Source organism: Colwellia sp. KU-HH00111, assembly GCF_040362745.1.
Lineage (GTDB): Bacteria > Pseudomonadota > Gammaproteobacteria > Enterobacterales > Alteromonadaceae > Colwellia.
Genome location: NZ_BAABWO010000002.1, coordinates 57672 through 115342, shown reverse-complemented (window position 1 = coordinate 115342; position 57671 = coordinate 57672). Strand labels below are relative to the sequence as shown.

Below are 57671 nucleotides of genomic sequence, written 5' to 3'. Positions count from 1 at the left end.
TACAACCTGATACCGCCATTTTTAATTTATGAGGGGAACGAAGGCCTTTATAGCGATTTTCAAGCAAAATAGACAATGCCATTGAGTCTTGTACGCCATATCGACACCATGTTGAGCCAACACATGATTTAACCGTTCTTAACGACTTACCATAGGCATGACCGGTTTCAAAGCCAGCATCAACCAATTCACGCCAAATTTCAGGTAATTGCTCTGAACGTGCACCAAATAAGTCAACACGTTGACCACCGGTGATTTTAGTATAAAGGTTATATTTTTTAGCAACTTCGCCTAACACGATTAATTTGTCTGGGGTAATTTCACCACCTGCGACGCGAGGCACAACAGAGTATGTACCATCTTTTTGCATGTTACCCATAAAATAATCATTGGTATCTTGTAAACCCTGCAGGTTGCTATTAAACACATGATCATTCCAACAAGAAGCAAGAATATTGGCCGCGGTTGGTTTACAAATATCACAACCTAAGCCTGTACCGTGTTTTTCAAGCAGTTGTTCGAATGTCTTAATGTTTTCAACGCGAATGATGTTGTACAAATCTTGACGGGTGTAAGCAAAATGTTCACAAAGATCAGTATTCACTTCAACGCCAGATTTTTCTAACTCACAGTTTAATACTTGAGTCACTAATGCGGTGCAACCTCCACAACCTGTTGCCGCTTTGGTGCATGACTTTATGGCTGCCATATCAGCAGCGCCAGCCTCAACCGCATCAATGACATCCGCTTTGGTTACGTTCATACAAGAACATAACACTGCGGAATCGGGTAAGGCATCAACCCCAATACCACTAGATGAACCATCTAGACTTGGTAATATTAATCCCTCTGGCTCACTGGGTAATTCCATTTTGTTTAGCATAAATTGTAAAAGAGAGCCGTATTCAGCAGCATCACCAATTAAAACCGCACCAAGCAAGTATTTATCATCCTCACTAACAACAATTTTTTTGTACACTTCCTCGCGGTCATTAACATAGGTATAGCTTCGCGAATTAGGCGTGGTTCCATGCGCATCGCCAATCGAGGCAACATCAACACCCATAAGTTTTAACTTGGTGCTCATATCAGCACCAGCAAATTCACTTGTACCTGTGCCGGTTAAATGATCAACTGCCGCTTGCGCCATTGACCAACCTGGAGCAATTAAGCCATAAATTTTATTATCCCAAAGTGCAACTTCACCAATGGCATAAATATCAGGGTCTGACGTTAAACAGTTATTGTTAATAACCACCCCACCTCTGGCTCCCATGCCAAGACCGGCATTACGTGCCAATTCATCTCGCGGTCGGATACCTGCTGAAAAAACGATAAGGTCAGTTTCTAGCTCTTCGCCATCTGCAAAACTCATCTTATGTACAGCGGATTCGCCATCACTAATATTTTGAGTATTTTTCTGAGTATGAACACTAACACCTAAGTCTTGTATTTTTTTACTTAGCATGTTGCCACCGCCATCGTCGACTTGAACAGCCATTAAACGAGGCGCAAACTCAATCACATGCGTTTTTAGGTCTAAATCCATTAAGGCTTTCGCTGCTTCTAAACCAAGTAAACCACCACCAATTACTGCGCCCACTTTACCTTTTTTAGCTGCTGCGGTAATTTTTTCTAAATCATCTATCGTACGATAAACAAACACATTATCACGATCATGGCCTGGTACAGGAGGAACGAAAGGAAAAGAGCCAGTGGCTAAGATTATTTTATCGTAGCTAATCTCAAGGCCTGATTCTGAAATAACTAATCGTTTAAAGCGATCGATTTGGCTGACTTTATCGCCAGTATGCAAAGCAAAATCATTCGCCGGATAAAACCCTTCTTTTACCATATTAATGTCATCAACCGACTGGTTTTTAAACCAGCTAGTTAAATGTACCCGATCGTAAGCAGGAATTGGCTCTTCACCAAATACGGTAACTTGATAATTATCGCTTTGACCACTTTCTACTAAATACTCTAAAAAGTTATGGCCAACGGGGCCGTTTCCTATTACTACTAACTTAATTTTTTCACTCATCATTAATGTACCACTCTCATGTGCATATTAATGATGCTATCGCAAAGAACGTACCAAACCATCAAAAACACAATAAACACCTGATTTTGTTATGTATTAATAAAACCGTGGTTTTTATTTACTTAGCTGATGCTTGATCGAAGGGCGAAAAAAAACACTATTGCACACATGAAGTGCAAGGTTATTTTTCCTTGCTTGTTTTTATTGATAGGAAAGGCTAGCTTACCTCGAGGATTGCTTACAAATAAGGCGCTATATATTTGAGCATTTGATTTTTATGCATAGGTTTATGATAGAAAAAACCTTGTGCTATTTTACAATCTTTATTGACTAGATAATCTACCTGCTGATGAGTTTCAACGCCCTCACAGATGATAGCAATATTTAATTCTTGAATAAGCCTAATAATGCCATTGAGAATAACCAAGTTGTTATTGTCGCCTGATAAAATATCATCAACAAAGCCTTTATCAATTTTAATCACATCAAATTGAAACTTTTTTAAGCTATAAATTGACGAGTATCCTGTGCCAAAATCATCTAAAACTAAATGTAAACCTAGCTGCTTTAATTGATTAATGTTTTTTTCTATGAGCGGATCATTCTCAAAAATAGCGGTTTCTGTAACTTCTATATGTATAAGAGAGCGCACCTTAGGGTATTTGTCACATAAGGTAGAAATTAATTCATAAGTTTCTGCAAGCCTCAACTGATCTGCCGATAAATTAATAGATACAGGCCATTTAAACCCTGATTTGCACCAAGTATTTACGTTAATAAAGGCTTGGTTAATCAGTAATCGTCCTAACTTTATCATTTGTTGTTCTTTTTCGATATAAGGTAAAAACTCTTTTGGATAGCGAATTTCACCTTCTGAATAGTGCCAACGAACGAGCGCTTCAAAGCCAACTAAGTCCCCTGTATTCATGTCATGCTGAGCTTGATAGTGTAATAAAAATTGGTGTTGTGGAATACCATCATCAACATCTGTAATGGTTTTCTGGCAAATAGTATGTTGATTAAATAACTCTTCATTAAAGAACTGGTACCTATTTCGCCCTAAAAATTTGGCTTGATACATCGCCGCATCAGCTGATTTCAATAATGCAATGGGTTCAATAGCATCATCTGGGTAGGTAGCAATACCTATGCTAGCAGAGCAAACATATTCAATATCAAAAATATTATAGGGTTTACTTAATAATACTGATAATTTATGTGCGAGGTTGTTCAATGACGCTTTCAACACATTTCCTGAAAGTATAATAATGAATTCGTCTCCCCCTAAACGGGCAACAACATCTGTTTTTTTCAAATTATTAGTAATACGCAACGCCATCAACTTTAATAGCTCATCACCATAATTATGACCATAACGATCATTTAAATACTTAAAATTATCTAAATCTATGAACAGTATTGAAAAATTATCACCATTTCGTTGAGCAACTTGAAATTTATTTTCAAATTTTTGATTGAATCCTTGTCTATTATACAACCCCGTTAAAATGTCCATTTCAGCGAGCTCTTTCAGCTTGTTTTCTTTTTCAACTCTTTCACTAATATTTTCAAATATGCCGATATAATGAATTGGCATATTTGTGTTGTCTGCACCATAGACTGCAACCATCTCTAATTCTTCAGGGTATACTTGGCCATTTTTATTACAGTTATAAACAATACCTTTCCAACTATTGTTATAAACTAAATCGGCATAAATAGTTTGGTAATACTCTTCTGACTCGCTGTCAGCAGCAAGGACTTCTGGTTTGCATCCTTTGATATCCTCAAGTAAGTAACCTGTAATTTTACTGAAAGCAGGATTGACCTCTATGATATTTTTATTTACATCAGCAATCATGATTCCTTGTGAGCTAAATTCAAAAACCATTTTAAATAGCCGTAACGATTCATTTAAATAGTATTCTTTAGCTATCGATATCATTGATATGAAGTGGAATCGTTTTTTTGAAATAATCAATGAAGTTTGGTTAAGTTTAACCTGACCTTTTTTATTGGCGTCATGGAGTTCAACAATTAACCCCTCGGTAGAATCAGCACTGATCCAATCAATAAAATCAGCAACCCCTTTAACAATAAAACTCACTATTTTTAAATGATTATAATTAGGGCTTTGTTGGTCATGAGCGAGGTTTAGTTGCGATCTTGCAACGGTATTTGCTTCCACAATATGGTATTGCTCATCTAGGACAATAAAACCTACCGGTGCTTTTTCAAAAAGCACGGTAAACTGCTCTCGTGATAACAGTGTTTTTTCAATAACATTATTTATTGAAGCTAGTTTGCTTTGACTGTCTAATAGCTCCTCAACCAATAATTGTATATTTTCATGAAAAATATTTTTTTTAGCATGAGAGGTATGACTATTTAAACAGCCTAATAAATTTTGAACCCTGACATCAACATTTTCAGCAAGACTTTCTGACATTGACTCTAACTTGTTGGGCTTTTCATTCATCATCTATCTCGGTGGATATACTGTTAGATTAACAACTTACTCATGCTTTAATTTTTATATCTCAAAAAAAGTACCAAGCATAGAAAGCGGTTTTCCATTTTCATCAAATTCATAAACCATATCATTGGAATAAAGCGTTAAATAGTTACCCGTTGTTTTATGTTTAAATCGATATTTAATTGCAATTGCTTCATCAGATTGTGTCACATTACTTAATTTAGTCATGTGGTTAATCACGTTATCTAAATCATCAGGGTGAAATAATTGGCTAAACTCTTCAGCATTCATTTTATCGATATCTTGCTTGGTATAACCCAAAATATTGGTGTACGCTTGATTAATATGGATATTTTTATTGTTAACGAAATCATAAATATAAAACCCATTAAGCGTTTTGTTCATTAACACATCCATATTTTTTTGTTGCTGAGCGAGTTTGTTTTCGGCATTAACTCGCACGGTTATGTTTGTGATGGTTCCTAACACCTTCTCGGCTTGCTTATGAGGCCCGAAAGAGACTACAGAATCTAGTGATACCCATAGCGTTTCTTTATGTTTGGTCAGCGCTCTATAAACAAAAATTTCATTTATTTTTGAGGTGACTAAATTGGTTAAGTGTTGCTCTAACTTTGCTCTGTCATCGGTATGAGCCAAGCCAATAAAGGCTTCATAACTTGGAACAAAAACACCTTCATCTAAATCAAAAACTTTGAAAGTACCTTTGCTCCACTGCATGGTGTGATGTTCTAAATCCCACAGTAATGAGCCTGTTTTACCCATTCGTTCAGCATCTTCTAGTAAAGTGTTAGTTAGTTCTAATTCCTCACTAATCGCATTTAATTTTTGTTGCTGCAGCTCTTTTTCATCATATGCCATTCTCAATTCAGCATATGCTGTTTGTAACTCTTCATTGGTTGACTGTAACTCTTCATTCGTTGTTTCTAACTCTTCATTAGAGCTTTGTAATTCTTCGTTAGAACTTTGCAGTTCTTCGTTCATCGATTGCATTTCTTCATTAGATGTTTCTAATTCTTCGATTACTGTTTGCAACTGTTCTTTAGCCTTTAGTAACTGCCTTTCTTGCTCTTTAGCAAAGGTGCTTAAGCTAAGGTCACTATCACCGTCCATAGAAGCAATAGGCAAGTTAAGCGACTCTTCTATTTGAGTAAAAATTAATATTAATCGCCCCATACCTGCTTGATAAGGTATATCAACTAAAATCAATCTAGCCCAGTGTTGTTCTTCTTTTAAAAAAACACGTTGAAATGCGGTATAAACTACACTCTGTCCAGAATCTATTAAATGTGCACCTGAACGCAAATCAATAGACAATGCTGGGTGTAAGTTTTGATAAATATTATTAGTTGGTAATCCTTCAGGTCTTACTAATAGTGGATTATTACCACTAGAAAAAACGATATCCATGTTTTCATTAACTAAAATGGCATTAGGTAAAAAAGCCTCTTTTAGTTTCAATGCTATTAAGTCTGTTAGTACGGATGCCGATTTAGTTTTTGTCGACGGTTTTGCGGTTTCTTTTATTTTCGCTTCTACATAGTCTTTAATTTCAAAGCGATGATTATTTCGGTCAGGTGGTACTTTTTTGCCAATAAATACGGCTTCATATACCTTACCGTTTTTTGACATTGTGCGAAAATGCTCTTGAAATACTCCTATAGACTCAGACTGCCCCAAAAACAATAGGCCTTTGGGATTTAGCGCGTAATGAAATAATGGCATTATTTGACGCTGAAGCTCTAAATTAAAATAAATAAGTAAATTACGACATGTTATTAAGTCTAACCTTAAAAAAGGTGGATCACGGGTGAGATCATGCACAGAAAAAATAACATTAGCCTTTATGGCCTTACTAATTTCAAACAGCTCTCCGTTTACAGTAAAATATTTTCTGCGCATTGCCTTAGATATATTACTGATAGCACTCTCTGGATATACTCCATTTCTTGCGTAATCTATAGCTTTGCTGTCAATATCTGTGGCAAATATTTGCACTTTATAATCTTTAATCTTTTTACCAAGTAATTCGTGCAACGTTATTGCTATAGAATAAGCTTCTTCACCGGTTGAACAACCCGCTACCCATACTCGCAATATGCTATTGTCTTTGTTTTCTAGGTAATGCTCTAATTCTTCGCTTAATTTATCAAACGCACGAGGATTTCTAATAAATGAAGTGACACCTATCAACATATCATTAAACAGGATCTCAATTTCTGAACTTTCATCGTTTAAATATTGTAAATAATCAATCACACTTGATATTTTTAAAGCCATCATGCGGCGTTTAATTCTTCGCATAATGGTACTTTCTTTATAAAGTGTAAAATCAACTTTGCTCTGACGTTTAATTTTCCGCAAAATATTAGTGTAAACTTCACGAGGGACATTTTCTTCAACGTTTAAATCTGGCTCTCTGGGGAATTTAATGATATTTACCAGTTCATTTCCTATTTCTTCTGGTGGTAAAATTAAATCAATGTTGCCAGAATTAATAGCGGATTCGGGCATACCATCAAACTTTGCTGTATTAGGGTCTTGGGCAATACTAATTCCCCCTTCGCCTTTAATTAATCCAACGCCTCTAGAGCCGTCAGATCCCGTTCCTGACAAGACAATGCCAATAGCATTATCACCTTTAACAAAGGCTATCGACTCAAACAGCATATCAACAGAGGGACGTGGAATATGGCGAACTTCTCCTACATCAGATAATATAATTTGATTATTTTGGTTGATCTCTATGTTTTGATTAGGCGGACAAATATAAAAAGTGTCGGGTAAAATAATTTCACCATTAACTGGTTTAACAATGGGAATAGTTGCACTTTTTTTAAGCAAATCAACCATCATACTTTTATGTGACGGTGAAAGATGCTGAGCCAATACGTAACTAAGGCCACTGTTTTTGGGCAAATGAGACACAAGCAACTGAAGCGCCTCTAACCCGCCAGCACTGGCGCCTATACCAACAACGATATGAGTTGTATTGGTATCACTTTGTCTATCCATTGGGGGAGTATCGTTCATAATATAGCGCTAAATATCCGTAATAGTGATGTTTTATTATATTTATCAAATATCTATTTATGTTTAAATTGTATACTAGAAAGCCATTTACGTAATGTCAATGCCGCCCTGTTTATTAATCATTAGCCAAGTAATGTAAATATGCAAGCTAATAAAATATATAGCAAAGCAAGCCTAAACTTGCTCTTTCTGTTGTTATGCTTGGTGTAGGTAAAGGTACCCGCATGCACTCTTCATTACCCACCCCCCAAAGGTGCTAGTTTCAGGACAACTGAGAGAATCATGATTAAGGTACATCTTATTATTGGCCATTCCCTTAAAAATAAATGGTATAGAACAATCCTTTTGTCACTAAATAGTCATATAAGTATCAAAAAAACGCCTTATTTTGTTCACATTTATTTCACACAAATGCTCTATTTTATCTGCCATAAAATTTTAATTTATCTGGTTGGAGTAAATAATGCGTAAAAAAACCATTGCACTGCTTATGGCGTCAATACTGCCAAGCGTAAGCTTATCTGCGTTAGCTGTCGATCTGTTTAATGATCAAAAAACGAACGAATGGTATAAGCAGGGTGAAAAGGTGCTGGCGAATAAATTAGCACAAAAAACTCAAAATAAAGCTAAAAATGTCATTCTTTTTGTAGGTGATGGTATGGGAATATCAACACTTACTGCAGCACGAATATTACAAGGACAACAAGCGGGTAATTCAGGGGAAGAGGGCTACTTAAGCTTTGAAAAGTTCCCCTTTAGTGCTTTAGTCAAAACCTATAATGTTGATGCACAAACCCCTGACTCTGCAGGCACTATGACTGCCATGATGTCTGGTTTGAAAAGTGATGCGGGCGTTCTTGGCGTAGATGAAGATATTGAACGTGGCGATTGCTCAACGGTAAAAGGCAATGAAGTTGCTACTTTACTTGAGCTTGCAGAAATACGTGGATTATCAACAGGTATTATTTCTACCGCAAGAATAACCCATGCAACACCAGCCGCAGCGTATGCTAAATCAGCAGATCGAAACTGGGAAGATGTTTCTGATATGCCTGATAAAGCGATTACTGCGGGTTGTGAAGACATTGCCTCGCAATTAATCAACTTTGAACAAAACTTAGAAGCGCGATATCAAGGAATAGATGTTGATGGGCTTGATGTTATATTTGGTGGCGGTCGTCGTCACTTTTTACCTAAAGATATTGCTTTTAATAGTGCTGATGCCATAAGTGAGGTTGAAGGAGATAGAACCGATAATATTGACTTAACCGCGCAATGGCAAACAAGTTACCCGAACGGTAAATACATCATTGATCAAGCAGGTTTCGATGCATTAGATACTGCTAATGCTCAACAAGTGCTAGGTTTATTTAATGAATCTCATATGCATTATGAAGCCGACAGAGCAAATGATATCGCGGGCGAACCCAGTTTAACTCAGATGACAACCAAAGCATTAGGTATTCTTGATAATAATGATAAAGGCTATTTTCTTACCGTTGAATCTGGTCGTATTGACCATGGTCATCATGCTGGCAGCGCGTACAACGCGCTAACCGATACCATTGAATTTGCCAATGCGGTACAAGCAGCAATTGACAATACCAATCCAGAAGAGACCTTAATTTTAGTTACTGCTGATCACAGTCATGTTTTTACCATTGCTGGTTATCCTAAACGGGGTAATCCAATATTAGGTAAAGTAATTTCTGTAGGTAAAACAGAAGCGAGTTTAGCACGTGACGGTATGCCTTACACCACAGTTGGTTACACTAATGGACAAGGGCACCGTAACCTTACTGGTGAAACAGATGCAGACAAAGGGTACAACGAAGCCATTAATACGGGGCGCATAGACTTAACTGTAATAAACACCATGGACAGTGGCTATCATCAGGAAGCTAATATTCCTTTAGGATCAGAAACCCATGCAGGTGAAGACATTTCTGTACACGCAATGGGGCCAGGTGCGCAATTAGTGCAAGGTAATATCGAACAGAGCGTTATTTTTCACGTCATCAATAAAGCCTTAGGTTTAATTGAATAAATGCCATAACAAAAATAATTTAGGAAAAAATCATGAAAAATTTTAATAACTCTATTATTGCGCTTACCATTTTATTCAGCTTGGCAGCCTGTAATGATAGTGAAAAAAACAACACCATAACGCAAGAAAGCTTGGCAACAAATATTTCGAATGAATGGTATGTTCAAGGTGCAAAAGTAATCGAAACAGCAGACGCTAATTGGAAAAGTGCCTCAGAAATATCGACTCTCAAAGGCAATGCCAAAAATGTCATTTTATTTGTCGGTGATGGTATGGGCGTTTCTACCTTAACCGCAGCCCGAATTTTTGATGGACAACGCAAGGGTATGTTAGGAGAAAGTAATAGTTTAAGTTTTGAAAAATTTCCATTTTCAGGGCTTGCTAAAACTTACAATGTTGATGCACAAACGCCTGATTCTGCTGGCACTATGACAGCCATGATGTCAGGTGTAAAAACAGATGCAGGGGTGATTGGGGTAGATGCTGACATTCAACGTGGTGATTGTGCCAGTGTTGCAGGCAATGAAATGATCAGCGCATTAGAGTTAGCTGAGATTGCAGGTAAATCGACAGGTATTATTTCTACCGCAAGAATTACTCATGCTACACCAGCGGCAACCTATGCTAAATCAGCAGAGCGTAACTGGGAAGATATCTCCGATATGCCTGAAGCGGCTATTACAGCTGGCTGTGAAGATATTGCCTCTCAATTAGTGAATTTTGAAGCTAATTTAGAAGCTAGAATAGCAGGTGTAGATGTTGATGGCATTGAAGTGGTAATGGGGGGCGGTCGCCGCCACTTTTTGCCTAAAGATAGTGCATTTAACAGCATTGATGCTGCAAGTGAAAAAGAAGGAGATAGAACAGATGGCCGTGATTTAACGGCTGAATGGCGCGCAAATTACACCTCGGGTGATTATATTGTTGACCAAGCCAGTTTTGATGCTATAAACCCTGAAACGACAACACGCTTGTTTGGTTTATTTAATGAATCGCACATGCAATACGAAGCTGATAGAGCAAATGATATCGCAGGCGAGCCGAGCTTGAGTGAAATGACCAACAAAGCCATTGATATTTTAGATAACAATGACAAAGGCTTTTTCCTCACGGTTGAATCGGGTCGAATTGATCACGCACACCATGCGGGCAATGCCTATAACGCCTTGAATGACACAATAGAGCTGGCTAAAGCGGTACAAACTGCAATTGACAATACCAATCCAGAAGAAACATTGATCATTGTTACGGCGGATCACAGTCATGTATTTACTATTGCTGGTTACCCTAAACGGGGTAACCCAATACTCGGTAAAGTTGTTGGTGTAGGTAAAACAGAAGCGAGTTTAGCAAGTGATGGTTTGCCATATACTACGTTAGGGTATACCAATGGACTTGGGTATCAAAACCTAGGGCAAGAAACAAATGCAGATGCAGCATACGCAAATAGTATTGCAGCTGGTCGGTTTGATTTAACGGGTGTTGATACAACAAGCGCAGGTTATCATCAAGAAGCACTTGTACCGCTTTCATCTGAGACTCATGCGGGTGAAGATGTTGCCGTTTTTGCCTCAGGACCAGGAGCACATTTAGTTACAGGTACCAATGAACAAAGTCTTATCTTCCATATCATGAATTATGCGGCAGATTTAACGGGTAGCGACTAACGTTTACCTATTTCTCTATCTATATTCAACATTAAAAAAGGGGGAGTGAAAATTCCCCTTTGGGGTATTTATGAAAATTAGTATAACGATCTTATTTTTATTGATGTTCAATGCTTTCACGGTAAAAGCAGATCAAACTTGCCAATACCGTGAAGACTTCTTGGGTGCTCATTATTTATTAACCAATAGTCAATTAGCAAGTAACCAATTAGTGAACAGCAAAACAGACCGTATTGAAGAAAATGCTATTAAAAATAAAATGATTCACACTAGCTCATTATGGCGAAAACCCAACAAAGTACTATCGGTAAATGGTGAAAGATCTACTACTTGGTTTAAAGCAAATCACGACTTAGTTCAAAAAACCATGCATTTTGATCACTTTCAAAGAAGTATTGAATATCAAGCAAAAGCAATGTCAGAAAGCCACTGGCAACAAATTAGGCAGCTTATCCCTAACAGCAAAAAGCAGTCGCTTACCTTGGTTAATACTATAAAAGATAGTTGCTATCAGCAGGCATTATATAAATGGCAGGACAAAGCGACCAACCTTAAAGGTAAGTTATTGTGGAATAAAGATTTGAACCTAATTACCGAACTAACCATTGTACAAAGAAAGCAAAAAAGTCATTGGCGTCTTCAAGCTATTGAGCATGACAAAGAGGTAATTGAGTTGGCTTTTTCACAACGTGCCAACTATCAATCAACAGATTTTGCCGATATTGGTGATAATGAATCAGATCCATTCTTAATTAAAATGATTAACCTTGGTTTTATCGAACATGGCTCATCGGGAATATATAACGCTAATGGAGAAAGTATGCCTATTCAACATAATCACTAGCAAAGTGAGCTGAAACTTAGGTACAATAAAAGCCATAAGAATTAGTTTATTTGAATGGATTTATCATGTCTCTCTCTGTTGTTATTCTTGCTGCGGGTAAAGGTACTCGCATGCGCTCTGCCTTACCCAAAGTACTCCATGTAGTCGCTGACAAGCCGATGGTGTCACATGTTATTGATAGTGCTCGTCAAATTGGCGCTAAAAATATTTATGTGGTGTATGGCTTTGGCGGAGAAGTGCTAAAGGCAACCCTTACAGAGAATGGCTCAGGCGAGGATTTAACCTTTGTTGAACAGACTGAACAGTTAGGCACTGGCCATGCTGTTGATCAAGCCTCACCTTTTTTAAAAGACGATGAAGACGTATTAGTGCTTTATGGTGACGTACCCTTAACGAAAGTTTCAACATTAGAAAACTTACTACAAGCAAAACCCGATAATGGCATGGCACTGTTAACGGTGCATTTATCAAACCCGACTGGCTATGGCCGCATTGTCCGAGTTGATGGCGATGTAGTGGGTATTATCGAGCAAAAAGACGCTTCCCCTGAGCAATTAACAATTAATGAAGCTAACACCGGAATTTTATTAGCCAATGGTGGTGATTTAAAACGTTGGTTAAGCGGTCTTTCTAATGAAAATGCGCAAGGTGAATATTACCTTACCGATATTATTGCCACAGCCCATAGTGAAGGTAAATCAATTGCGACTGCACACCCTGAAACTGAAATAGAAGTAGAGGGTGCAAATAACCGCGTGCAATTAGCTGCACTAGAGCGCGCTTATCAAGCCCGTTTAGCAAATGAATTAATGATTGAAGGTGCTAATCTTCGCGATCCAGCACGTATCGATATTCGCGGTGATTTAACTATAGGTAATGAAGTAAGCATTGATATCAATTGTATTTTTGAAGGAAAAGTAACCTTAGGTAATAATGTAAAAGTAGGTGCTAATTGTATTCTTAAAAGCTGTTCAATTGATGATAATGTAGAAATTAAACCGAATACCATTATTGAAGATGCTGTTATTGGTGAAAGTTGCTCTGTTGGGCCCTTTGCCCGTATACGCCCGGGAACAACCATGCTAAGTGATTCACACGTTGGTAACTTTGTTGAAATGAAAAAAACCACCCTAGGGCAAGGCAGTAAAGCCGGGCACTTAACCTACCTTGGTGATGCAACGATTGGTAAAAACGTTAATATTGGCGCAGGGACTATTACCTGTAACTATGACGGAGTTAATAAAGCACAAACAATTATAGATGATCATGCTTTTATCGGCTCTAACAGTGCTTTAGTAGCACCTGTCACTATAGGAAGCACTGCAACTGTTGGTGCTGGCTCTGTTATTGCTAAAACCGTAGACAATGATGATTTAGCCTTTACTCGCACTAAACAACGTAATATTAAAAATTGGCAACGCCCCGTTAAAAAATAGGTTTTTCCTTTGATGTTGTTCAAGTTATGTTTCACCTTGTTGTTCTGTGTTAGTTTTTCGTTAGGCGCTTTTGCAGATGAAAACCAACAGCACGACTTTTTGGTAGTTGCCAGCGAACATCCCTTATTACAATACCAAGAAGAAGGTGTAAACAAAGGCCCTACCATAGAAATTCTTCAGGGTGTATTAAAAGAGACACAGTTTAAAGCTGAGGTGTCTTTTATGCCCTGGGCTCGTGCTTTCGCTACCGCAAAGCACAATAGAAACACCTTAATTTTAAGTATAATTAAAACGCCCGCTCGCACCCCTGACTTTCATTGGTTAATAAAAGTGAGTAAGTCTGCACGGGTTTTTATTTCGTTAGCTAGCAAGCCTAACAATTATGTAGAGAATATAACGCAAGCTAAAGAAAAAGTAATTGCCGTTAGGCTAGGCTCTGCTGAACACAATGAACTGCTTTCGAAGGGGTTTTCTGAACAAAAAAATCTTTATATCGTCTCGAGTGATGAACAAATGGTACATTTGCTCGCCCATGGCAGAGTTGACCTAGTTTATACTGATCCTAATAATGTATTAAAACACCTAAAATCGAGTGGTCAGGGTAATATTGCCATTAATCATAAAAGAATAACCCCTGAAGATCAGCGCTTTAGTTATATCGCCGCCAACAAAAACACTGACAAGGATATTATTAAGCAGCTACAACAAGCTGCACGTAAGTTTGAAAAAACTGCCGAATATTCCTACCTGCTCACCAAGTAAATTATAGACTTATTGCATTATCTTTCGTTTTGAAAGATAATACCGCTCAAATGAAAGTCAATCGAAAACAAACCAAACATAATGTCTAAAAGAAATACCCAACAACGACGTCATAGTATTATTGCAGAGCTTAACCTCAATGGTGAAGTTAGCGTTGACAGCCTAGCAAAGCAATTTGATATTTCAGAGGTTTCAATTAGAAAGGATCTTGCTGCATTAGAAAATAGTGGTTTGTTGTTACGCCGTTATGGTGGTGCTATTGCATTGCCTAGTGAAATTACTGAGCCAAAGACTGAAAAACTTTCAAAGCAGAAAAAAGCTATAGCAAAGCATGCGGCAACATTAATTCGCGATCATAACCGTATTATTATTGATAGTGGCCAAACAACCTCTGCTTTAGTCAGCGAATTAGAACATAAAAAAGGTTTAGTTGTAATGACTAATGCCTTAAGCATAGCTAACGAAATTCATTCTCTTGAAAATGAGCCTACTTTATTGATGACCGGTGGCACTTGGGATGCAAACTCTGAAGCCTTTCAAGGCCAAATCGCTGAGCAAGTATTACGTTCGTATGATTTTGATCAGCTGTTTATCGGTGCTGATGGAATAGATATTGAACGCGGCACCACCACATTTAATGAATTAATAGGTTTAAGCCGCGTTATGGCTGAAGTTGCTCGTGAAGTGATTGTTATGGTGGAATCAGACAAAATAGCCAAAAAAATACCTAATTTAGAATTAGGTTGGCATCAAATTCAGACCCTCATTACTGATGATGAATTACCTGAGTCAGTAAGAGCACAGTTAATAGCCCAAGGCGTTAATTTAATATGCGCCAAATCGGTTAATTAAAAAATAAAGGAACAACTATGTGTGGAATAGTAGGCGCTGTAGCGCAACGCGATGTAGCAGATATTTTAGTTGAAGGACTAAGACGCTTAGAATATCGCGGTTATGACTCAGCAGGTGTAGCAACTATCGATCAAAACAACCAATTAGCCAGTGTTAAGCGGTTGGGAAAAGTTCAAGAACTTGCACAAGCATTAGATACCGCTCCATTAACAGGTGGTACAGGTATAGCACACACACGCTGGGCCACACACGGCTCTCCAAGCGAAGTAAATGCTCACCCTCATTTATCAAATGGTAACATTGCCGTTGTGCATAACGGTATTATTGAAAATCACCAAGCATTACGAAGTCAATTACAAGCATTAGGCTACGAATTTGTCTCTCAAACCGATACTGAAGTTATTGGTCATTTAGTTCATCATGAATTAACAAGGTGCAACAGCTTATTAACTGCAGTACAAAATGCGGTTAAACAATTAGAAGGTGCCTATGGCACTGTGGTAATGGACAGTTCTGATAAAGACCGCATTATTGTTGCTCGCTCTGGCAGCCCTTTAGTTATAGGTTATGGTTTAGGTGAAAACTTTATCGCCTCTGACATGATGGCACTTTTACCCGTTACCCGTAAGTTTGCTTTTTTAGAAGAAGGTGATGTTGCTGAGGTAACACGATTTGAGGTCAATGTTTTTGATGTCAATGGTGAACCCGTAGTACGTGAAGCTAAAGAAGCGTCTGTAAGCCATGAAAGTAGCGATAAAGGTGAATATCGCCATTATATGCTTAAAGAAACCTATGAACAGCCTACCGCTATTCGTAACACCCTTGAAGGGCGTTTAATAGGTGATGCGCTTGATATTGATACTTTCGGTACGGGCGCAGAAGATATATTTAAAGATATTGAGCATGTACAAATTATTGCCTGCGGCACCAGTTATCACTCAGGTATGGTGGCACGCTATTGGTTAGAAGCCTTGGCAGGTGTTTCATGTAACATAGAAATAGCCAGCGAATTTAGATATCGCCAATCTCATGTGCCTAAAAATGCCTTATTAGTCACTATCTCTCAATCGGGTGAAACCGCCGATACACTAGCCGCACTAAGATTAGCCAAAGAGTTAGGCTATCGCGCCAGCTTAACCATTTGTAATGTTGATGGCTCTTCGCTTGTTAGAGAATCAGATCTCGCTTTTATGACTAAAGCCGGTGCTGAAATTGGTGTTGCCTCAACTAAAGCTTTTACCACGCAACTGGTTGGTTTAATGATGATGACCTTAGCATTAGGTAAATATCATGGTATGAGCGAACAAACCCAAGCTAAAATTGCTCAAGCGTTGATGACTCTGCCAAGTAAGCTTGAAGAAGTATTAGCCTTAGCGACTTCTATTGAGGATTTGGCAGAAGATTTTGCTGATAAACACCATGCTCTCTTTCTAGGTCGAGGTGATCAGTACCCTATTGCAATGGAAGGTGCGTTAAAACTCAAAGAAATTTCATACATTCATGCTGAGGCCTATGCTGCCGGAGAACTAAAACATGGCCCCTTAGCGTTAATTGACGCAGAAATGCCCGTTATTGTTGTAGCACCAAAAAATGACCTCATTGAAAAATTAAAATCAAATGTTGAGGAAGTACGTGCTCGCGGTGGTTTAATGTATGTGTTTGCCGACTCAAATGCTAATTTTGCTAGTGATGAAACCATGAAAGTCATTGATGTACCAGTGTGTGACGAACTCATTGCACCTATTGTTTACACCATTCCACTACAGTTACTTTCTTACTATGTTGCCATTATCAAAGGGACTGATGTTGACCAGCCACGCAATTTAGCTAAATCGGTTACGGTTGAGTGATTTGAGAGAAATTGCTTTGATAATTGTCGGTAGACAATAAAGATTAGAACTAAACAATAAAGTTGAAAATTTACACATTAAAGTTGAAAACTTTTTAAATCCGGTTAAACTGATTAAAAGTTAACCGGATTTTTGTTATGGCAAAGTCAAAGTACGTTCTAACTGAAAAGCAAATTATCAAGCGAATTAAAGATGGTCGTGGTACTGGAAGGGTTTCCAACTACAAGCCGTGGTTGTATGTCAATGAGGTTCCATCGGAAGGTCGATCTCAGAGGGTCTACTCTCACCTTACTGGCCGGATTCACCATGTGTTATCAGACCTTGAGTTCGCAGTCTTTCTCCTTTTAGATTATAACTCTGCCGTAACCGATATTCGTGAACAGTTCCCACTGAATCGGGATGACACTCTTCGTATATCTAAGGACGGTCAGCTTTGGCACCCTTCGCAAGGTGGAGTCAACCTTGTAATGTCTTCAGACTTTTTAGTCAATTCAACTTCCAAAAACCAGCCCAAGTTTGCTATTCAAGCAAAATACTCTGAGGCTCTAAAAGACCCAAGAACAATTGAAAAACTTGAAATTGAGCGCCGGTATTGGCAGCTCAAAAAAATTCCTTTTTTCCTTGTAACAGAAAAAGAGATAGATAAAGTCGTCGTATCTAATATTGAGTGGCTTTACGGAGTTAAGGGGTACTTTGATGAAATTATCACTGATGAGTTGTTACTATTATTTGAAAATATGAAAGCATATTTTGGTCGCTATCCGAATAGAAAAGTGGTCGACATATGTAAGGAGTATGACAACGCATATGAGCAAGAGTTAGGTAAGTCATTATATGACATGCGTTTAATGTGTGCTGCAAGGCTTATAACGTTTGATATTCGTTATCCTTTTCATAGTCTGAAAGCAAAAAGTATTGCGTTTAGAAGCGTGTCTTTACATGAGGGATTTACCTATGTGGCAAATTAATGAAACTATCGCATTTGATGGTAAGCCCTATCGAGTACTTTTTACTGAAAGTAGCTACTTTTATTGGATTGTTCTTGATGAGAACAAAGGTTTACCAGAAAGAATTTATTTTGATCAATGTAATGTTTGGGTTGATGAAGGGCGTGTAGAAAAAATATCTGACCCATATGCTTATCTTCAGGCTGAATCTTGGGATATAGAATCAAGTAACTATCAAGAAAGTCAAAAACACTATGAACTGATTAAGCCAATTGTTGAGGGCGAAGGAGCGTTTAATAAGAGTACTCGAGCAAAAAGAATTAGCCATGCTATTTCTATATCTGATAAAGGTAAATCTACGATATATCGTTTAGTTAGGCGCTATTGGCAACGAGGTCAGATAAAAAATTCACTTTTACCCGATTATAAGAATTCCGGGGCTGCTGGAAAAAGAAGGAATTTTACAAATAGTAAAGCTGGTAGAGTGCGTATTTACGGTATAGGTAGCGGTGAGGCAGTAAATGAAAGCATTAGAAAACAGTTTCGAATCATTTGCGATAAGTACCTAATGAACGATAAAGGCTATTCAATTCGATATGCATATAATAAGTTTGGTAAGGCCTATAAATTAAAATATCCTGATGTGGTTGAGCATGAAATTCCAACACACCGACAATTTCAATATTTCTATCAAACTGAATATACCAAAACTAATCAGATCATCAAGCAAACTCCAAAAGGTGTATACAATAAAGATGTTCGACCTCTTCATGGAACTGCAACAGAGCAAGCTTTAGGGCCTGGAAGTAGATATGAAATTGATGCCACCATCGCGGATATATATTTGGTCGATGATAACGATCCAAATAAAGTTATTGGAAGACCAACTATATACATGGTTATAGATGTTTTCAGTCGTATGGTTGCGGGGTTTTATATTGGCTTTGATAACGCATCGTTCCCCGTTGCGATGAAAGCATTAATATCTAGTTTTAGTAGTAAAGTAGATGCTTGCGAAAGCTATAGTATTGATATTTCAGAAGAACAATGGCCATGTGTGGGGATTCCGGATGTGCTACTCGCTGACCGTGGTGAACTAATGAGCCATCAAGCTAATTACTTAGTGGATGCCATTGGAGTTCGCTTAGAAAGTGCACCTCCACGTAGAGGTGATGCAAAAGGTATTGTAGAGAGGTCTTTCGGGACTTTGCAAGCTAAGTTTAAACCTTATATGCCAGGTGTCGTAACGGGCAACAAGATTAAAAAGCATGGTGAAAAAGATTATAGAGTTGAGGCAGCTGTTGCAAAATCTGATTTTGTTGAAATTATGCTCTATTCAATTCTCGCTCATAACTTGAATAAACCTTTAGAGAAATATGATCGAGCTCCTGATATACCTGAAAGTATTCCTTCTATCCCAATTGAACTCTGGCGTTGGGGACTTCAACATCGTACCGGTCGTTTGAGAACCATAGATACTGACATAGCTAAAATTTTGTTGTTACCTCGTGAAAAGGTCACAGTATCTGAGTTAGGAATAAAGCTATGGGGGGTTATATATTCAGGAAAAGAAGTTATTCAAGCGGGATGGATGCACCGCTCTTCGGAAGTCACTAGACCCAAAAAATTGTATGCTGCCTATGAGCTTGGGTCTGTTGATCATATATATCTATTTCCTGAAGAAGGAAAAAATACTTTTTGGGTTTGTGATATTTCGACTAGAAGTCGCGAATTCCGTGATATGACATGGTATCAAGCTTGGGAGCGGCAAGCGGCTCAAAAGCAAGTTTTAGCCGAGGTGAAATACCAGTATTCACCTGTCGAAAGGGATTTTGATGATCTTCTCGAAAAGAAAATTAAAAAGGCTAAAAATAATCGTCAAACCAGTACTTTGAGTAATGCGCAAAAAATAAAAGAAATTAAAGGAAATAAGCGGCAATTACGCGAGCAAGAGAGAAAGAAGTTAGCTATAAAACCGAATAGGCCTAAACAAGAGAAATTGGCACAGGTTGTACAGCTAAAGGGGGAGGAAGAAAATTATCAACTTCCTGATTTTATACCTGAGTTGTTTGATGATGAGGGTGATAGTTGATGCAGAAAAGTCAAAGCCACCGTGTTATTGCCGTTTATCAAACGTCTACTATACCAGCTTATCAAGGAAACCCTTTGATAGAAGCATTACCTCCTTTAAACAGCTTTATTGATGACTCAAGTGCTTTAAAAGGAAATTTACATTGCACATCTGAAGATATCCACCAAAGTGGAGTTGATAGAGCGCATAGTATTTGTCGTGTTATTGATGATTTTTTTCAACCGTTAAGTCAGCATATACAGCTACATGAACGGATTTCATTAATGATAAGAGGTGGTTATGTAGGTAGAAATCCTGAGACAGGTGACTGGGCTAGGCATATCCAAAATGGATATGAGCGTGTGCTTTCTGGGAACTTAAAGGCGATAAAATTCACAGAAGTCAATTCAACTGCACAAAGTATGACGTTGATAGGGTGTAGCGGCAACGGAAAAACCACAGCGATGAAACAGCTTTTATCGTTATACCCGCAAGTTATTTACCACCCAGATACAAACCTTGAACAAATAGTTTACCTAAAGATTGATTGCTCTCATGATGGTTCATTGAAAGAACTATGCTTGAATTTCTTTCGTGCGATAGATCGAGCTCTAGAAACATCAAATTACGAAAAGCAATATTCAATGAGTAAGCGGCCTAGTATTGAAACGCTTTTGGCTGCGATGGCGCAAGTTGCAAATGCTCATGCTTTAGGTGTACTTATAATAGATGAAATTCAACACCTTAGCCGTTCACGTTCAGGGGGATCAGAAAAAATGCTGAATTTCTTTGTAACTTTAGTCAACACCATCGGCCTTCCCGTTATTTTAGTGGGTACACCGCGAGCACGAAAGATATTTGAAGCAGATATGAGGTCCGCTAGACGAGGATCTGGCCTAGGTGCAATTTTTTGGGATCCGATGGAAGATGGAAGAGAGTGGAATGCACTAACCGATAAGTTGTGGTCTCTCCAGTGGCTTCAGAAGCGTGATGAAGTTTTATCTGATGGAATTCGAGCTCTATGGTATGACCTAAGCCAAGGAGTTCTGGATATAGTAGTAAAGCTATTCGTCTTGTGTCAGTTGCGAGCAATAACAACCAAAGTTGAAAGAATCACTCCCAAGTTAATGCAGCAGGTGTATAACGATGAATTAATACCTGTCCATCCCATGCTTGCCGCTTTACGCTCAAATGATCCAGAAGAAATAATTGAGTTCTCAGATCTTAAACTAAGTGATACCGACAAACTATTACTGGAACTACAACAACGCGTTGCGGAATCTGCACAACAAACGCCAGAAGAGTTTGCATACCAACAGTTAAGAAGTGAAGAAGAGCGCCGAGTCTATATGGCCTTAAAAGATGACTTTGATTCAACCCTTTTAGCGCCTGTAATTCGGCAAATATTTGATCAAAATCCAGATTTGACTTGGATTAACTTATTGCCATTAATACATATGCACTTATCTAGTCCTGAACACGCTGTACCTAAACAAGAGGCTAAACCTCGTAAGGGGAATAGAGCATCATCAATTAAACAGGCTCAGTGGCATACACTTGATAGTGACGATTTGCGGTTTGTTCATTCTCAATCAGGTGCTGACTCAGATATGCACTCGGCAATGTCAAAGTCAGGTTTGGTTTTAGATATTCAATCGTTGCTGGAAGAGGTAAGTTAGTATTGCACCATTTTCCTGTTCCATACCCAGATGAATTAATCTATAGCTTAGTTGCTAGAGCTGGTATTCGTAGTGCAATTACAAGCCCTAAACAACTACTCGAACAAGTGTTTGGTGACAGGAAAGTTATAGCAACGTTAGATTTACCTAGTCATTTATCGGCGATATCTAGTCTGTTGGTTAATACAGGGAAGTTCGATGTCCAGCGGCTTATTTATGAACATACAATGTTTCCTATCTACGCCCCATTTGTTGATGAAAGTACCAGAATTCGGGCTTTGAAAGGTATGGGGAGTAGATCCAAAAGTTCTGTACACTTAATGTTGGGGGCGGTTGCTTCAATTGTTAAAACATCTGGTAATTTTCGTTCTTGTTTTTTATGTGTAGCCGAGCAACAACAAAAGTATGGAGAAAGTTATTGGTCCCGGCTTTGGCATCTTCCCTCTCTACCGCACTGTCCTATACATGGACTTTTGAATCAATCCTCAACCTCTTACCATGACAATAGACATACATATCATCTCTATGACCAAATAAGATGCAACATTCCACGAAATAACGACAATAATGATAAAGAATTACTGCACTATTTAGCTAAAAAAGCTCAAGAAGTATTACTTTTACCTTGTCAAAAATCACCTACTAAGCATCAATGGAGCAAATTCTATAATCACTTAGCGCACGACTTTAGCTGTGGAAAAGGTACCAAGCAGGTTTCACATGAAATGATTGCAGAGCGTGTAATTAAAAAAGTGGCGATTCCTGAGCTAGCCGTTGACTTTAATATGGATACTAATTGGTTGAGGACGATATTCCGTCACCACCGCAAAGCTTTTAGTTATTTGCAGCACTTAACTGTTTGGTCGGCTTTCATTCCTGATATGACTGTAAGTGAAATCATTAAAGAAGTTAAAAAGAAAGGTAAAGCAAACGTTGTAGTTACTAAAATCCTTAAACCTGAATCAGAACGTATTGAAGAAAAACACATAAAATGGCGAAATTTAATAAGTACAACGTCAATTAAGAAAGCACGTTCGTTATCAGGTGGCGGTGCATTGTATGCTTGGCTATATAGAAATGACAAAGAATGGTTATTAGCTTTTAACCGACAAAATTATTCACAATCGGCACCAAGAAAGAAAAAGGTTAATTGGGATGCAAGAGATCGAGTATTGACCAAGCAACTTCTTAGAATTATTGACCAACTAGATACTGTTATTACGGGACCTCGAAGATCTAAGAACTACTTGCTCAAGCAGTTAAAGCACTCTAGTACGTTAAGTAAGAAATTGCCTTTAATGCCCAAGTTGACTAGTACTTTAAACCGATACCAAGAGAGCACTTTTGAGTTTCAAGCTCGTCGACTCACCATGACTGTTATGACAAGGACGCAAGCAGCATTAGGAATGAGTCGCTGGCAATTGATGCGCTCTGCGAGTCTTTCGGAAGAGAGAATACAACCAATTGTAGAAAAGCTTCTCGATTGGATTGTTATGGAATCAAACATCAATTAGGAAGTATGATGGGCGCTAGATTTTACAAGTGTGATGATGATGTTCGCATAGTTCACATCGGAAAAATATTGCTACGAACAAGTGATACCTCTTATCGACCTTCAATTGAGGTCTGGTGTTACCCGCCTCAGCAAAAAAAGGGTTTTCATGCGACTGCCTTTGCAAATGTGCCAGCGTTGTATCGAGGTAAAATAATAAACCAAAGAGAGCAGTCAGAAAATTATGTGAATAGAGGCCGTTATATCTTTAGAAACAATGATTACCTTAGGAAAAGTAAGCTGAATGAATTTTCAGATTTGGGTTCGGCAAAGTCTTTAAGGGAAAAAGAGTCTGAACAAAATGCATTTGTGCTAGATCGAATCAATGCTCCTACATTGGTTATCCCTCAGCTTGAATTGGCGAGAATCTTATTTTACGCCAGTTCTTATCTATCTAGAGCGTCATTAATGTCTTCGCGTTTACTAACTGATTTCAAGGTCGACGTTAACTTCAAGCAAGGTTTTGCCAATATTGAAGTGCTACCAACATCAAAGTACCCCCTTTCAGCTTTCAATGATTCTGCAACAAGAGCAATGCTGAGTTGGTTACTTATTGACGCGAATGCAAAGCGCTCATTTGAATCAATTTTTAAATACTTTAATACCGAGATCAACTTAGATGTTTCACATGGTTATAAGCGCTGGTTGTTTTACTTCGATCCTCCGCAAATGTCAGGGTGGTCTTTTACTTATGAAGGTAGGCTGGATGAAAGTGGTAACTATTTTCTGGTAGAAAAGATCATCGACATAGAAATTAATGCACCAATGCCTTCGAGGGTCTATTTTCACAACCCCGCTTTTAGTCATCCAGATGATGAAAAGCCACCAACTAATGGTGGTAAAGGCCCAGAGCCCTACGAACGTCCAGAAGATCATGAAGTAGATGATGATAGCGAAGCTTCTGATGCTAACCAAGCATTTTTGCTAGGTGAAAATACCTGCTCATTAAGATTTAAGAATAATTTTTCAACCTCGAAAGCCACAAAACCTAAAAGGAGTCATAGACCAGATTACAGTCAAGAATCCCCAAAATGGGCAGATGATACGGTGAGTACCAATGAGTCCGGGAGTAATGGTGAGATACCTTCCGCAGATATGGGAGGAGGAATGCAAGACTGTACCGATCACTCAGAGGAGTATGCCTCACGCTTTACGGCGTTTAACATGATGGTAAAAATGTTAGAAGAGAAATACGCTTGTACAATTATTGATTCCTACACTCATGAGTTAGATCAAGTTGGGCGCAGTAAATGCCATTTGATTGATTCAGGAGCGAAAAGAACAATCCGTTGTGTTGTCGTAGAGCTAAATGGACATGTTAATTATTTACTCGAAGTTGATGTAACTGGTTTAAGTGCATCGTTATCGACTAAATGTGTGCGACAAATTGATACTCGTAATTGGCAAGAACAGTTTTCTAAAATAAAAAAAGGGGTGGTAACTAAATCTCTTGGGTGGCCCATAAAAGAAATGGACACTATGTTTGGTTCAAAAAAGCATATTGGTATTTCTCACCCTAATTCTGTAAAAGGACACCCGACGGATATCCCTATTGAATCAATTTTAGATTGGGCAGGGAATGTTGTAGGTAAGCTATAGCAAATTAATAACTAGGTTATGAAAAGGTAAGTAAACTGCTGATAGTCTTGAGCCATATTTGAGCTTGCCAATAATTATAGTAAATATAATTTCTCCTTAACCTATTTTAAGTTAGCTGCACGGCAAGTGGATAATTACATAAGAACTGCCAGTCATTATGATCCAACACTACCATCTAATAACACCTAGAGTGACCACTGAATAATATTAGGTTTGCCACAATAAATGTAAGATCATTTTGTGCACATTCACGGCGTTAGAGGGTTGTTAATGCTAAGATCAGCTTCATTATCTTATAGCTAACCAAAATTCTTTCTATCTCGCTTCACGCCCTGAGCTCAAGTTAAACTTTAACTGAAAGCAGTGGTGAACTTCTATATTTTAAAGCGAGTAAGTACTATTTCAGGTGGCAGTCTAAGTTTTATTAGGGTTATAGACCGACTAATAAAGTTATTTATCGATTAATTCAGGTGATAGCACCTCAAATAAGGAATAAAATGCTCAGGTGTAAAAACAGCAAAAGAGTGAAAATCATAATCTAAAGGCATAAAAAATCCGATGTTAAGTGAACATCGGATCTTGATCTCATTCAGCTAAAAATCAATACATTTTCTTAACTGATCGGCATTACTCACCGAAGTGAAATTTTATTTTAACCAACATTAGCTTTTAAACTAAACTCTTTCAAAGACTGTTGCTATGCCTTGGCCTAAACCAATACACATAGTGGCTAAACCAATATTTACATCTTGGCCCTCCATTAAGTTAATCAGCGTACCTGATATACGTGAACCTGAACAACCTAAAGGATGACCAAGTGCAATAGCGCCACCATTTAAGTTAATCTGATCCATTTTATCTTCAACTTTTAATGAACGAACACAAGAGAGTGCTTGTGCAGCAAATGCTTCATTAAATTCAAATAACTCAATATCTTGAATTGAGAGACCAGCACGTTTTAATGCCTTTTTAGTCGCGGGAACAGGACCAAAGCCCATTGTTGCAGGATCGCAACCGGCAACAGCCATGCCACGAATTTTAACTCGTGGTGTTAAGCCTAACGCTTTAGCTTTATCAGCAGACATTACTAACATCGCTGAAGCGCCGTCAGAAAGTGCTGAAGAAGTACCAGCAGTTACTGTGCCATTTGCAGGGTCAAACACGGGACGTAATGCTGATAAGCTTTCAGCAGTTGTTTCAGGGCGAATGACTTCATCATGCTCAACTAAAGTAAGTGCACCAGAGGCGTCATGACCTTGCGTGGCAACAATTTCGTTATCCCAGCGACCAGCTAATTGTGCTTCATGGGCTTTTTGATGTGAACGTGCACCAAAGGCATCTTGCATCTCGCGGGTAATACCGTGCTGCTTACCTAGTAACTCGGCAGTTAGGCCCATATTTCCAGAGGCTAAAGCAATATGTTTATTCAGTGCAGGATCAAAATCAACATCATACATCATAGGTACGTGACCCATGTGCTCAACGCCACCAATTAGAAATACATCACCTTGACCAGACATAATGCTAGTGCTTGCTTGGTGTAACGCTTCCATAGAAGAACCACATAAGCGGTTAACAGTTACGCCACCTATTGATTTTGGTAAACCAGCAAGTAATGATGCATTACGTGCAATATTAAAGCCTTGTTCTTTGGTTTGTTTCACACAACCCCAAATAACATCTTCAATATCTTCAGGATTTAATGCTGGGTTACGTACTAAAATTTGTTTCATTAAGTGCGCTGATAATGCTTCAGCACGTACATTGCGAAAAACACCGGCCTTAGAGCGACCCATTGGAGTTCGTATGCAGTCTACAATTACAACTTCGTTCATTTTATTCTCCTAGACTTAAGCTGATTTAACATCGGTAAAAAAGTAAGATTTTCCTGATTTAGCCATTTTACGTAGGCCATCAGTCACATGATAAATTTCACCTAAGTCAGCATATTTATCAGCCATTGCGATAAAGTTATCTAAACCAAGAGTTTCTAAATAACGTATTGCACCACCTCTAAATGGTGGGAAACCAACGCCGTAGATTAAGCCCATATCAGCTTCAGCTGCAGTATCTACAACACCTTCTTCTAAACAACGAACCACTTCATTAACCATAGGGATCATCATGCGAGCAATGATTTCTTCACTGCTGAAGTCTTTTTTATCTGCACAATGTTGGCTAAGTAATTCATAAGTAACAGGAGATGGTACTTTCATTGGACGACCACGTTTATCTTTGATGTGGTCATAAAAGCCTTTGCCATTTTTCTGACCAAAACGTTCATTAGCATAAAGCGTACTTACTGGATCATTCGCTATTTTTTTCATACGTGTAGGGAAACCAGCCGACATAACACCAATACAGTGATCTGCGGTATCAACACCAACAACATCAAGTAAATAGGCAGGGCCCATTGGCCAACCAAACTGTTTTTCCATTACTTTATCGATAGCGGTAAAGTCTGCACCTTCAAGCACTAATTGACTACAACCAGCAAAGTATGGGAATAATACACGATTTACATAAAAACCAGGGCAATCATTAACGACAATTGGAGACTTACCCATTTTAGCGGCATAAGCAACAACAGCTGCTACTGTTTCATCAGAGGTATCTTTACCACGAATGACTTCAACTAATGGCATTTTGTTAACTGGGTTGAAAAAGTGCATACCACAGAAGTTTTGTGGACGTTTTACACTTTGCGCTAATAAATCAATTGAGATGGTTGACGTATTTGAAGTAAGAATAGCATCTTCATTTATTACGCCTTCAACTTCAGCTAAAACCATGCCTTTAACTTTAGGATTTTCAACAACAGCTTCAACAACAATATCTACGTCTTTAACACTGTCATAACTTAATGATGGAGTGATGTTGTTTAATACGCCAGCCATTTTCTTAGCATTCATACGACCACGTTCAACTTGTTTAGTTAAAATGCCCGTAGCGGTTGTTAAACCTAGATCGAGTGCTTGATCATTAATATCTTTCATAATGATCGGCGTGCCTTTATAAGCTGATTGGTATGCAATACCACCACCCATAATGCCAGCACCTAACACAGCCGCTTTATTGACTGATTTTGAAGCAAGTTTACTTGCTTTCTTCGCTTTGCCTTTGATCACTTGGTCTGCCATAAACAAACCAATTTGTGCTGTTGCTGCATCCGTTTTGGCTAATTTTGCAAAACCAGCATTTTCGGTAGCCATTGCACCAGTGCGATCTAAGTTAGCACTAGCAATCAATGTATTTATCATCACCATTGGTGCAGGGTAATGTTTACCCGCTTTAGCGGCAATCATACCTTTACAGGTAGTTGATGACATGATGAGTTCTGTCGGCGATAACTTTAATGCTTCCAATTTCGGCTGGCGTTTCGAGCGCCAATCTAGTTTGCCGTCAATTGCCAGTTTAAGCATGCTAATAGCAGCAGCATGAAGATTTTCTGGTTCTACAACGGCATCAATAGCACCTTGTGCTAGTGCAGCTGCAGGTTTAAATGCTTTACCCGTTGACATCCAAGTTGCCGCATTATCAAAACCAATAACGCGTGGAAGTCTTACTGTTCCACCAAAACCAGGCATCAATCCTAGTTTAACTTCTGGTAGGCCGATACTGGCATTAGTCGCTGCGACGCGGTAGTCACATGCTAGTGTCATTTCACAACCACCGCCTAAAGCAATGCCGTTAATAGCAGCTATAGTGGGCAGTTGAATATCTTCAAATGAATCGAAAACATCAGATGCTTTCTTTGCCCAAGATGCTAACTCATCTTCAGGCTTACTAAATGAGGTTAAAAATTCTGTGATGTCTGCGCCAACAATAAATGTTGATTTGCCAGAGGTTACGATAACGCCTTTAGCTTCACTGCAATTGTTAATTGCTGCAACAACCTCGATATACTCTTTAAAAGTTTCCTGATCGAACTTATTTACAGATCCTTTAGCATCGAACTTAAATTCAACAATGCCGTCATCCAGTAGTTCGACAGAAAGATTTTGACCTTGAAATAACATGTCTAACTTCCTCGTTTAATGGGGTAAAAATAGGGGTTGATATTAATTAAATAGCAATATAACTATCAGTTTTTATAAAATTTGGCGATTGAGTATGCCTTGAAAAAAGTAAACACAATCGTTTTAATTGGACGTTTCATTTTTAAATTATATGAAAAGTAAATCCTTATAATAATGCTAATTATTTGTACGTAACAATAAAGTTGAAATACCTAACATAAAACTTTAATGACTTTAAACCATAAGTTTAGAAAATTATGCAGCGAGAGAATAAAATGCTGCCATCAACTCTCACGTTCTATCATCTATCTTTTTAAGAAAGCGGAAAATGCGGCTTTAGCTTCATCTGACTGTAATCTTTTTGCGAACACTTCAGCTTCTTTCTGAATCAATTCAATAATTGTAGGAGCCTGGTCTGCTTTTAATAATTTTTTAGTTTCAATCAAAACATCAATCGAATTTTTCGCTAGTTGTTGTGCGCAAATCATTGCAGCATCCCAATTACTTTCTGCATCTTTGTTTACTTGGTTGATTAAACCACAAGTAAGCGCTTCATCCGCCAAAATATTACGTCCTGTAAGTAGCCATTCATTCGCTTTCAAACTACCACAACGCTCAGCTAACAATTGGCTTGATCCCCCTTCCGGTGTCAGCCCTAATTTAATAAAAGGTACTGAAAACGTAGTATTTGCAGCCGCATAAACGAGATCACAATGCAGTAACAACGTACTGCCAATACCAACAGCTGCGCCATTGACTGCAGCAATAATAGGCTTGGTTAATCTGGCTAAAGTGACTAAAAACTGGATAACGTTACTTTTATCATTAAATTCAATTTCGAGAAAGTCAGCAAGATCATTACCAGCACTAAAGTGTGGACCACTGCTTCGTAATAGGATCACTTTAATTGCAGTGTCATTTTCAGCCTGTTCTAACTTTTCTATGAGGCTGCCATACATATAATCAGTTAAAGCGTTCAGCTTATCAGGACGGTTAATCTGGATTTCCAAAACGCCACTATTAGCATTGGCTAATATAAGTTCATTGTTTGAATTAGTTTGCATTATTTATTTTCCTATAAATATATAAGGGGATATACCTCTTCACTGAAAACAGCAAAAATAAAATTCAATAATATAGATACATCCGCGATATTAATCATTACATGTGATTATTAACCTAAAATAAAAATTCGTCTTCATCATGTGCCATCATACTTATGCCACCCGAATGAATACAATCCGCATGACCATTTGCTCTTGGTAAAATACGATCAAAGTAAAATTTAGCTGTTTTTATTTTGGCTTGATAAAATTTATCATCTGTACCTGCTGCAATTTTTTCTAATGAGACTTTAGCCATTTTTGCCCAAAAATAAGCTAATACCACATAGCCGGAATACATCAAATAGTCAACCGATGCTGCGCCTATTTCATCAGCGCGTTCATTCGCTTTATTACCTATATTTTCGGTAAGTTTTTTCCAGTCATCAGCATATTTCATCATAGGCGTAATAAAGGCTAACATTTCTGAGTTAGTAGAGTTTTGCTGACAAAATTCAGCCACTTCATTAGCAAATGGCTTCATGATTTCACCTTTAGTGCCTAACACTTTACGCGCTAATAAATCTAACGCTTGAATACCTGTAGTGCCTTCATAAAGCATACTGATACGTGCATCACGCATTAATTGTTCCATTCCCCATTCTTGAATGAAGCCATGGCCACCAAAAACTTGCACTCCATGACTGGTTGCTTCAAAACCTAGCTCTGTAAGAAAAGCTTTTGCTATGGGTGTTAGTAAGGATAACTTACTTTCTGCAATTGCTTTTATTTCTGGTTTTTTTTCTGCATGAGTACTATCAACTAACTGCGACAAGTAACCAACGAATGCTCGACCGCCCTCAGCAATTGACTTTTGAGTTAACAACATTCGACGAACGTCTGGATGTACTATTATTGCGTCTGCTGGCCCATTAGGATTTTTCACCCCTGAAAGAGAGCGCATTTGTAAACGATCTTTTGCATAAGCTAATGCCCCTTGAAAAGAAGCATCAGCAGAGGCCACTCCTTCATTTGCAACATTTAGTCGTGCTGCATTCATAAAGGTAAACATACAGCTTAATCCTTTATTGGCTGTACCAATTAAATACCCTTTAGCACCGTCGAAATTCATCACACATGTGGCATTCGCATGAATGCCCATTTTGTGTTCAATAGAACCACAACTTACACTGTTTTTCTCTTCAATATCTCCTGAAGCAGAAATATTAAACTTAGGAACTGCGAATAGTGAAATACCGCGCGTTCCTTCAGGTGAACCAGGAATTCGAGCGATTACAATATGAATAATATTTTCAGATAAATCCTGTTCGCCACCTGAAATAAATATCTTAGTACCTGTAATAGCATACGTTCCATCTTCATTTAATTCTGCTTTTGTTCTTAGTAAGCCCAGATCAGTACCACATTGCGGTTCGGTTAAGCACATTGTGCCAGTCCAAGTCCCTTCAACAAGCTTTGGCATAAACATCGCTTGCTGCTCTTGGGTACCATGAGCTTCAATGGTTGCCGAAGCACCATGGCTTAAGACCGGATAAATAGAAAAGCTATTGTTTGCGGCTGCGACTATTTCAGTGACATGACTATTTAATGAATAAGGTAATCCTTGACCACCGAACTCAGTACGATGCGTAAGTGTAGGCCAACCTCCTTCAACATATTGTTGATATGCTTCTTTAAATCCCGTTGGCGTTGTTACTGTTCCATTTTCCCACCGACAACCTTCTTTATCACCTGTTGCATTAATTGGCGCAATAACGTTTTCTGAAAACTTTGCAGCTTCTGACAAAATAGCATCAAGCATATCTGGAGTAGCATCTTGATAACCTAAATGTTGATAGTGTTCATTACAATTAAGTAACTCCTGCATTACAAACTTAGTATCTCTTAAAGGGGCATTATATTCTGGCATTATTAATCTTTCCTTAAAATAAGTAAGGTAGAAGCTGAAGTTCACATGTAAGAGTAGCGATTAATTTGTAATCACTACGGTTGCAAGCGCATGGCCTTGCTTAATGTAATCTTCAGTTTATTGTCACACAACAAATGTAAATTTACGGGTATGTGACATATTTGTGATAATTTAAACTTAAAGCGCCTAAGTCGCTTTAAGTTTCGAACGGTTTTATAACGTTTTAGCGAATTCTAACCCTGCAGCGAAGGCATTCTTCGCGTCCATGCCACGCGCATCTTTTGCAGCACCAATAACATGAACGTTAATACCGCTATTTTCGAGTTCACTCACAAGGTTATTACGAGGTTTTTGTCCTGCACAGACAATCACCGTATCGACATCTAAAATTTTATTCTCGCCTTGGTGAGTAATGTCTACGCGATTTGAATCAACTTGGTTGAAAGTAACACCGCCCCACATTCTAACTTGACGCTTTTTCAAAACAGTACGGTGAATCCAACCTGTAGTTTTACTTAATTCAGCACCCACTTTCATATCTCTAACTTCAAGCATGAAGATTTCGCGATCAACAAGTGGTGTTGATTGTGGTTCAATAATACCGCCTCGGGTTTCAAAATTACTGTCAACACCCCATTCTGCCATAAAGGCTTCTTTGCTTTGTTGTTGATGCCCTTCATGCTCAGTAAGAAACTCTGCTACGTCAAAGCTAATAGGGCCTCCACCAATAATTGCAACGCGTTTTCCTACCGCCTTTCGGTCAACTAATACATCAAGGTAATTCAAATATTCGGCCGTTTCTGTGCCGGGAATAGGTGGTGTCCAAGGAACTACACCTGTGGCTACGACAACATCGTCATACCCTTCCTTAAGTAATTGCGCTTTAGTCGCTGTTTGTCCTAAGCGAACATCTACTTCTGCACGTTCAAAACGATGTTTAAAATAACGTAAGGTTTCAAAAAATTCTTCTTTACCTGGAATGCGCGCAGCAATTTCAAACTCACCACCCAAGGTGTCGCGTGATTCTAATAGTGTTACCTGATGACCACGTTCCGCAGCAATTGCTGCGACAATCATTCCTGCCGGGCCTGCCCCCACTACAGCAATTTTTCTAGGTTGCTGTGTTGGTTGTGCCTCCACTTCGTATTCTTTACACGCAAGTGGATTAACAAGACAGGTGGTTAGTTTTCCTTCAAACACTTGGTCAATACAGCCTTGGTTACAACCAATGCACGTATTGATTTCATGTGATCTACCTTGCTCAGACTTTATTACAAAATCAGGATCTGCCAAGAAAGGACGCGCCATTGAAACCATATCTGCTTGTCCGCTAGCGATAAGTTCTTCCGCAACTTCAGGGGTGTTAATTCGGTTACAGGTTATAACAGGTGCGCTAACTTCCTTACGTAATTTCGCAGTTACACCACTAAAAGTTGCCCGTGGTACGCCTGATGCAATGGTAGGCACACGTGCTTCATGCCAACCAATACCGGTATTAATAATATTAATACCGAGTTTTTCAATTTCTTTTGCCAACGTAACAACTTCTTCCCAACTACTGCCACCTTCAACTAAATCGAGCATAGATAAACGGTAAATAAGAATAAATTTTTCACCAACATTTTTCCGTACGCGGCGAATAATTTCTAATGGGAAACGAATACGATTTTCAAAAGAACCGCCCCATTGGTCAGTTCTTTGGTTGGTTCGTTGCGCTATAAATTGGTTGATCAGATAACCTTCTGAACCCATTAATTCAACACCATCGTAACCAGCCAATTTAGCTAATTCAGCCGAACGAACATAATCATTAATTTGTTGTTCAATTTCATTATCTGATAATTCTTTAGGGACATAAGGGTTGATTGGCGCTTGCAGTGCTGACGGAGCAACTAATGCTTTGGTGTAGGCATAACGACCTGTATGTAAAATCTGCATACAGATTTTACCACCTTCAGCATGCACAGCATCAGTTAGCAACTTATGTTGAGGTATTTCTGATTCGTCATCCATACACGCAGCACCCTCAAATACAACACCGCTTTTGTTTGGCGCAATCCCACCTGTAACAATCAAACCAACACCGCCACGTGCACGTGCCGCATAAAATTTAGCTAGCTTCTCATATCCACCCGGAATTTCTTCTAGATTAGTATGCATAGAACCCATCAATATACGGTTTTTTAGTGTAGTAGAACCTAAATCAAGTGGAGTAAATAAATTTGGAAAATGCTGTAGAGACATAAAATCACCCTTTCATTACAAAAATAGTGTCAACCATTTGCTATAGAAAGAGATAGAAACAATTTCCTTTACCTCTAACTTGACACTGTCAAACAAGTGAAACATAAGGTACAATTAAAATAAGACACTGTCAAGATCGTTTATTATTAATTAGACAACCACATCATTCACTGATAGATTCACATCCATGAAAAATTCCCCATCAAAATCAAAATATCACTACGGTGATTTGCGCAATACCCTACTTAAAGTAGCAAGCGAAATGCTTAAAGAAGGCAGTATAGAAGATATTTCTCTTCGTAAATTATCTTCTCGTGTAGGGGTTTCTCGAACTGCCCCCTATCATCATTTTAAAGATAAACATGCCTTACTTTGTGGTATTGCAGAGGCAGGATTTGCACAATTAGATCACATGAACAAGAAAACGTTTAATAACAATAGCTTTTCGATGAAGGAGAGGTTCTCCATATATATTCATCAATATGTTAATTTTGCCAAAGATAACGCTGAACTATATGAGTTGATGTTTGGACGTACTATTTGGAAACAAAAGAACAGTACTCAAGAATTAAAAGACATTGCTTATCCTTGTTTTCAATATCAAGTTGATATGATCAATGAATGGCAAAAATTAAAGTTATTAGATAGCGTAAATAGTGATGAAAATGATGCTTTGCGTGTGTCACAAGTACTATGGGGTACTATCCATGGTATAGCTAAATTATTAATTGACGGTATTTATACGGACGTCGGCCATGTTGAAGAAATATGTAATAAAGCCGTAGACATATTTTTAGCCAACTCTAGAAAATGATTTAGACTATACAGTGGGTGAACACGTTAATTTTTACAAAACCTACCTTTAGGGTCTCGTACGTAGGTATAGTATTTTTATTCAATTGTCGGATCGGTCCGAAGACTTGGATTTTCAGGACAAGGTCGGTTATTGATTAACCCTTTTCACCAAATTTTTGTAAGATCGCTTCCACCGATAAAATGCTTCCCTTGATATACCTAAATAGCGGCATATTTTTGCTACGTTCTTAATTCGTTCTGAATGTACAAATATTTTTAATTTACGAGAAATATCACGTTGAGCTTTAATATTCATAATCTATACATCATACAGTTATTATAATAATATTACTGTCAACTGTATCATTACATATATCTGTATTATTTTAACCCTTTCATTAAGCGCTTATGTACTAAACGGGTGGCAACAAAAACAATACCAATAACAATAGGCACAGCAAAACCACTTACAAGCTCATGGTTATATTCAACTCCGAGCTCAGGTAATGAACTTAGCATAGTTTCAAACAATTGCATGCCGTAATAGCTTATCGCGGCAACGGATAAACCTTCAACAGTTTGTTGTAAACGCATTTGAATGTTGGCACGCTGATTCATTGATTTTAGTAAGGTTTGGTTTTGCTCCTGAAGTACCATTTCTACACGTGTACGTAATAAATCACTAGCACGGGTGACTCTTCTAGAAATATCTTCTAAGTGATTCGACGCCGTTTGACAGGTTTTAACTGCAGGTGTAATTCTACGCATTAAGAACTCTTGCATAGTCATATAACCTGGGATTTCTTCTTCTTTTAGCTCTTCCATCCGTTGTAATGCTACATCGTAATACGCATTAGTGGCCGAGAAGCGGTAGGTACTTTGACTACGATAATCTTCCACTTTTGCCGCTATTTTAGATACTTGTGTTAGTAGCTCTCTATCGCTTTTATCAGTGCCTAATGCGATGTAAGTAGTAACTTGTTGCAGCTGTATGTCTAGTTGATTAAGCTCACTATTAATTGCTTGAGCCAACGGTAAACCCAATGTTGCCATCAAACGGTACGTATCAAGCTGTAATATTTGTTGTACTAAGCGCCCAAGCTGTGCCGCTGATAAGCCCTGCTGGTATATCAGAAAACGGCCAAAGCCATCATCATGTAATTTAAATGAACTCCACACTTTGGCCTGTGAATTTACGGGAGCACTGGCTATCAATGACATATTGTCAAAAAATTGTTCAACCTTGTGTGTTATCGCACTGTCGATATTTTCACATTCTATGATCAAATGCACAGCAGCGATCAATTGGCCGGGCATTTTCTCAAGCCAATTACTGGGGACATAATCAATAGCATTTTTAATAAAGGGTTGATCAGTTAATGGTGCTTGGTGAATAAAAGTATAGGTGGAATATTCTAAATGACGTTCCCATCGAAGGCCGAATAGACCAAAGTCTTGATAAAAACATGGCATTGACTTCGCAGGTGAGTTTACTTGAAATCTATTACATAACAGTGAGATAAATTCATGTTCTTGCTGCTTTAACTTCCCTTGATGCTGAATAGCCATATTTGTGAGTTGAGCAGGGGGTGATATTGATGGAAAAGGCCTATTGTGTAATTCATTATAAAGCCTTTCACGTAGCGGGTGAGTCGATACTTTACTCAATAAGGATAAAGGTAACACAGCACTTTCAGATAATTCATTAGATATTAATTTATTTAACAACGTACCACTCTCCACTCTATTTATGTTTAGACTTTATCTGGATTCATATGAGTCATTTTATGAAAGTATTAGCCAATACAAGATAGTCTCTTTTGAAAAAAATATTTTTTACTTCAATGTACAAACATTGAAGACCTGCTTATCCGTCGTACATCGGCCTTTCTATTATATTTATGTCGTTCTACTTATTTGGATATAATAGATTAAGACGTACTAACATTTTAACCGACTTAATTCCAATTTAACCTGTTCAACGATCCCTTAGAGTAAAAGTGTTTTTTTGTAATATTTATCCTGATTTAGCTAAACTTGCGCTACTACCAGAGATGGAGACCAATCGAATTTTGATGCCCTTAGCAATTTTCGTTCAACCCTGCTAGAGTCTGGGATTAAAATGCGCAGCCCGTTAGGAACCGATGCTTCCGCACTGTTATCTGATGTGAAAACAAATACCGTATTTTTATGTTCACCAATATCTTTTAAGGGTTGAATTAGTCGGCCAATATGATGATCCATTGCATCAACCATTCCAGCATATACAACAATACTGTTAGCGTGATATTTCTTGTAGTCTAAATGCTAATAAATCAGCCTATATACAGTCTTATTTTTCCCTGCGCTTAAGTCTTTTCAGAACGAATAAAAAACCACAGTCAGTTTCCTGGTTGTGGTTTTAAATCCATTATAGGAAGAGACCTATTTATCTCCCTGACTAAGTTGCTTATTTTTTTTGAGTAAAGGTAACCAATAACTAAACCCCCAAAGCATGGTTTGTACAAAGCTCATATCAATTGTGCTTTTACTTTTTACTTTAGTTTTCATCGCAAAAAACTCAAGCAAGTGTACCAAAAGCACAACACCCGCTAAGGCTAAAACATAAGGTTGATATTCGAATGATAGTGGTGACAGGGACAATAGCCCTAACAGAGCAAATACCCATAATCCTATCAACGCAGCTTTAGTGCTATATACGATTAAATTAAGCAAGCTTTTTGTCTTGAGAGTCGGCTAAAATCATGTCTGCTGCTTTTTCACCAATCATAATCGTTGGCGCATTTGTATTGCCGCTGACTATTTTTGGCATGATAGAGGCATCAGCTACCCTTAATCCTTGTATGCCGTATACTTTCAAATTTGTATCAACTACTGCCATTTTATCTTCAGCGGTTCCCATTTTGCATGTTCCACAAGGGTGGTATTGAGTATCGGCACGATTACGAATATCTTGTACTAACTGCTCATCATTACCAACGTGATAAAGCATGTTTTTACGAATCTTATCGAAAGGTTTTCCTTCAAGAATAGTTTGCATTTTTTTAGCTCCATTTTTGATCACTTCCATATCTTTTTTATGACTAAAAAACTTAGGATCAATAACAAGAGAATCGTTGGGGTTTTTACTGTGCAATTTGACTTCGCCGACACTATCCGGCCGTAAAACGGTTATATGGCAGCTATAACCATGACCTAAGTTTACTTTTCTGGCGTGATCATCAACAATACCAGGTACAAAAACAAACTGTGCATCAGGGGCAACAGTATGTTCTTCTGTGCTAAAAAAAGCGCCTGATTCAGCAAGGGTACTGGTGATTTTACCTGTTCGTTTGCTTTTCCATTCAAACAAAGACTTGCACATACTCATGCCACCGGTAACAGATAAACCAAAAGTATCATCACTACTAGCTACTTTAAAGGTTTGCACATAATCAATATGGTCTTGCAAATTTTGACCGACACCCGGTAAATCATGGACACAAGTTATGCCTTTTTCAGTAAGGTGTTTACTGTCACCAATGCCTGATAGCATCAATATTTGTGGTGAACCAAAAGCACCACTACTCAGAATAACTTCTTTATTACAGTGAATATCAAACGCTGTTTTATTTTTTTGATAACGTACGCCTATCGCTTTTTTACCCTCTAGCAATATTTTTTCTGATAACGCATGGGTAATAACAGTTAAATTACTTCTGTTCCTATTTGGCGTTATAAAAGCTTTTGCAGCACTGCAGCGTTCGCCTCCCTTAACAGTACGTTGGTACATAAAACTACCATTTTGGTCAGCACCGTTATAATCAAAATTTTTCTTAATCCCATGCTCTTCACATGACTTAATAAACATTTCATTTAATGGACTTGCATCAGTAGCATTACTCACTCCTAAAGGTCCATCTGTGCCATGATAACTATTTTCAAGCCCTTCATTACCTTCAGATTTTATAAAATAAGGTAACACATCTTTGTAAGACCAGCCTTCATTACCTAACGCTGCCCAGTTATCATAATCCCACTGATTTCCTCTGACATACAACATGGCATTTGTAGACGAGCTTCCACCTAAAGTTTTCCCTCTAGGTTGATAGCCTTTTCTACCATTTAAACCGGGTTGAGGAACCGTTTCAAATGCCCAGTTATTGAGCTTGGTTGGTAACATTGCTGCTACGCCAACAGGAGCATGAATAAAAATACTTTTATCAGGCCCACCTGCTTCAAGAAGGCAAACTGAAACATTTGAATCCTCAGACAATCTAGCGGCCAAAGCGCAACCAGCAGACCCCGCGCCAACAACAATATAATCAAATGTATTCTTTTGTGATTTTTTCATTTTTCAACCTACAATTCATTACGCTTAACGTTTATGGGGTAACAATATTGAACCAAAAAGGAAATTCATCCATCATCATTAACAATTGACCAAGTACTTTGCCATTGCCATCAAGTTTCATTGCGCCTGATTGAACTAATTGCTGAAATGATTGTTGCTTCATCAATAAAAGGTCTAAATCTGTTCGATTGATAGTAACCGTTAAATCTGCCTGTTCATCTTGAATATTTTCAATATTATTCAAATGAGCATTTTTCAATTCTAGTAAAAACCTTTCGTTGCGGTCAGGGAAAACAAAGTTGATTTTTAACTTTTGATTCAATGCTTTATCAGTATTTAATCGAACACCTAGGAAGTCAAAAATCAGTTCGCTGCTCATTGCTGCGATCATATCTGGACCCGCTTTTGTTGCCTTAGCGGTTGTCGGTAATCCGTAACGTAATTCAAAAGCCGCAGCCAAATAACTATTTCTCCAACCCGCATTTTCAGCTTGATAGCCTAATTGCTCTAAAGTGTCTGCTTGTAAATGTTTTGCTTTTTCATTTTCTGGTTGAGCAAAGATCAAATGATTAAGTAATTCCGCTACCCAGCGATATTCGCCTTTTTTAAAAGCTTTGTTCGCTTGGCTTAATATATTGTTTGCGCCCCCCATTAACTCAACATACTTTACTGATGATTCACTAGGACTCAATTTATTAAGGTTGGCAGGGTTAGAATCATAAAAGCCAAGGTATTTATTGATAATGCCTCTTACATTATGAGAATAAGAGCCATGATAACCTCGGTTATACCATTGGTGAGCTAATACATCAGGTACCGATAATTGATTGTGTATTTCGTTAATAGTGACGCCTTTATTAGCAAGGTTTAACGTTTTATCATGCAAGTAACCGTACATATCACGTTGTTTCTCTAACACTTCAACAATGTAGTCTTTACCCCATCTTGGCCAAGAGTGTGATGCAAACATCACCTCACTATCGTTAGCAAAACGGTATATTACTTTATTGATATACTTACTCCATGCTTGAGCATCACGCACTTCAGCGCCGCGTAAGGTATAAACATTATGTAATGTGCCGGTAACATTTTCAGCTAACCACAAGGTTTTGAACTGTGGAAAATAGGTATTCATTTCAGCAGGAGATTCAGTACTCGGTGTGTTTTGCATCACCATTTCAATACCATCAACGATAATGGTTTCTTCATCAGCCAAAACTTCTTTAGTGGGTGCAATCAAACTGATTACACCTGTAGATAAACCTTTACCAATAGCTGCATCAACTTGGCCCCTTGCACCTTTATCAAGTGCATTACCGTATTGATAAGTTGCACGGCGTGTCATCGCATTGCCTGCAAGAACATTTTCTTTAATGGCGTGTTCCATAAAACCACGTGGTGCAATAATTTGTACTTCACCAGAATCAACTTGTGCTTGGCTAACAACACCTTTAACGCCACCAAAATGGTCAGCATGAGCGTGACTATAAACTACAGCTTTGACTGGAAATTGACCAAGCTCTTGGGTAACAAGCGCTAATGCTGCTCTAGAGGTAGCAGCGGTTAAGAGTGGATCAAAAATAATCCAACCACTATCCCCTTTAATAAAGGTAATATTGGCAAGGTCATACCCTCTAACCTGATAAATACGATCTGTTACTTGATACAAGCCGTAAGCCATATTTAACTGAGCTTGACGTAACAAACTTGGATTAACGCTATCTATATTTTTGTTATCCAGTAAAAATTGATAGTTACCTAGTTCCCAAACAACATTACCCTGTTCATCTTTAATAGAAACTTTTTCAGGGCGCTTAATTAAGCCTTTTTCAACCAAAGAAAAATCAAGCTTATCGCTAAAGGGTAAACTTTCCAGTAACGCTTCTTGATGCGCTATCGTATACTTACTCGCTGGTTTTAATGTCGTATTAGCGTTTACTGCACCAATCGAACTCAATAAAACCCCATATAAAACACTAAAAAATATAAATTTATGTTTCAACATATTACTTATCCTAAACACATGATTGAAAAAACTGATGAATATCTCACTATCATTAGTTGAGTATTCACCAGCTCGATTTTATTAAAAACTAACGCCCTAGACGTCTAAGTGCTGAAGTAGAAAAATCTTTTCTTTTAACTTTTTTACCCCAAGTAATAAACGCTGGCTCTTCATTACTTAAACCCGTTACCAAATATCGACCAGAATTTAAGTCATGGATTGTTTCAGCAACCATCCATGGGGTATTCACATCATAATATTGAATGTTATGGGCTTCTGATAATTTCCATAGCTCACCACGGCCATCATATTGATCAATAACCGATGCGCCCCAGGTATCTTCATCGATAAAGAAAGTACGTTTCGCATAAATATGTCTAGCGCCTTCTTTTAGAGTCGCCTCAACTTGCCAAACACGGTGTAACTCATAACGTAAATAGTCAGCATTCAAATGACCTTTTTGTATCACGTCATCATATTTTGCGGTGGTATCAAGTAAGTTATAAGAGTTATAAGGAATATAAAGCTCTTTTTTACCAACTAACTTCCAGTTATAACGATCTGGTGCACCGTTATACATATCAAAGTTATCAGCCGTTCTTAAGCCATCAACACCTGCCGCTGGACCATCATAAGCCACATTAGGCGCACGACGTACACGACGTTGGCCGGCATTATAAACCCAAGCTTTACGTGCTTCTTTAACTTGATCTATCGTTTCATGCACCATTAAAGCAGTACCTGTTAAGCGCGCTGGGGCTGTGATCTGTTGTAAGTAATAAAAAAGTATATTGTTATCTTTTTTCGCATCACGGCCGCCTTTTAAAAACTCAGGCCATACCAACTGATCATTCATTTTTACGGGTACAAATGATCCATTAGATTGCACAGGAATAGTTGTTATAAAACGTTTAGCTGTGCCGCCACGATAACGAGTGATGTGATTCCAAATTACCTCTGAGCCATTTTGAGCAATAGGAAAAGGAATCGCTGTATCAAAGTTAGCGATACCATTACCCGATTGCACCAGTTCAGCCGTTGTCGCATTTTTCTTCACGACATCATAAAGTTCATCTGAATATGCGGCCGTTCTTTTGGTTTTATAAATAGGCATTTTATAGTCTGCATATTTTTCAAACATAGCTATTTGACCCGCACTTAAATTAGCTTTGTATTCATTAAAATTAGCACTTGTTATTTCGAATAGCGATTTTTCTTGTGAAAAAGGATTATCAGGGCGTCCACTGTTTTTACTTTTAGTAGTATTTTTACTGGTTAAACCACCTTTCCACGCAGGAATTGTACCCGCAGCATTAGCTTCCATTTTTGCACCTAATGGTGTCAGGCTTTTGCCTAATTTATTGGCTTCTTCTTGACTAACTTTTGCAGAGGCAGAAGTAGTTACCAGTGATAACATCAGTAAACTTGCTGTTGTAATATATTTTTTCATGATGATTCTCTTTAATGTTTTACAGTGTAATTAATACGAAATGCCAAATGACAGCGAGATTAAGTCTTTATCTTCTAAAATATTATGACTACCGCCTGAATAGTTGTTGTAACCTACCGTTAACGTATATTTTTGCTGATATGATGCTTCTAATGAAAAACCTAGGTTTTTGCGCCCTTCATGAAATTGTTGGGCTGGATCAGGCGAATAACCACTAACATCGTGCGCCCAAGAAAGAGTAGGTTTTAACGATATGCCGGCAAATACATCAGAATATTGCCATACACCACGCATGCGATAACCCCATGCACTCTCTGTAACAAAACCATCGGTACGACAATCACCCGATATATTCCCTGCAGCGAGAAGGTTGGTACAATTTAAACCGCCACCGGCATCAAAATCACCCAAACCAAAGACTGAGTTTCTCCCGTAATGTTGATCAGAATCTTCAACGCCATCAGTTAAAATCACACCGACTTCTGCAATAACAGTTAACCGAGAAGCGCCCATAGTATTTTCAAAAAACTGAATAGCTGTCATCTGCAATTGCGTCACATCAAATTCATCCCAACCTTTAGCTACTTCACCATATTCAACTGCGGTAATTCTTGGGGTATAGCGTAAGAAAGGAGCTTCAGATAACGCACCATTAAGTAATTCTGGTCCACTAATTTGAACCGGCGTATCAGGTTTATAAGACACTTCACCGGATAAAGCCACACCAGCAACGTTGGTAGCAAAACTTACACCGTAAAACTTCAAGTCTTCAGGAAAATCAATGTTATAACCAGGGTTAAATGGCGCGAAACCACCCGCTGCAGGGTGCGATTTAGGTACAAAAACTGGCGCGTTGGCTATGTCATCACCTGTAGCCGTAACATAAGCAGGAGGAATACGGGTACGAACCGTGTTAATAAGCGGCAGGCGAGAATGAATATTCATATAATAGATACCAAACTCAGTATCATTTAATGCTTCAGCATAATAACGCGCGGCTAAACCATACTGACCACCGTTATCAGGTTCCAAATCCGTTTTTCTTTCAGCGGCAAGGCCTGCAGCTAATCCCGCTTGATCGCCAAAAGGACCAACAGAGACAAAGTTACAGCCCGAGGCTGCAAAGTCAGCACCTGAAAAGTAGGTACCACAACCATCAATCTGAGTTTTCTCCCACTCATATTGATAAAAACCTTCAATACTCAAGTTTTCAGTAATACCAGCATTCGCATATAACATGCCTACAGGTAAAATACCTTCTTTTAAATCAGCACCTGGGCGTCTTAACGCTGCCACATCAAATGGGTTTGATGAATTCATGCCACCTTGAATGAAAGTACTTTCGCCCCAGCTAACCACTTGACGACCTAAACGGATATCTACTGGCGTATCAGCTAAATCAAACGAAGCATAGAGATAAGCATCTAATAAAGTGATGCCAGAGAATTTAGTATTATCTTCAAAACCATCGTCACTTAAGGGGGTGTTTGGGGTATAACCATTGATTGAATTACCGTGATTTACATCACCCTTTTCAAGCGCATAATCATACCAATATTTAAAACGAACAAAGGCTCCAAAGTCGTCTTTGCTTAATTGAATATCATGTACCCCTTTAATAATTTGCGAGTAGGCATCATGTTTAGAATAGTTTAAATTACCATCATCTGTCGTGGTTGTGGCGCCAGTTCCACCGTTACTTTTACCAATAAACCTCGAATCAGCATCGCCGAGCCTCCAGCTTGAACCAATATCTAATTGTGAGTTAATTTGTAGTAAAATGTCATCATCTTCACCAAAGGTGAAGTCTACCGCCTGTGCTGAAGAAGCACTAAATGCCACAGCAACAATCAGAGCTAACCGATTGATTTTAAGATTGTTATTTATCATGTTATTCGCCTATCATTATAGTTATAATACTTATTGTAATGTTTGTTGCACACTTACATTACGACAATGATTTGATTAATATTTCGCTAAATGTGCCAACCTCTTGTCATTTCGTGCAAAACTCGTAAAATGGAAAAGACCTAAATAAAAATAGAAAAATATAGGAAACTTAGTGGAAGATTATTACTCAACATTAATTGGCTGGATGATCCCTATTTCAAAGGCAATGGAAGCTCAGAAAATAGATGTTTCATTAGCACTTAAAGAGTGCAATATGTCTCAAGATGTTGTAACCGATCAAGAATCACGTATTGCTGCGGAAAAATTTTCTGATTTGATAGCATATTGCAATACAAAATTGTCACGCCATGATTTTTCTATTTTAATAGCCGAACAATTTCATCCCGGTATGTTTCATGCGCTTGGTTATGCCATGATGTCATCAAACACCTTGCAAGATGCCTTAGAGCGTATTGCTCATTACAAACGTGTAGTGTCAAATACATGTCAATTGATTACTTACGAGAAAAATAAGCAATTAGTTTTTGAAATGGATGTTGTCACCTACGAAGGGACAAATCGCCCAGTATTATCACATTCAGCTGTAGAAACTTTTTTAGCAACCTTAATACGTTTTGCTCGAGAATTGGTGACGTTAAATTTTTCACCAATAAAGGTTTATTTTACCTGTTCGAAACCCACTCATGATATCAGCTACCTCGAAGATTTCTTTCTCTGCGAAATAGAATTTGATTGCGAGAAAAACGCGATTATTTTTAACCTTGAACAAGCACAAGAAAAACTATTGTGTGGCAATCCTTTAATCACCCACAGCCACGAAAAAATGCTTGATGAATTTATGGCAAGGATTGATAAAGATGATTTAACCCATGTTATTAAAAATAAAATTTTTGACTTGTTGCCGTTGGGTGCTCCCTCACAAACGGATATAGCCGAAGATCTCGGCATGAGTTTACGTAACTTACAAAGAAAACTGCATGACCAAGGCACAAGTTATAAAGAAATCTTAGAAAATACCCGTAAAAAGCTAACAATGGACTATATTGAACAACAACACTTAAGTCTCAGCGAAATTGGCTACTTGGTCGGTTTTTCCAGTGTTGGTAACTTTAATCGCGCTTTTAAACGTTGGACAAATCAAACACCGGGTGATTATCGACAAGGTAAAAAAAGTTAAATTTTTTACTTAGCCCTATAAAAAATGAGCCAAAGATTTGCTGTGTTGCAAAGATAATCATTTGGCACGTTTAACACATCTCAAGCTAACTTTATTCATCAATACTAATAAGTATCACACTTTTACTTATTAGGTTTTTATGCGTATACCTTACACCTCCCTTAGCAGAATGAGCCTATTGTTCATTGCATTGCTTGGTTCACTTTTTACTGTAGCTCAAGCAAATAGCTCCTCAGATTTACTAGAATTGCCCTCTAAAAGCAGTTCCTTAGCCCATAAAAGTGTATTGATGGCCATGATGCCAAACAATAACGCTATTTTAGTTGTTGGTGAACGTGGACATATTATCAATTGGCATAACAGTACTAACTGGCAGCAGGAACAATCACCGGTAAGTGTTGCAATTACCGATCTCACACTATTATCTGATGGCAGTAAAATTGCCGTTGGTCATGACGGTGTCATTCTCAAAGTTGATAGTGGCAGCACTACTTGGCGTAAAGTATTCACGGGGACAGAAATAACACAGTTCAAAATTGCGCAATTGAACAAGCAACTAGAATCCTTAGATCGCGTTATATTGAAAACTCAAGATGAAGATGAACTTGAAGAATTAACCTACCAACGTGAAGATTTAACCTTCACGATTGATGATAACCAAGTAGAATTAAAATCTGGGCCAAATAAACCCCTATTATCTGTCACTAGTACGTCGAATGATACCTTATTTGCTACCGGAGCCTACGGCATATTACTGCGTAGTAAAGACCAAGGTGAAACGTGGCAGTTAGTCAGTGATAAACTTGAAAACCCAGATAGTTATCACCTCAATGCAATTATAACCACCGCAGATGATCAGCTTTATATTGTAGGTGAAAATGGCACTGGGTTTCACTCTACTGATCTTGGTCAAACATGGTCTGTAATGGCATTACCTTATGATGGTAGTTTGTTTGGCATTATTGCTAACACTGCCGGACATACCCCTTCAACTGATAATACCCATTCCACAAAAAATAAAGTACAACTTGTCGCTTTTGGTTTACAAGGCAATATTATGGTATCCCTTGATGGAGGAGAGCATTGGCAACATACAAAACTACCCAATAATACCAGTTTACTTGGAGGCAACTTTTCTAAGCAAGGCGATGCTTTTTTAGTTGGTCATGGTGGTGTTATTGTTAGTTTTTCTCCTGAAGATTTAACTTCATTGGCGATAAAAAAACATCCCTCAGGTGCTGCACTTTCGAGTATTTTAATTAAAGAAAACTCGCTAATTCTTGCTGGACAATTCGGTATTTCACAATGGCCAATTAAGGATGAGGAGTAAGCTCATGTCGAAGAAAAAAAACTCACATTCACCCACTGCATTAGAGCAAATAATAGAAAAATTTGTTTTTAAACATCGTGCATTGATGATGACAATAATAGTGACCTGTATTGCCATGTTAACGCTTCAAGCCGTTAAAGTGAAACCTGAAGCTAGTTTCACTAAAATGATCCCCGGCTCTCACGCTTATGTAACAAATTTTTTAACCTACAAAAAAGAGCTTGCTGATTTAGGTAATGTCATTCGTATTGTGGTGGAAAATACTAATGCTGATAGCCAAAAAAATGATATTTTTAATGCTGACTTTCAGCAAACATTAAAGCAAGTAACCGATGAGGTTTTCTATATCCCTGGCGTAAGTCGCGATGGTTTGAAATCATTATGGACACCCAATGTTCGCTGGCAAGAAGTCACGGAAGAAGGTTTTGTTGGTGGTACTGTTATTCCTGATGGTTACGACGGCTCTGCTGAAATGATTGAACGTGTTAAAACCAATGTCTTTAAGTCAGGACAAATTGGCGTGCTCGTCGCGAATAACTTCCAATCAGCGATTATAATAGCACCGCTGCAAGACATTAACCCTAAAACAGGTTTACCACTAGATTACCGCGAATTATCTAATATTTTAGAAGAGAAAATTAGAGACAAATACAATAGCGATAATGTCACTATACGTATTGTTGGCTTTGCCAAAGTGGTCGGTGATTTAATTGATGGCGCTTTGCAAGTTGTTGCTTTTTTTGTTTTAGCTGTTGTTATTACCTTTGTTTTACTTTGGCTTTATTCACGCTGCTTACGAAGCACAATATCGGTATTAGTTTTTTCAATTTTCGCTGTATTTTGTCAATTAGGCATTCTTAATTTACTTGGTTTTGGTATTAACCCTTACTCTATGTTGGTGCCTTTTCTTGTCTTTGCCATTGGTGTGAGTCATGGCGTACAAATTATCAATTCCATCATTCATCATAGTGTAACCGGCGCGAGTAATATCGACTCTGCCAAACTGGCTTTTCGCTCACTTTATATTGCAGGCATAACCGCTTTAGTCAGTGATGCAATCGGCTTTACTACCTTGATGATCATCGATATAGCAGTAATTCGTGAATTAGCCATCGCTGCCAGTATTGGTGTCGCTATTATTATTGTCACCAATTTAATCGCTTTACCTATTTTAATGAGTTACATCGGTGTTTCACCAGCAGGCTTAAAATATGCACAACAGTCAGCGCACAAAACAGGTATTGTTGAAAGTTTGTTTAAAAATTTCGCTAAACCAACACTCGCAAAAATAGCTTTATTCGTGGCGGTATGTTGTTTAGCACTGGGATTGTACTTTGCACAATCGATGAAAATTGGCGACTTAGATGCTGGCGCACCAGAATTAAGACCTGATTCACGTTATAACTTAGATAACGCCTACATTGTTGATAATTACAGTACGAGTACAGATTTGTTTGTCATCATGGTGAAAACTGATGTTGAGCAGTGTGCACAATATCAAACGTTAGTTTGGGTCGATCAGTTCCAATGGCAGTTACGTAATGTTGAAGGTGTTCAAGCAGTTAAATCTGTCGCAGATGTATCAAAATTTGGCCTGTTTGGCATGAATGAAGGCTCATTAAAGTGGTATGGCTTAAATCGTAATCAATTAATGACGAATGCTTCGCTATCTAAAACACCACAAGGACTGATGAATAAAGACTGCTCGATGGTTCCTGTTCTTGTTTTCCTTAATGATCATAAAGCACAAACTCTTGAAAATGTGGTCAAGGCCGTAGAAAAATTTAACGATGAAAACCAAGTTGATGGTATTGAATTTCTGATGGCTGCGGGTAATGCCGGCATAGAATCTGCCACTAATATGGTGATAGAAGAAGCCGAAACAGAAATGTTAATTTGGGTTTACTCTATTGTGATCATTATCTGTTTAATCACTTTTAGAAGTGGCCGCATCGTTATATGTATTATCACGCCATTAATTTTAACCAGCATTATGAGTCAAGGTTTAATGGGCATATTAGGTATTGGCGTAAAAGTAGCAACCTTACCTGTTATTGCCTTAGGAGTAGGTATTGGAGTTGATTATGGCATTTATATTTTCAGTAAAGTTAAAGAAGCCCTAGGTCAAGGAAAATCCTTATACATGACATACCGCTACGCATTAAACCAAACAGGTAAAGCCGTGGCTTTCACTGGCATTACCTTAGCCATAGGCGTAGCTACTTGGGTATTTTCACCAATAAAATTTCAAGCGGATATGGGCATATTACTCACCTTTATGTTTATTTTTAACATGTTGGGTGCACTTACACTTATCCCTGCTATTGCTTGGTTATTCAATATTAACTCTCATCGGACTACAAAATAATGATCGAAATTACATCACAAGAAGCATTAGCAGAAACGTTTTTACAACAAAAAGCCCATTTTGCTAGCAACACTTATCCAAGCTATCAAGATCGTATTAGTGATCTAACTAAATTGAAGGCGATTCTTATTGATAATCAAGAAGCCTTTATTGACGCAATGAGTAAAGATTTTGGCCACCGAAGTGCAGATGATACTAGGCTAGGCGATATTCTTAGCTCGGTTATGGGAATCAACTATGCGATAAAAAAATTAAAAGGTTGGATGAAGCCTGAAAAAAAGCATATAGGTATATTATTTCAACCTGCAAAAGGTAAAGTAGTTTTTCAACCTAAAGGAGTAGTTGGGATTATTGCACCGTGGAATTACCCTGTATTTTTAGCTTTTGGCCCATTAACTACGGCATTAGCTGCGGGTAATACCGCCATGATAAAAATGAGCGAATTTACGCCTCATACCAATGTTTTATTAGCTGATTTAATAGCAAAACACTTTTCCCATAAACAAGTTGCTATTGTTTGTGGTGAAGCTGAGATGGCCGCAGCTTTTTCAAGTGTAGCTTTTGATCACCTGTTCTTCACCGGTTCAACCGGTGTCGGCAAATTGGTGATGAAAGCCGCTGCTGAAAATTTAGTACCAGTCACCTTAGAATTAGGCGGAAAATCCCCGACAATTATTGATGAAAATATTGATATAAAAGTCGCGGTAAGTCGATTAATTTTAGGAAAAACCCTTAACTCAGGGCAGACGTGTGTCGCACCAGATTACATTTTCTGTCCCGAGAATAAAGTAGCAGAATTAACCCAAGCCTTCAAAGACGCTTATCAAAATATGTATCCTAATACTCAGGATAATACCGATTGCACATGCATCATCAATAAGTCGCAGAAAGCACGAATCGATGATTTATTAACGGATGCCAAAGCAAAAGGTGCCAATATAATCCCGTTAACGGCAGATAGTGGTGATAATTCATCAAGAAAAATGCCCTTAACAATACTAACCAATGTCAATGACGATATGAGCGTGATGCAGCAGGAGATTTTTGGCCCGTTGTTACCCATTATTGGTTATAAGAAAGTTGAAGAAGCTATTACTTATATCAATAGCAAACCCAGACCACTTGCCCTATATATTTGCAGTTTTAATAAAGCATTTCAGCAATATATTTTACTCAACACTCATGCTGGTGGTGTATGTATTAATGATGCTGCATTTCATGTTATTAATGACGATTTACCTTTTGGCGGTATTGGTGCATCTGGCATGGGGCAATATCATGGTAGTGAGGGTTTCAAAACCTTCTCCCATGGTAAAGCGGTACTTTCACGAGGACGCATTAGTTTGGGAGCATTATTGTTCCCTCCCTTTGGCAAAAAGATTCACCAACTTGTCTATAAACTATTTATTCGTTAAACGTTTATAAACTCAACACTATTTTATTTTTTAACACTAATTATACTGCTTTATTTCAGTGCTTGTTCTACTCTATTTATTATACAACTGAAATAAACTAGACATTTAAGGAAAACACATGACTAAGCCTTGGTTTACAAATTATCCTGACAACATATCTCATAATATCGATTTAACTCGCCATTCTTCTTTGGTGGATTTATTTCATAAAACAATTAATAAATATAAAAATCAAACCGCCTATAGTAATTTTGGCGTAGAGTTAACCTTTGAGCAAGTAGATGAGCTATCGCGAGATTTTGCAGCTTACTTACAGAGTAAATTAAACATTGCTAAAGGTGAGCGTGTCGCACTTATGTGTCCAAACACGTTATGTTTTCCAATCGCGATGTGGGGCATCATTCGTGTTGGCGCAGTACAAGTAAATGTTAACCCTATGTACACCCCACGAGAGCTTAAACACCAACTTAATGACGCCCAAGTTGATACCATAGTCATATTTTCATCTTCAACTGAAATGCTAGCTGATATTATCGATCATACTGGTGTTAAAAATGTTATTACGGTTAACTTAGATGATTTAGCAAACAAAGGTTTACCGTGCGCTCCTGTGGATGAACGTTTAACCCAAACCATTAGTTTCACTGATGCCTTAACTCAAGGTAAAGATAGTGAGCTATCTGAGCCAACCCTATGCCAAGATGATTTACTATTCCTCCAGTATACTGGCGGTACAACGGGGCTATCAAAAGGCGCGATGCTCAGCCATGGCAACTTAATCGCTAATATATTGCAATATCAAGAGTTTACCAAAAACAATATTCATTATGGTAATGATGTTGTTATTACCGCTATTCCGATGTATCACATCTTTGCTTTGATGGCGAACACGCTAAGTTATTTCTACTTTGGTGCTAAAAATGTTTTGGTGACTAACCCACGTGATATGGCAAGCTTTGTAGAAATATGGAAAAACACACCTGCAACGATGTTTACGGGGGTAAACACCTTATTCAACGGTTTATTACATACTCCCGGTTTTGAAAAAGTTGATTTTTCTTCCCTAAAACTTTGTATTGGCGGCGGCTCAGCAGTGCAAAAAGCGGTAGCTGATAAATGGCAACACGTTACGGGTGTCAAACTGCAAGAAGGTTATGGGTTATCAGAAACTTCTCCTGTGTTAACGTTAAATTTTGGTAATGCAGATCAAACTGAAGAGGTGCCGGGTATTGGCGTTCCAGTACCTAATACGGATATTTCAATTCGTGATGATTTTGGTAATGATGTTGCGCAAGGTCAAACGGGGGAATTATGCGCTAAAGGTCCACAAATCATGTCTGGTTATTGGAATAATACTGAAGCGACTGCGGCTTGTATGACAGCAGATGGTTATTTCAAGACGGGTGATATAGCCATGCTAGACGATAAAGGATTTTTCCATATTGTGGATCGCAAAAAAGATATGATTAATGTCTCTGGTTTTAATGTTTACCCTAACGAAATTGAAGCTGAAGTAGCGAATATGCCCGGCATATTAGAGTCGGCCTGTGTTGGCGTGGACAATGAGAAAACTGGCGAAGCAGTGAAGCTGTTTGTTGTTACGGATAAAGAGTCTCATGATTTCACAAACATGACTGAGCAAGATGTTATCGAATTTTGTCGACAAGGATTAACCTCTTATAAAGTGCCTAAAGAAGTAGTCTTTATTGATGAAATACCAAAATCTACCGTAGGTAAATTATTGCGTAGAGAGTTAAGGAAAGATAAATAGTAAAATGTAGTTTAAATTGGCTCGAAAACACTCTTTTTTGAGATTATTACCGGGTATCAAATAACACTTGATACCCGGTGTAGAGAGTATACGCATTAATGCCTGGGTTCTAGCCACTAGTACGTGCGGATTTAAAGGTTTAATAATAAAGTCATCTGCACCTTATTTAAGTAGACTAACCTCACTAACATCATCAACACAGGCAGTGAAAACTAGAATAGGCTTATATTAAAATTCTTTCGCTTACTTACAAATATCTATGCCTGATAAACAAGGGAGCAGTAAATCTAATAAAATTAAGTCTGCCATATAGTTTTTATCGCTGCTATAACAGCGAGCCCATCATTGATAACGTTAGTATCGAAGCCTTCTCTTTCTATATACATAGCAGTTAATCCTGAGATTTCTGCATCACCTTCAATAATAAGGACTTTAATCTTTTCCATTTTATTTCCGGCAGATATCATTTTCGTAATGATTAGATTCATATTACCTTTGAAATTGTTTTGATAATATATTGATTTGGACTATTATCTATCTCGGTTTGGGGGCGTTATGTATGGTCCGCCTCGATATTGCAAGTAATAATATCGATAACGTAGTTGGTTTGCGCTAATGTATTCGGAGTCTTTGTTGGTTACCCAATATATTAGGCCCAGCTCCACGATGAGATCCGCGCTAGATTGTCCTCAAAAGCGAGTAAGCATACTTACTTATGTTGCTGTATCGCCCCACAGGTCTTCAATCCAGTGGTCTAACCGTTGTGTCATCTTTATCATCATTTGCAAATCAGGCTTGCACTCTAACTTCGAATGCTTGTTTGGTTGAAAGTACCGACCATGCGATACGTGCTAGTTTGTTCGCTAACGCGATTACCACAACGTTAAAATGTTTTCTCGATAGTAATTCTAATATCCAGTTACCAAAAACGGCTACGGCTTTTTCTGGCCTAACAAGAACAGCTCTTGCACCGTGAATGAATAACTCTCGTAAGCCTTTATTCCCTCGTTTGCTTATACCGAGTAATGTTGGTTTACCTCCAGTTGAAAACTGGCGAGGCACCAAACCAAGCCAGGCAGCTAAATGCCTTCCATTTTTAAAATCAGCAGCGTTACTTATATCAGATATGCAACGACTAGCTGTTAGAGTTCCCACTCCTGGGATCGTTTTGAGTAGTTGAGCTCGTTCGTCATGGTCAACTATTTCTTTGAGTTTTTTCTCTTGAGCCAAAATCAGTTGATTAAGTTTCAAGTAGTAGTCATGGTGGTCTCTTAACTCTAAAAGCAACATCGGTGGTATTGGCTCGCCATGCTCAGCTAGCCATTGGAATAATACTTTCATTTTAGCGTGAGACTTAGGGAAGCTCATGCCAAACTCTAATAACGTTGCTCCAATCCGTGACATGCATGCCGTTCTATCTTTTACATAACTTGAACGTATGCGTTGAATAACTGATATTACTTGAGATGATTCAGTTTTAACGCTTACAAAGCGCATAGTTGGTCGAGTCGCGGCTTCTGCTATGGCGTCAGCATCAATGAAATCGTTTTTGTTTGTTTTGACATAAGGCTTAACATACTGTGGTGGTATGAGTCGTACTTTTATGCCCAAACTCTTGGCACTTCCTTGCTAACCAATGACAGCCACCACAGGCCTCCATAGTAATAGTTGTTACCTGGATAGTAGAAAGAAATTGAATAAGTTTTGGACGACTAAACTTTTTACGACAAACTTCTCGACCAGACAAGTCGTGGCCAACAAGGTGAAATGTAAATTTACCTATATCAATTCCAAGAATGTTAATAGTAGACATGATGATTCTCCTCATTTAATAGTCTGCACCTAAGTGTAGTTTAGGTGAGGCGGACCATCTTATTAGCGCCATAGTGTATATAAACTAAATTAGGCTTTATTTAGTTTATTACCTCCCGCAGGTACTTCAAAAAGATAAATAACAGTATAAAGTATCAAACTTTATTGTCCTACATGTGCTTTTTATCAGTCCCGTAAATTTATAAGTTTTAATATTTATTGTAAATAAACTTTGTGTGCTTTAACTCCGTAGTTGGTTTTTAGAAGGTAAAAGTGTCAAACTTTAATGTTCTCCGACAATAATTTTGGTCGAGTAATAAAGTGTCATACTAACCTCTTTTTAGCGGATTCCTCGAAGTATTAACGGGACAATGTTTCAGCGCAAAATACGACTTCAAAGTGCGCATTGTTGACGTAACGATTTGAAAAGATTAATGTCTTCAAATGAGCAAGTAGCGGACTATGAGATTTGAGTCAACCTGATCTATTCAACATGGACAACAATCAACAACCTTAGCTTCTTCTCTAAATTATGGTTATGATGTTTCTATTGAACTAATGGAATTAATCATCATGTTGTTAATATGTTAACGAGGCGGCAATGGGAAGGAAATTATTAGATAAAGATGGACCAACTTTGGGGTTGAGGTGCAGTCAAGATCTTTACCATAAGCTTATTTTTGATGCGGAGAGGCTTTCAAAAGATTGGAACGGATATGATGCCTTCAATTTTTTAGTAACTGCATGGCATTTATTCAATGATTGGACCAAAAGTGATCCAAAAAAAGCGCTTAGCAGGAGTAAGAGAAATAAAAGAATATTATGTTCTGAAATGATTTTAGTTCTGGATGTTGTGAAAGATTTAGTCAATGGAAGCAAGCACTTTGAACTAGACAAAAAAAATGCCGACAACCGAAAAGTCGAGCAAACACATAATGGATTAGAGGCGGACTATTATTCTTTTTTCTTTCATGAAGATATCCTAGGAGTTTCTGTTGTTGGTGGCTGGTATTTTAGTATTCGTGTACTGCATAACATCATAATAAACTACTATCATTGGGTTTTTGATGACAATAAGCCTTGTAGAGAATTTCCACCTGAAATACTGGAAGCCATTGAATATTGTAATATTGCAAAAAGGCATTCGGGGTCTGCCCCAGAGATTTGGGCTGCTAACAGCTAAAGTGAGCAAAAAGCGGACATTCAATAAGTTTTGATAACTCACCATTGTCACATTACAAAGGCATCTAGATAATAAACGTCTAATCTACACCTATATTATTAGAAAATGTATGAACAATAAAAACTCACAGAGTGCATTTGCATTGATAAAGTTCTTTAGCCAGAAAGAACACTATTTAAGTTTCTTAAATGGGATTAGTTTGTTTCGGACACCTCACTATTACCGTACTTGTGAAGATCTAGGTAGAGGTGATAGAAATGAGTCGTGCGTTTTATTCTGGAGCCGAAAATATGGCGAAAATAAACCAAAGTTTTCGTTTTTAGGTAACACTGATATAAACTTTGATGAATGTGAGAGTGTACTAATTTATCCTGCTGCTGAGCAAAATGATACTTGGATGCAGTCTTGGGCAATTATAGGGAATCACAATGGCTTTGAAAATTCGTTAGAACAAATGAAACAAGTATTTGGCCTCTACTTTGTTTTACTACCAGCAAACAAAATTACACAATATGCAAAACTCGTTGAAAAGGATAGTGGGATGAAGGTTAGTTATGGCGCAGTGCGTTATTCTGATAATCCGACCGAACGCTCCTTGACAGTTAAAGATACCAAGTTTAGTTACCAAAAAGAGTTTAGGTTTTTTACTGGTGAGTGCTCAAAAGGGAAACTTAAAGATCAATTTCTAATGTTACCAGAGCTAAAAAGTCTACTTATAGATGCTCAGAGTTTAAAGTTAACTCTGCCTAATGGGAATATTAAATATTGTTCTGTTGGCTACGAAGGCGTTGTAATTGTTTAAAGCTTTGAGCTTTTGATTAAAACTTTCCAAATATTGGAGTGTCAACTTAAATGAAACGAACGTCTTTAGATAAACAATGTAAAGAACTTTCCCTACCGCTGGAGGAAATTCATTTAAGCTACGAAGGGAAACCTGAACCAGCGTTGCTCAAACATTTCGAGAATTTAGGTTACGTTGGCTCATTTAATGAGGGTTATACTTTTCTTACTGTTTTAAAAGCACTAATGCTAGATAAACTTGCTGAACTAAATATGTTTAATGATAGGAAAGATGCTTGTACGAGGTATCTTGAAGCGCAACTTACCATTCATAAAGATAAAGTGAGTGACATTGTTGCTACAATTCGAAATACACCCAAGAAAAAATATTTAAGTAACTTAAGGGAAATATTTTGCCAACCTTTCATACAAAGAGAATATGCTAGCCTTTCGTTTGAATGCTGCGAAGCTTTATTTAACGCAATTGAAACCGAAACATTTATTGCTGTTGCAAAGAAGTTTTCTGAAAATCCTTACTCATATAGAAGTGGCTGGCCTGATTTAATATTAGTAAAAGGTACCGAAGTTAAGTTTGTTGAAGTAAAAACGACAGACAAGTTACACAAGAGCCAATTGATTACGATTCCGACTTTTCGAGAAATTCTACCATATGATTTTATTGTTTATAGAGTAAGGAAATGACCGAAGGTCAAAGAATGATCAAATGTCCGCTTTTGGTACTAAAGTGACCAAAAATCGCCCCATGATTTACCTTTGCTAATGACTGCAATGTGGCAAAAGCCGCCCCCTCATCAACCTACCCACCGCAATTCCCCTAAGTCCTTATTTTACTAGTATCTTGAACATTGGTTTTATAGCAATTTGGCTACTAAACTGTAATTAAAATCAGGATATGGTGAAATGGTAGCTTTCTCAGGGTTGCTTTACTTTAATCTCATAGAATTATCATTAATTAGTGTTAGTGATCTAACCACCAAAAAAGGCAAAGTAAATAAAAGCTTTGTTATGCCTGAGTACATTAGCCGCAAAGAGAAAAGTAGACTTGTTAATATTGGCTCTAAGGGTTTTATGATTGAAGTAATCAACCATGTTATTGAATAGCTATCAGACTCAGTGGTATTAAGAACACTGGTATGTATTGTAATTTAGATCCTGAAACTGAATTTTTCTCAATGCTAAAGGCGAACCATTTAATATTAAAAAGAAC

The 57671-nt window shown here is 38.0% G+C and carries 39 protein-coding genes and 1 pseudogene (1 of these 40 only partly in view); 22 read left to right on the top strand and 18 right to left on the bottom strand.

The window, feature by feature from the left end:
• From nirB to ABXG98_RS04745, 3 genes are all read right to left on the bottom strand, one after another.
• Positions 1-2047 carry the 5' portion of a nitrite reductase large subunit NirB gene (nirB, locus tag ABXG98_RS04755; protein ID WP_353537553.1) on the bottom strand. 485 nt of this gene lie to the left of the window's left edge, so 2047 of the gene's 2532 nt are visible here — the first part of the coding sequence; its start codon is at positions 2045-2047; its stop codon lies beyond the left edge, outside the window.
• Positions 2048-2282: 235 nt separating this feature from the next.
• On the bottom strand, positions 2283-4493 hold the full coding sequence (locus ABXG98_RS04750) for a sensor domain-containing protein (protein WP_353537552.1): 2211 nt from the start codon (positions 4491-4493) through the stop codon (positions 2283-2285).
• Between the two features lie 84 nt (positions 4494-4577).
• Complete coding sequence (locus ABXG98_RS04745) at positions 4578-7571, bottom strand: CheR family methyltransferase (RefSeq protein ID WP_353537551.1); 2994 nt, start codon at positions 7569-7571, stop codon at positions 4578-4580.
• A gap of 463 nt (positions 7572-8034) precedes the next feature.
• Here ABXG98_RS04745 and ABXG98_RS04740 point away from each other — a divergent pair, with 463 nt between their 5' ends.
• From ABXG98_RS04740 to ABXG98_RS04685, 12 genes are all read left to right on the top strand, one after another.
• Positions 8035-9618, top strand: coding sequence for an alkaline phosphatase (locus ABXG98_RS04740; RefSeq protein ID WP_353537550.1), 1584 nt, complete (start codon positions 8035-8037; stop codon positions 9616-9618).
• A 32-nt stretch (positions 9619-9650) separates the two neighbouring features.
• Complete coding sequence (locus ABXG98_RS04735) at positions 9651-11285, top strand: alkaline phosphatase family protein (RefSeq protein WP_353537549.1); 1635 nt, start codon at positions 9651-9653, stop codon at positions 11283-11285.
• A 70-nt stretch (positions 11286-11355) separates the two neighbouring features.
• Positions 11356-12129 carry a hypothetical protein gene (locus tag ABXG98_RS04730; protein WP_353537548.1) on the top strand — a complete coding sequence of 258 codons (774 nt, stop codon included), beginning with the start codon at positions 11356-11358 and terminating at the stop codon, positions 12127-12129.
• A gap of 65 nt (positions 12130-12194) precedes the next feature.
• The gene (gene glmU, locus ABXG98_RS04725; RefSeq protein ID WP_353537547.1) at positions 12195-13565 is read left to right on the top strand and encodes a bifunctional UDP-N-acetylglucosamine diphosphorylase/glucosamine-1-phosphate N-acetyltransferase GlmU; all 1371 of its coding nucleotides are present in this window, start codon (positions 12195-12197) and stop codon (positions 13563-13565) included.
• 12 nt (positions 13566-13577) lie between these two features.
• The gene (locus ABXG98_RS04720) at positions 13578-14327 is read left to right on the top strand and encodes a substrate-binding periplasmic protein (protein ID WP_353537546.1); all 750 of its coding nucleotides are present in this window, start codon (positions 13578-13580) and stop codon (positions 14325-14327) included.
• A gap of 81 nt (positions 14328-14408) precedes the next feature.
• Positions 14409-15179: a DeoR/GlpR family DNA-binding transcription regulator gene (locus ABXG98_RS04715; protein ID WP_353537545.1), complete on the top strand. Its 771-nt coding sequence runs from the start codon at positions 14409-14411 to the stop codon at positions 15177-15179.
• A 17-nt stretch (positions 15180-15196) separates the two neighbouring features.
• On the top strand, positions 15197-17029 hold the full coding sequence (glmS, locus tag ABXG98_RS04710; RefSeq protein ID WP_353537544.1) for a glutamine--fructose-6-phosphate transaminase (isomerizing): 1833 nt from the start codon (positions 15197-15199) through the stop codon (positions 17027-17029).
• Positions 17030-17166: 137 nt separating this feature from the next.
• Positions 17167-17997: a TnsA endonuclease N-terminal domain-containing protein gene (locus ABXG98_RS04705; protein ID WP_353537543.1), complete on the top strand. Its 831-nt coding sequence runs from the start codon at positions 17167-17169 to the stop codon at positions 17995-17997.
• Positions 17984-20068, top strand: coding sequence for a TnsB C-terminal domain-containing protein (locus ABXG98_RS04700; RefSeq protein ID WP_353537542.1), 2085 nt, complete (start codon positions 17984-17986; stop codon positions 20066-20068). Before ABXG98_RS04705 ends, ABXG98_RS04700 begins: the two co-directional genes overlap by 14 nt.
• On the top strand, positions 20068-21726 hold the full coding sequence (locus tag ABXG98_RS04695) for an AAA family ATPase (protein WP_353537541.1): 1659 nt from the start codon (positions 20068-20070) through the stop codon (positions 21724-21726). The genes ABXG98_RS04700 and ABXG98_RS04695 overlap by 1 nt, the downstream gene beginning before the upstream one ends.
• Positions 21727-21728: 2 nt before the next feature.
• A complete protein-coding gene (locus ABXG98_RS04690) occupies positions 21729-23240 on the top strand; it encodes a TnsD family Tn7-like transposition protein (RefSeq protein WP_353537540.1) in 1512 nt (503 codons plus the stop codon).
• Positions 23241-23248: 8 nt separating this feature from the next.
• Positions 23249-24877, top strand: coding sequence for a Tn7-like element transposition protein TnsE (locus tag ABXG98_RS04685; RefSeq protein ID WP_353537539.1), 1629 nt, complete (start codon positions 23249-23251; stop codon positions 24875-24877).
• A 674-nt stretch (positions 24878-25551) separates the two neighbouring features.
• On the opposite strand, the gene fadA is transcribed toward ABXG98_RS04685, so the two are convergent.
• The 5 genes from fadA to ABXG98_RS04660 all read right to left on the bottom strand — a co-directional run bounded on the left by fadA (position 25552) and on the right by ABXG98_RS04660 (position 34113).
• Positions 25552-26712 (bottom strand): acetyl-CoA C-acyltransferase FadA, encoded by a 1161-nt coding sequence (fadA, locus tag ABXG98_RS04680; RefSeq protein WP_353537538.1) that lies wholly within the window; start codon positions 26710-26712, stop codon positions 25552-25554.
• Between the two features lie 15 nt (positions 26713-26727).
• A complete protein-coding gene (gene fadB, locus ABXG98_RS04675; RefSeq protein ID WP_353537537.1) occupies positions 26728-28896 on the bottom strand; it encodes a fatty acid oxidation complex subunit alpha FadB in 2169 nt (722 codons plus the stop codon).
• Positions 28897-29201: 305 nt separating this feature from the next.
• Positions 29202-29960: an enoyl-CoA hydratase-related protein gene (locus ABXG98_RS04670; RefSeq protein ID WP_353537536.1), complete on the bottom strand. Its 759-nt coding sequence runs from the start codon at positions 29958-29960 to the stop codon at positions 29202-29204.
• 115 nt (positions 29961-30075) lie between these two features.
• Positions 30076-31869, bottom strand: a complete 1794-nt coding sequence (locus ABXG98_RS04665; RefSeq protein ID WP_353537535.1) for an acyl-CoA dehydrogenase C-terminal domain-containing protein — start codon at positions 31867-31869, stop codon at positions 30076-30078.
• A 213-nt stretch (positions 31870-32082) separates the two neighbouring features.
• Positions 32083-34113 (bottom strand): oxidoreductase, encoded by a 2031-nt coding sequence (locus tag ABXG98_RS04660; RefSeq protein WP_353537534.1) that lies wholly within the window; start codon positions 34111-34113, stop codon positions 32083-32085.
• Between the two features lie 187 nt (positions 34114-34300).
• Between ABXG98_RS04660 and ABXG98_RS04655 the strand changes: the two genes are divergently transcribed.
• Positions 34301-34927, top strand: coding sequence for a TetR/AcrR family transcriptional regulator (locus ABXG98_RS04655; RefSeq protein ID WP_353537533.1), 627 nt, complete (start codon positions 34301-34303; stop codon positions 34925-34927).
• A 129-nt stretch (positions 34928-35056) separates the two neighbouring features.
• On the opposite strand, the gene ABXG98_RS04650 is transcribed toward ABXG98_RS04655, so the two are convergent.
• The 8 genes from ABXG98_RS04650 to ABXG98_RS04615 form a co-directional block, all read right to left on the bottom strand.
• Positions 35057-35224: a helix-turn-helix domain-containing protein gene (locus ABXG98_RS04650; protein ID WP_353537532.1), complete on the bottom strand. Its 168-nt coding sequence runs from the start codon at positions 35222-35224 to the stop codon at positions 35057-35059.
• Between the two features lie 65 nt (positions 35225-35289).
• Positions 35290-36636: a DUF3422 family protein gene (locus ABXG98_RS04645; RefSeq protein ID WP_353537531.1), complete on the bottom strand. Its 1347-nt coding sequence runs from the start codon at positions 36634-36636 to the stop codon at positions 35290-35292.
• 303 nt (positions 36637-36939) lie between these two features.
• Positions 36940-37182, bottom strand: coding sequence for a sulfatase-like hydrolase/transferase (locus tag ABXG98_RS04640; protein ID WP_353537985.1), 243 nt, complete (start codon positions 37180-37182; stop codon positions 36940-36942).
• 150 nt (positions 37183-37332) lie between these two features.
• A complete protein-coding gene (locus ABXG98_RS04635) occupies positions 37333-37623 on the bottom strand; it encodes a hypothetical protein (protein ID WP_353537530.1) in 291 nt (96 codons plus the stop codon).
• Positions 37616-39241, bottom strand: coding sequence for a GMC family oxidoreductase (locus ABXG98_RS04630; RefSeq protein ID WP_353537529.1), 1626 nt, complete (start codon positions 39239-39241; stop codon positions 37616-37618). The genes ABXG98_RS04635 and ABXG98_RS04630 overlap by 8 nt, the downstream gene beginning before the upstream one ends.
• Before the next feature lie 31 nt (positions 39242-39272).
• Positions 39273-41246, bottom strand: coding sequence for an alkyl/aryl-sulfatase (locus tag ABXG98_RS04625; RefSeq protein WP_353537528.1), 1974 nt, complete (start codon positions 41244-41246; stop codon positions 39273-39275).
• 88 nt (positions 41247-41334) lie between these two features.
• The gene (locus ABXG98_RS04620) at positions 41335-42696 is read right to left on the bottom strand and encodes a DUF1329 domain-containing protein (RefSeq protein WP_353537527.1); all 1362 of its coding nucleotides are present in this window, start codon (positions 42694-42696) and stop codon (positions 41335-41337) included.
• Positions 42697-42726: 30 nt separating this feature from the next.
• A complete protein-coding gene (locus ABXG98_RS04615; protein WP_353537526.1) occupies positions 42727-44586 on the bottom strand; it encodes a DUF1302 domain-containing protein in 1860 nt (619 codons plus the stop codon).
• A gap of 172 nt (positions 44587-44758) precedes the next feature.
• Between ABXG98_RS04615 and ABXG98_RS04610 the strand changes: the two genes are divergently transcribed.
• From ABXG98_RS04610 to ABXG98_RS04590, 5 genes are all read left to right on the top strand, one after another.
• Positions 44759-45784, top strand: a complete 1026-nt coding sequence (locus ABXG98_RS04610) for an AraC family transcriptional regulator (RefSeq protein WP_353537525.1) — start codon at positions 44759-44761, stop codon at positions 45782-45784.
• Between the two features lie 139 nt (positions 45785-45923).
• A complete protein-coding gene (locus ABXG98_RS04605; RefSeq protein ID WP_353537524.1) occupies positions 45924-47114 on the top strand; it encodes a WD40/YVTN/BNR-like repeat-containing protein in 1191 nt (396 codons plus the stop codon).
• Positions 47115-47118: 4 nt separating this feature from the next.
• Positions 47119-49482, top strand: a complete 2364-nt coding sequence (locus tag ABXG98_RS04600; RefSeq protein ID WP_353537523.1) for an efflux RND transporter permease subunit — start codon at positions 47119-47121, stop codon at positions 49480-49482.
• A complete protein-coding gene (locus tag ABXG98_RS04595) occupies positions 49482-50897 on the top strand; it encodes a coniferyl aldehyde dehydrogenase (protein WP_353537522.1) in 1416 nt (471 codons plus the stop codon). The genes ABXG98_RS04600 and ABXG98_RS04595 overlap by 1 nt, the downstream gene beginning before the upstream one ends.
• A 118-nt stretch (positions 50898-51015) precedes the next feature.
• The gene (locus ABXG98_RS04590) at positions 51016-52668 is read left to right on the top strand and encodes an AMP-binding protein (protein ID WP_353537521.1); all 1653 of its coding nucleotides are present in this window, start codon (positions 51016-51018) and stop codon (positions 52666-52668) included.
• A 296-nt stretch (positions 52669-52964) separates the two neighbouring features.
• Here ABXG98_RS04590 and ABXG98_RS04585 read toward each other — a convergent pair whose 3' ends face one another.
• Together ABXG98_RS04585 and ABXG98_RS04580 are read right to left on the bottom strand one after the other, a co-directional pair.
• The gene (locus tag ABXG98_RS04585) at positions 52965-53114 is read right to left on the bottom strand and encodes a response regulator (RefSeq protein WP_353537520.1); all 150 of its coding nucleotides are present in this window, start codon (positions 53112-53114) and stop codon (positions 52965-52967) included.
• Between the two features lie 343 nt (positions 53115-53457).
• A pseudogene (locus ABXG98_RS04580) lies at positions 53458-54481 on the bottom strand (IS110 family RNA-guided transposase).
• Positions 54482-55081: 600 nt separating this feature from the next.
• Between ABXG98_RS04580 and ABXG98_RS04575 the strand changes: the two are divergent.
• The 4 genes from ABXG98_RS04575 (at position 55082) to ABXG98_RS04560 (ending at position 57565) form a co-directional block, all read left to right on the top strand.
• Positions 55082-55663, top strand: coding sequence for a hypothetical protein (locus ABXG98_RS04575; RefSeq protein WP_353537519.1), 582 nt, complete (start codon positions 55082-55084; stop codon positions 55661-55663).
• A gap of 109 nt (positions 55664-55772) precedes the next feature.
• A complete protein-coding gene (locus tag ABXG98_RS04570) occupies positions 55773-56465 on the top strand; it encodes a hypothetical protein (RefSeq protein WP_353537518.1) in 693 nt (230 codons plus the stop codon).
• A gap of 50 nt (positions 56466-56515) precedes the next feature.
• A complete protein-coding gene (locus ABXG98_RS04565; protein WP_353537517.1) occupies positions 56516-57145 on the top strand; it encodes a VRR-NUC domain-containing protein in 630 nt (209 codons plus the stop codon).
• 219 nt (positions 57146-57364) lie between these two features.
• A complete protein-coding gene (locus ABXG98_RS04560; protein WP_353537516.1) occupies positions 57365-57565 on the top strand; it encodes a hypothetical protein in 201 nt (66 codons plus the stop codon).
• The last annotated feature ends 106 nt before the right edge of the window (positions 57566-57671 follow it).

Bases quoted from the DNA above. Each gene is read 5' to 3' on its own strand.
- ABXG98_RS04750 (WP_353537552.1), bottom strand. From the start codon at position 4,493: ATGTCAGAAAGTCTTGCTGAAAATGTTGATGTCAGGGTTCAAAATTTA.
- ABXG98_RS04745 (WP_353537551.1), bottom strand. From the start codon at position 7,571: ATGAACGATACTCCCCCAATGGATAGACAAAGTGATACCAATACAACT.
- ABXG98_RS04740 (WP_353537550.1), top strand. From the start codon at position 8,035: ATGCGTAAAAAAACCATTGCACTGCTTATGGCGTCAATACTGCCAAGC.
- ABXG98_RS04735 (WP_353537549.1), top strand. From the start codon at position 9,651: ATGAAAAATTTTAATAACTCTATTATTGCGCTTACCATTTTATTCAGC.
- ABXG98_RS04730 (WP_353537548.1), top strand. From the start codon at position 11,356: ATGAAAATTAGTATAACGATCTTATTTTTATTGATGTTCAATGCTTTC.
- glmU (WP_353537547.1), top strand. From the start codon at position 12,195: ATGTCTCTCTCTGTTGTTATTCTTGCTGCGGGTAAAGGTACTCGCATG.
- ABXG98_RS04720 (WP_353537546.1), top strand. From the start codon at position 13,578: ATGTTGTTCAAGTTATGTTTCACCTTGTTGTTCTGTGTTAGTTTTTCG.
- ABXG98_RS04715 (WP_353537545.1), top strand. From the start codon at position 14,409: ATGTCTAAAAGAAATACCCAACAACGACGTCATAGTATTATTGCAGAG.
- glmS (WP_353537544.1), top strand. From the start codon at position 15,197: ATGTGTGGAATAGTAGGCGCTGTAGCGCAACGCGATGTAGCAGATATT.
- ABXG98_RS04705 (WP_353537543.1), top strand. From the start codon at position 17,167: ATGGCAAAGTCAAAGTACGTTCTAACTGAAAAGCAAATTATCAAGCGA.
- ABXG98_RS04700 (WP_353537542.1), top strand. From the start codon at position 17,984: ATGTGGCAAATTAATGAAACTATCGCATTTGATGGTAAGCCCTATCGA.
- ABXG98_RS04695 (WP_353537541.1), top strand. From the start codon at position 20,068: ATGCAGAAAAGTCAAAGCCACCGTGTTATTGCCGTTTATCAAACGTCT.
- ABXG98_RS04685 (WP_353537539.1), top strand. From the start codon at position 23,249: ATGGGCGCTAGATTTTACAAGTGTGATGATGATGTTCGCATAGTTCAC.
- fadA (WP_353537538.1), bottom strand. From the start codon at position 26,712: ATGAACGAAGTTGTAATTGTAGACTGCATACGAACTCCAATGGGTCGC.
- fadB (WP_353537537.1), bottom strand. From the start codon at position 28,896: ATGTTATTTCAAGGTCAAAATCTTTCTGTCGAACTACTGGATGACGGC.
- ABXG98_RS04670 (WP_353537536.1), bottom strand. From the start codon at position 29,960: ATGCAAACTAATTCAAACAATGAACTTATATTAGCCAATGCTAATAGT.
- ABXG98_RS04665 (WP_353537535.1), bottom strand. From the start codon at position 31,869: ATGCCAGAATATAATGCCCCTTTAAGAGATACTAAGTTTGTAATGCAG.
- ABXG98_RS04660 (WP_353537534.1), bottom strand. From the start codon at position 34,113: ATGTCTCTACAGCATTTTCCAAATTTATTTACTCCACTTGATTTAGGT.
- ABXG98_RS04655 (WP_353537533.1), top strand. From the start codon at position 34,301: ATGAAAAATTCCCCATCAAAATCAAAATATCACTACGGTGATTTGCGC.
- ABXG98_RS04650 (WP_353537532.1), bottom strand. From the start codon at position 35,224: ATGAATATTAAAGCTCAACGTGATATTTCTCGTAAATTAAAAATATTT.
- ABXG98_RS04630 (WP_353537529.1), bottom strand. From the start codon at position 39,241: ATGAAAAAATCACAAAAGAATACATTTGATTATATTGTTGTTGGCGCG.
- ABXG98_RS04625 (WP_353537528.1), bottom strand. From the start codon at position 41,246: ATGTTGAAACATAAATTTATATTTTTTAGTGTTTTATATGGGGTTTTA.
- ABXG98_RS04620 (WP_353537527.1), bottom strand. From the start codon at position 42,696: ATGAAAAAATATATTACAACAGCAAGTTTACTGATGTTATCACTGGTA.
- ABXG98_RS04615 (WP_353537526.1), bottom strand. From the start codon at position 44,586: ATGATAAATAACAATCTTAAAATCAATCGGTTAGCTCTGATTGTTGCT.
- ABXG98_RS04605 (WP_353537524.1), top strand. From the start codon at position 45,924: ATGCGTATACCTTACACCTCCCTTAGCAGAATGAGCCTATTGTTCATT.
- ABXG98_RS04600 (WP_353537523.1), top strand. From the start codon at position 47,119: ATGTCGAAGAAAAAAAACTCACATTCACCCACTGCATTAGAGCAAATA.
- ABXG98_RS04595 (WP_353537522.1), top strand. From the start codon at position 49,482: ATGATCGAAATTACATCACAAGAAGCATTAGCAGAAACGTTTTTACAA.
- ABXG98_RS04590 (WP_353537521.1), top strand. From the start codon at position 51,016: ATGACTAAGCCTTGGTTTACAAATTATCCTGACAACATATCTCATAAT.
- ABXG98_RS04585 (WP_353537520.1), bottom strand. From the start codon at position 53,114: ATGGAAAAGATTAAAGTCCTTATTATTGAAGGTGATGCAGAAATCTCA.
- ABXG98_RS04575 (WP_353537519.1), top strand. From the start codon at position 55,082: ATGGGAAGGAAATTATTAGATAAAGATGGACCAACTTTGGGGTTGAGG.
- ABXG98_RS04570 (WP_353537518.1), top strand. From the start codon at position 55,773: ATGAACAATAAAAACTCACAGAGTGCATTTGCATTGATAAAGTTCTTT.
- ABXG98_RS04565 (WP_353537517.1), top strand. From the start codon at position 56,516: ATGAAACGAACGTCTTTAGATAAACAATGTAAAGAACTTTCCCTACCG.
- ABXG98_RS04560 (WP_353537516.1), top strand. From the start codon at position 57,365: ATGGTAGCTTTCTCAGGGTTGCTTTACTTTAATCTCATAGAATTATCA.